Consider the following 54,298-nt stretch of genomic DNA (forward strand, 5'->3'; position numbering starts at 1 on the left):
CAACACCGTTCTTGAAACTGAACGCTGGCAGGACGCCACGCCGCCCGAGGCGTTGGCGCTGGTCTATAATGTGCTGGGGGCGGTGAGTTACTTCGCTATCTCCGAGCCTACCCTGTCGCGCATGTTCGGCCCGACGGAATACGAGGCCACCCGTCGTGCCTATCCCGACAAAGTCGCACTTTTGGCGGAGGGGTTCTTTGGCACGGCATAGGCGTCCGGCCTGATGTTAAGGATTGCTTCAAAAGATCATGTCACCTTGTCCGCACGGGTGGTTCGCAAGGCAGGACATGATGGACAAGACGCAAAGACAGGTGCTGGAGCAAAGCTATGTGCAGGTCTTCGCCCGCAAGGCAGAGCTGGCCACGCGGTTTTATGATCACCTGTTCGCGGCCGATCCGGGGCTGCGCGCCCTGTTCCCGAAAGACATGTTCATGCAGCGCGAAATGTTCGCGTCGATCCTGGTGCTGATCCTCAAACACGCCTCGCGCCCCGAGACATTTCATGATCTGGGCGGGCGTCTTGCGGCGCAACACGCCAAGACGGGGGTGACCTATACCCAATACGCGTTGGCGGTGGATGCCTTTGTCGCGGCGATGCGGGATGTTTTGGGGGCCGCACTGTTGCCCGAAGTGGAACAGGCCTGGCAGGCGGCCATGCAGGATCTGGTGTCCCACATGGCCCCCGACATGTCCGGCTGATCAGACGGACATGCAGATATATTTCATTTCGAGGTAATCCTCGATGCCGTGATGGCTGCCTTCGCGGCCGAGGCCCGATTGCTTGACGCCGCCGAACGGGGCGACCTCGGTCGAGATGATGCCGGTGTTCACTCCGACGATCCCGTATTCCAGTGCCTCGGCCACTTTGTAAACGCGGCTCAGGTCCTTGGCATAGAAATACGAGGCCAGACCAAAGATCGTGTCGTTGGCCATCGCGATCACTTCGTCCTCGTTCTCGAACTTGAACAGCGGGGCCAGCGGGCCAAAGGTTTCGTCCGTGGCAAAGGCCATGTCGGTCGTCGCACCGGTCACGATGGTCGGCTGAAAGAACGTCCCGCCAAGTTCGGATGGATTGCCGCCCAGAATGACCTCGGCCCCTTTGGCGGTGGCATCGGCGATGTGTTCCTGCACCTTCTCGACCGCTTCGCCGTTGATCAGCGGGCCAAAGATGGTGCCGTCCTCAAGGCCGTCACCGACCTTCATTTCGGCGACGCGCGCGCGCAGTTTTTCGGCAAAGGCATCATAAACACCCGCCTGCACGTAAATCCGGTTGGCACAGACACAGGTTTGCCCGTTGTTGCGGAATTTGCACAGGATTGCGCCTTCAACCGCCGCATCCAGATCGGCGTCGTCGAACACGATGAACGGCGCGTTGCCGCCCAGTTCCATCGAGCATTTCATCACGCTGTCCGCCGCCTGCCGCAGCAGGATACGCCCCACTTCGGTCGAGCCGGTAAAGGTCAGTTTGCGCACGGCATCGTTTTCGCAGAATTCCTTGCCGATCTCGCTGGCACGCGACGAGGGCACGACATTGAACACGCCAGCCGGAATGCCTGCGCGTTCGGCCAGAACGCCCAGCACGATTGCTGAAAGCGGCGTTTCCGCTGCCGGACGGGCCACAAAAGAGCAGCCTGCCGCCAGCGCCGGACCGGCCTTGCGGGTGATCATCGCGTTGGGAAAGTTCCAGGGGGTGATCGACGCGGCCACACCAATCGGCTGTTTGATCACGGTGATGCGTTTGTCGCGCTGGTGGCCGGGAATGGTTTCGCCATAGATGCGTTTGGCTTCTTCCCCGAAAAATTCGATGAAGGATGCGCCATAGGCGATTTCGCCCACCGCTTCGGCCAGCGGCTTGCCCATTTCGGCGGTCAGGATGGTGCCAAGATCCTGCTGGTTCTCCATCATCAGGTCGAACCATTTGCGCAGCACGGCGGCGCGTTCCTTGCCGGTCCACTTGGCCCAGTCTTTCTGTGCGGTATCGGCCTGCGCGATTGCGCCCGCAACCTGTGCGCGGCTGACATCGGCCACTTGGGCAATCACGTCGCCACGGGCGGGGTTGGTCACTTCAAAGGTGCCATTGTCCCCTTCAACCCAGGCTCCGCCGATATAGGCGCGGGTTTCCAGAAGGCTGGGATCCTTGAGCAGGGACTTCAGGTCGGTGGTGGTGTCGAGCATGGGTGTGTCTCCGGTTTTCGATGGCACAGGCAAGGTAATTGCGGCTAGGGTTCGAGTGCAACCTGTTCGCATAATTACTTAACAAGATAAGCAAATGAGTCAAGACAGCCTCGATGACGCCTACGCCAACGCTACATATATTCCGGGTGCCGCGGAATATCCCCCAAGATGGACCAAAGAAGCCCGGGCTTTTCGCGATAATCTTCGAGAAAATGACCAGATCATCGAAGATTTTCCCTATGGCGAGGGCGCGCGCGAAGTTTTCGACCTGATGATGCCGGAAACCCCGGCAATGGGTCTCGCTGTGTTTGTGCATGGCGGCTATTGGCTGCGCTTTGACAAATCCGTCTGGTCGCATCTCGCGGCGGGTCTGCTTGCGCGGGGCTGGGCCGTTGCCATGCCGTCCTATGACCTGTGTCCGTCGGTGCGGATCAGGGACATCACCCGTCAGATCACCCTTGCCGTGACCGAGGCCGCCGCCCATGTTGCGGGCCCCATCCTTTTGGCAGGGCATTCGGCGGGCGGACATCTGGTGGCGCGCATGGCCTGCGAAAACGTGCTGCCCACGAATATTGCCAACAGGCTCAAACACGTGATGCCGATTTCTCCGCTCAGCGACCTGCGCCCCCTGATGCAGACCGCGATGAATGATGACTTCAACATGGACGAGGCCGCGGCCATGGCCGAAAGCCCGATCTTCAAAAAGCCGCTCTCGGTGCCGGTCACAGTCTGGGTCGGAGAGGACGAACGCCCGGCTTTTCTGGATCAGGCCATGTGGCTGGCCGAAGCGTGGGAATGCGGACATGTCGTTGAGCAGGGCAAACACCATTTCGACGTGATCGACGGCCTGACAGACCCCGACAGCCTTTTGACCCAAATGTTGATTGGCGGAGACATCGCATGAGCTGGGATTACATCGTTGTTGGCGCAGGCAGCGCAGGCTGTGTTGTGGCAAGCCGGCTAAGCGCCGCCGGTTACAAGGTGCTGTTGCTCGAGGCGGGCGGCAGAGACAACTACCACTGGATTCACATCCCGATGGGGTATCTTTACTGCATCGGCAATCCGCGCACCGACTGGATGTATAAAACGGCACCCGATGCTGGGTTGAACGGCCGGTCCCTCCTCTATCCGCGCGGCAAGGTGCTGGGCGGGTGTTCATCAATCAACGGGATGCTGTACCTGCGCGGGCAGGCGGCAGATTATGACGGCTGGCGGCAGATGGGCAATCCGGGCTGGGGCTGGGACGATGTGCTGCCCCTGTTCAAGCGGGCCGAGGATTACATGGATGGCCCCTCTGAAATGCACGGCACCGGCGGCGAATGGCATGTCGACAACCAGCGCCTGCACTGGGATGTTCTGGACGATTGGATGGCCGCCGCCGAGGCCGCGGGGATCAGGCGGACCAATGATTTCAACACCGGTAACAACGAAGGTGTCGGCTATTTCAAGGTGAATCAGACCAAGGGCTGGCGGCTGAACACAGCCAAGGCGTTCCTGCGCCCCGTCAAGGATACGCGCCTGAAGGTCGAGGTCCATGCCCAGACCAACCGTCTCTTGATCGAAGAGGGGCGGGTTATCGGGGTTGAATACACCCAGAACGGCCAGGTAAAACAGGCCCGTGCGGGGGGCGAGGTGATCCTGTCCGCGGGGGCCGTGAATTCACCCAAGATCCTGCAGCTCTCAGGCATCGGGCCGGGCGCACTGTTGCAAAAATACGGGATCGACACGCTGCACGAGATGCCTGCGATTGGCGAGAACCTGCAAGACCATCTGCAACTGCGCTGCGCCTGGAAACTGGACGGGGCAAAGACGCTGAATACCATGGCAAATTCACTTTGGGGCAAGGCGAAGATCGGGCTGGAGTATCTGGCGAAACGGTCCGGGCCGATGTCGATGGCGCCTTCGCAACTCGGCGCCTTCACGAAATCGCGCGCCGATCTGGAAACGCCTGATCTGGAATATCACGTGCAGCCCCTGACGCTTGAGGCGTTTGGCCAGCCGCTGCACGATTTTCCCGCCATGACCGCCAGTGTCTGTAACCTGCGTCCGGAAAGCCGCGGGCATGTGCGCATCGCGTCGCCCGACCCGGAGGCCATGCCCGAGATCGCGCCGAATTACCTTTCCACCGAAGGGGATCGCGCGGTTGCCGTGGCGGCCATTCGTCAGGCACGCCACATCATGGGGCAGGCCCCGATGGCGAAATACAGTCCCGAGGAAATGAAACCGGGCCTCACGGCACAGGACGATGCCCAGTTGGTACAGGCGGCGGGCGATATCGGCACCACGATCTTTCACCCCGTCGGCACAGTGCGCATGGGCGCGGATGATGCCGCACCGCTTGATCCGCAATTGAGGATGCGTGGCCTCGGCGGCCTGCGCGTGGTCGATGCGTCGATCATGCCGACCATCACCAGCGGAAATACAAACTCGCCGACCATCATGATCGGCGAGAAAGCAAGTCAGATGATTTTGGAAGGGGCCTAGGCCTCTTCCCCCTCGGCGGGTTCCAGCTTGTCCTGCGTCGCGGTTTCAAAATCCTCGGCGCTGTGGCGGTTGCGCAGTTGTTTATCAAGGTCGCCCCAAGACCGGTTGACCATCACGCCGCGTTTCACTGCGGGGCGGTCGTTGATCTCTTTGGCCCAGCGTTGCACGTGCTCATAGCTTTCCACGTCAAGGAATTCGCCCGCTTCGTACAGACGACCCAGGGCCAAAGCACCGTACCACGACCAGATCGCGATATCGGCGATAGTATAGTCTTCGCCCGCGATATAACGCGTCTCGGCCAGTTGGCGGTTCAGCACGTCAAGCTGGCGCTTGGTTTCCATCGCAAAGCGGTTGATCGGGTATTCCCACTTTTCCGGCGCATAGGCATAGAAATGGCCAAAGCCGCCGCCCAGATAAGGGGCACTGCCCATCTGCCAGAAAAGCCAGCTGAGCATCTCGGGGCGTTTGGCCGGATCAGACGGCAGGAAAGCATCGAATTTCTCGGCAAGGTGCAACAGGATCGCGCCGGATTCGAACACGCGCACCGGCGTGTCTCCGCTGCGGTCCATCAACGCGGGAATTTTCGAGTTGGGGTTCACATCGACAAACCCCGACCCAAACTGGTCCCCGTCGCCGATATTGATCAGCCATGCATCATATTCCGCGCCCTTGTGACCTGCGGCCAGCAGTTCTTCCAGCATCACGGTCACCTTCACCCCGTTCGGGGTTGCCAGCGAATATAGCTGGTAAGGATGTTCTCCCACAGGCAGCTCTTTGTCATGGGTCGGCCCTGCAATAGGGCGGTTAATGCTGGCGAATTTTCCGCCGCTGCTTGCGTCCCATGTCCAGACTTTCGGGGGGGTATAGGTATCGGTCATTATGTATCGCGCCCTGTTTTTGTGGTTCCCGTCGAATGTAGGGGCTTTCTTGGGAATGTGGAGGGGCAACCCAGACCGCAAGTCCATATTCAGAGCGTTCGCCCCGCGATTTCTCAGGTTTTCAGAAAAAAAAGCAGGTTTCGGGCGGGATTCCCGAAACCTGTTCCAATCATGTGCAGTTTGGCGCGGGCGGTGTCAGGCCTCTTCCGGCGCAGGCACGGGGCGGGCCGCGCCCAATTCCTTGTCGAGCTCCAGAAGGAACCAGCGGTTGCCATCTGCCGCGCGGGCCTTGTCCAGAACGGTGGCAAAGACGTCTTCTTCTTCGATCTGTTCATCAAGGAACCAGTTCAGCATGTGCTGCGCGGAATAGTCGTCATGTTCTTTGGCCAGTGCGAACAGGGCATTGATCTGGGCGGACACGCCTTCCTCCATCGCAAGCGCTGTCGCGATGGTCTCTTCCGGCGATCCGTATTCCTCTTGTGGTTTGGCATTGCCTTCAAGCGTGACACGCCCGCCGCGTTTCACCATGAAATCATAGATGCGCATCGCGTGTTCGGTCTCTTCCAACGACTGGCTGCGGAACCACGCCGCAAATCCCGGCAGGTCAATCGAGTCGAAATAGGCCGCCATCGACAAATAGGTATAGGACGCCTGCAATTCGGCGTTGATCTGGGTGTTGAGGGCCTCGGCCACTTTGGCGTTCATCTTCATGTCTTGTCCTTTCTGGTCCCGCGCATGGTCTGATGGCGTCTGCGCCATCGGGGCGGGATCCCTTGTCACCAGATATAGGGTTTCAATAGCACCTTGGAAGGGGGTAAACGCATAAAAAACAATAGGTTAATGCAATTGATTTGCAGGTGCATTTGCAGGCGGCAGCCCGATCATCCGCGTCGCGTGCTGGTGGCCCCGCAGGGTCACGGTGCCAAGGTCGCGCGGGGTCAGACCGTCCGGGATCGGGGCTTCGGGGATCAGGTCGGCATCCATGATCGCGGCAAGCCCGTGTTCCTTGCACATGTCCTGTAACCGCTTGGCCACGTTGATCGTATCCCCGATATAGACCACCTGTCGTTTGCCCCAGCCACATTCACCCACTGCCACCTTGCCCCCTGCGATGCCCATCCGCAGGCTGGGGGCGATGCCGAAACTTTCAATATAATGCGCGCGACGCTGGTCGAGGCAGGTCAGGATCTCAGCCACACAGCGCAGCGCCCGCGCATTGCGGGCGGGTTTTTTCATGGGCCAGCTCATGATGATCTCATCGCCGACATAGTTGTGGATCTCGCCGCCATGGCGCTGGATCATCGGGTCGATATCCAAAAAGACCGAGGTGATCATCGACAGGGCGGCCTGATCGCCCAACCGGTCGGCCATCTCGGTCGATCCGGCCAGATCGGCCAGAACGAAAAGGCGTTTCTCCTGTACCGGCCGGGCATAGCGCCCGAGCAGGAAATTGCGCAGCGTCCGCGCCCCGATCAGGCGGCGGGTCTGGATGAAAAACTGGATCACAAAGGCAAAGAGCGCCGCGAAAAAGATATCGCGCCGCAGCCCGTTTTCCGCCCAGATCTCGAACTGGACCGGATCCCGGATCAGGATGATATGCGAGGCCGAAAGCGCAATCCTGAGAATGATAAAGGTGATGATCCCGCGCACGATCAGGCCGGGGCCAAAAGGCAGGCGCCGCAACAGCCGCCCGGCCACGCTGGCCGAGACCAGAGCTTCCAACGCGATTACGATCACGGCCACCAACGCGCCTCGTTCCGCCCCGCGCAACAGGGTGATGCCCGTGGTTTCGCGGCCGTACACCTCGTGCACGATATTCGTGTAGAACCCGCCCAGCACCCCGCCAAGAGCGATGATCAGAAACAGGGTGCCAAGGTTCTTGCGTAGCGTATACATTGATGTGTCAAAACCCGGGGCGCGGAAGAAGAATAATGAATGACACGTCTTACACCCGATTTTCCGTCGCGGGTAAACAGGGGCGTTTGCCTAGCAGGAGCACCTGCGGTCTTTGTCGCGCGGAGTCTCCGGACACAAAAATGACAAACCCCCGCGGCGGGGGCCACGGGGGTCATCAATTCATATGTGTCCAAAGCTGGAGGCGTGCTTAGAGCAAACCTTCGCGCTGGGCTTTCTTGCGTGCCAGTTTACGGGCACGGCGGATCGCTTCAGCTTTCTCGCGCGCTTTTTTCTCGGACGGCTTTTCGAAATGTTGCTTGAGCTTCATTTCACGGAAGACGCCTTCACGCTGCAGCTTTTTCTTCAGGGCACGAAGCGCCTGATCGACATTGTTGTCGCGAACACTAACCTGCATGTGGTATTCACCACCTTTCTAAGTTTTGAGTTGCAATGAAATTGCAGGAGGTGGCCCTATAGCAAAGCTGTTTTGCTTTGTCTAGTATGCGCACAAGAACAAGGAGAGCCGCCATGACGTCGACCGATCCCAAAGATGCCCTGCTGGATGCCGCTCTGATGCATGTGGTGTTCGACGGCTGGAGCGCCGAAACCTTTGATGCGGCCATCCGGGACAGCGGGGTCAATCCGGTCGTGGCAAAGGCCCTGTGCCCGCGCGGCGCGGTTGACCTTGCCGTGGCCTATCACAAGCGCGGCGATGCGCTGATGCTGGCGCGCTTCGAGGCCGAGGACCTGTCCGAGATGCGCTATAGCGAAAGGGTTGCCGCTCTGGTGCGGTTCCGCCTTGAAGCCGCCGATGACAAAGAGGCGGTGCGTCGGGGCACCACCCTGTTTGCCCTTCCGCAATATGCCGGCACGGGGGCTGAGCTGGTCTGGGGCACCTGTGATGCGATCTGGACGGCGCTGGGCGACACGTCGGACGATGTGAACTGGTACACCAAGCGCATGACCCTGTCGGCGGTGTATGGATCGACCGTTCTTTACTGGCTGGGCGATGAAAGCGAGGGGCACGAGGCGACCTGGGCCTTTCTGGATCGTCGTATCGACAATGTCATGAGCTTTGAAAAAACCAAGGCCCGGTTCCGCAACAGCCCCGTGGGCAAGATGATGGCGGGTCCGCTTGGGGTGTTGTCGCAGATCCGGCCGCCCCGGTCGCGCAACGATCTGCCGGGCCAATCGCGGGGCTAAGGGCCTCCCGCCCCTTTTGCGGCGCATCATAGATGCGTCCCAAAGCGTTGGGCGGGGCCGCGCTGTGCGCGGCGGGCGCGTCCATGGGGGACGTCTGTGCATCCCATCACCAAGGCTGTGGTTCTGATTGCCCCCCGCGACGGGGATGCTAGAACGGTTGCAAAGCTTGAGGAGACCTCCATGACCCAGACAATGCGCGCAATCGAAATCACCGAACACGGCGGACCGGAAGTCCTCAAACCCACCGAACGCCCGGTGCCCATGCCGGGTGCGGGCGAGGTGGTGATTCGCGTGGCATATGCCGGCGTGAACCGTCCTGATGCCTTGCAGCGCGCGGGCGCCTATGCTCCGCCCCCGAATGCCAGTGATCTGCCCGGGCTTGAGGCTTCGGGTACGATCGTTGCCGTGGGCGCGGGAGTCGGCGACTGGTCTGAAGGGGACGAGGTCTGTGCCCTGTTGCCGGGGGGTGGCTATGCCGAATATGCCCTGACCCCGGCGGCCCATTGTCTGCCTGTCCCGAAAGGCATGGGGCTGCGCGAGGCCGCCTGTCTGCCCGAGACCTTCTTTACGGTCTGGTCCAACGTGTTCCAGCGCGGTGGCCTGAAGGCGGGGGAACGGTTTCTCGTGCATGGTGGATCCAGCGGAATCGGCACCACGGCCATCCAGCTGGCAAATGTGCTTGGCGCGCGGGTGTTTGCGACAGCTGGGTCGGATGAAAAATGTGCCGCCTGTCTGGATCTTGGGGCTGAGCGGGCGATCAATTACCGTGACGAGGATTTCGTCGAGGTGCTGCGCGCCGAAGGGGGCGCGAACCTGATCCTCGACATGGTGGGCGGGCCTTACATCCCGCGCAACATCAAGGCGCTGGCGGATGACGGGCGGCTTGTCCAGATCGCCTTTTTGTCGGGGCCCAAGGTCGAGTTGAATTTTGCGCAGGTAATGACGCGCCGCCTGACCATCACCGGCAGCACCCTGCGCCCGCAGAGCGACCTTGCCAAGGCGCGGATCGCCGCCGACTTGCGCGAGAAGGTCTGGCCGCTGCTGGATGCGGGGCGGGTGGCGCCCGTGATGGACAGCGAGTTTGACCTGACCGATGCCGCCGCCGCCCATGCGCGGATGGAGAGCAGCGGCCATATCGGCAAGATCGTTCTGAAGGTTGCCTAGGGGCAGGGGCGCTGCCCCTCTTGGCCCCCTTGTGGGGGCCAATTCACCCCGAGGTATTTTCCCCAAGAAAAAGGGCGGGGGTGGCTCAGCGGCGTTGTTCGTGCTCGAAGCGCTGGCGGGCGACGGCCTCGTTCCGTTCGGCTTTCTTATGATCCGAGAGCGAGCCTTCAACATAGTTGAGGTGGTCAATGACCGCCTTCCTCGCGGCGTCGGGGTCACGGGCCTGAAGGGCGGTGTTGATCGCGCGGTGCTGCTCGAGAAGATCGCTGCGGGTGGTGCGCTGTTTGAACATGATGCCGCGGTTGTAGAACACGCCTTCGCGTAGCAACTGATACATGGATCGCATCATGTGCAGCATGATCACGTTATGGCTGGCCTCGATGATGGCGAGGTGGAAATCCGCGTCCAGCCGGGATTCATCCGCCGGGTTCCGCTTGGCATGGGCGGCTTCCATCTTGTCAAACACGGTCTGGATCACCTTGAGGTCGGTGTCCGAGGCAAACCGGGCGGCGCGTTCGGCGGCCAGCCCCTCCATGTCGCGGCGGAACGAGATATAGTCGAACACCGCCTCGTCATGTTCCGAGAAAAGTTTGATCAGACTTTCCGAGAACGCGCTGCCAAGCACATCGGCCACAAAGATGCCGGCGCCGGCCTTGGAGACCAGAAGACCGCGATCCTGCAGGTCGGCAATGGCCTCGCGCAGCGACGGGCGCGAGACGCCGAGCTTGTCCGACAGGTCCCGCTCTGACGGCAGGCGTTCGCCCGGGCGCAGAATGCCTCGCAGGATCAGGAGCTCGATCTGGCGGATGACCGAGGTAGAGAGTTTTTCGGTTTGGACTTTTTGAAAAGGCATTTTGGACCTGTGCGCGTGGTCAGGTGACTTGACCACATCCCGTAAAGGGGGGCAAGGCCCGCCGGCCTGTTCACGAAAATTGTTACAATTAGTCAGTATTGTTGACTTATATTGCGCAACGCCTAGGGTGGCCGGATCGAAAATGACTCGCTGGGGAAGATCATGAAGCTGGAACAGATGTTTGCCGGGCGCACAAAGCGGATGAAAGCGTCGGAGATCCGGGAATTGCTTAAGCTTTTGGATCAGCCGGGGATCATTTCCTTTGCCGGGGGGATTCCCGACCCGGCCCTGTTCCCGGCAGAGGCTTTTTCCAAGGCCCTGTCGGCCTGTATGACGGATCATGCGGCCTCGGCGCTGCAATATTCGGTTAGTGAAGGGTATCGTCCGTTGCGCGGCTGGCTGGTGGGCGAGATGGCCAAGATCGGTGTGCCTTGCGACGTGGACAATATTCTGATCACCAGTGGGTCGCAGCAGGCGCTGGATTACCTTGGCAGGCTGTTCCTGTCGCCGGGGGATACGGCGCTGGTGAACTGGCCGACTTATATGGGGGCGCTGGGGGCGTTCAACCCGTACGAGCCACGCTATGATCAGCTGAGCATCAACGGCAACCGCGCGCCCGAGGATTATGTACAGGCTGCGCAAGAGGCCACGGGCGGGCGGGTAAAATTTGCCTACCTGTCGTCTGATTTTTCGAACCCGACCGGCGAGACCGTGGATCTGCGGGGGCGGCAGAACCTTCTGGATCTGGCCGAGGCGGTGGATTGTGCGGTGATCGAGGATGCGGCCTATCAGGCGCTGCGCTATGACGGGTCCGACATTCCGCCCATCCTCGCGCTGGAAATCGCCCGCAAGGGGGATATCGAGGCGTGCCGAACGATCTATTGCGGCAGCTTTTCCAAGACCCTGTCGCCGGGGTTGCGCGTGGGCTGGATCGTGGCGGCCAAACCGGTGATTGCGCAGCTTGTGCTGATGAAGCAGGCCTCGGACCTGCATTCGCCAACCCTGAACCAGATGGCGATCAACCATGTCGCGCGCAGCTGTTTCGAGGACCATGTCGCCACAGTGCGCGGGGCCTATGGCGCGCGGCGTGATGCGATGCTGGCCGCGCTTGCAACCTATATGCCGCCGGGTGTGGATTGGACCCGCCCCGAGGGGGGCATGTTCGTGTGGCTGACTCTGCCGGTGGCTGTGGACGGGGCCGATTTGCTGGCCCAGGCGCTCGAGACGCAGAAGGTGGCTTTTGTGCCGGGGCATGCGTTTTTCGCGGACGGGTCGGGGCGCAACACGATCCGGCTGAGCTTCTCCTGCGCGGACGAGGCGACCATCGACGAAGGTGTGCGCCGGTTGGCGGCGGCACTGCGGGCGGCATTGGGCGCGTAAGCGGCACGGAAAAAGGGGCGCCCGGAAGCGCCCCTTTTCTTTGCGTGAGTGGTGTTTCGTTTATTCGGCGGGAACGGCGGTGCCTGCGGCCGGTTTGCCGAAATGCTGGCGGTTCAGGCGGATCACCAGAACGATCATGCTGATCTGGAACAGGATCGCGATCGTGCTCACGGCCCAATAGGCGACCGAGAACTTGTCGATCAGGCCCGCGCCAACCAGCCCCTTGTTGGTGAAGAAATGGGTCATCACCGCCAGTGCCACACCGGGGCAGACCAGCGCATAGGACCCGGGCGAGGTTTTCGTGCCGAACACGAAGTCAGTGAAATATCCCTGGCGACGCAGAACCAGAAGACCCAGCATCAGGAACACGATCTGTACCGACAGCATCCGGCCCAGCATCATCAGGTTGTCGGTCGCGTTGCCATGCGCCCCGAAGGTTTCATGCAGCCCATGTCCCTGACGCAGCAACATGATGCCAAGCACGGTCATGATCGGCACCACCACCAACAGGGTCGGGCCGGCCTCTTTCGCGGTGCCGTGGTGCAGCATCGAGTTGAACGCCGTGAAGATCGCCACCAGTGCATAGACAATCGCGGTGATGCCGACAAAGGTCGACAGGATCAGCGACAGGCCCGAGGTGACGGGGTTCAGGCTCATCGCGGCAGGGGCCGACAGTCCCACAGCCACCATCGACAGCGCAAAGGCGGGCAGCATCTGGGCAAAAGAGTTGTTCGCCGTCACATCAAAAATGCCGCCTTGGGTCAGGATACGCCCGAGGAAATCACTGATCATGCGGAAGGCCAGCCAGCCGATCAGGGCAAAGGCGACAAGGGCCATCGGGAACAGGTATTCGACAATGCTCCACAATCCGGGAACGAAGACCAGCCCGACGATGAACATTCCGTTCACCGTCATGGCCAGCGCCAGCGGCATCGCCAGCAGGGTCGATTCGGCGTTCGAATTGCGCAGCGCGGTGTAGGCGTCGGTCTGTTTGAAGGCTTTGTAGGCCCCAAGGTTCCAGAACAGGTATTTCAGGTTCAGGAAGGCCATGATGGCGATGCCGATCACGGCCACGATGATCGCTGCTTGCAGCGGCGTGCCGCCGGTGGCAAAGGCGGCCGAGATGTCCTCGAAGGTGGGTACGGGTTTTCCGGGATGGGGGACCCAGAACATCAGGTACATAAAAAACGTGACCGACAATCCTCCTGCGCCCAGCGAGGCGAGGAAATAGAGCGGCGAATAGGTGTCTGCGGGGCGTTTGGCGGACGCGGACATGGCGACTCTCCATAAAATTCAAAACTTGGAATATATAATACATTCTAAATTTGGAATACATATGCGACATTCGCGCACAGCGCCGGACGTTTGGAAACGATTTCTTAATCTTCTTGCGTCACTCAGGGGTTATGCGTGCGTTTTGGATCATCCCTCTGCTTTGTCTGGCCACCGGGCTTCTGGCCTGCAATGCGCCGGGGATGCATTTTCAAGGTGCGCCCGTGACGCGGGCACAGGTGTTGGGCACCTCTTTTGAAATGCGGCGGCAGGATGATCGGGTGCAGGTGATGCGGACCAATGCCGAATATGCCCCCCGTCTGAGCCAGCAATTGGGCAGACGGGCTGAAATCGCGGTGGAAACCACGTATCACTGCCCCGTGGACCGGATTCGCGGGGATGCGGCGTTGATGACGGCCACCCTGAAATGCGGTGCAGCGGATGATCTGGCGCGCATCGGAAACGGACCCTGACGGATGTCAGGGATTGCGCACAAAGGGCAAGGGCGCGCCGATTTTGATCTCGTCGGGGGACAGGACACAATCATAGGCCATCACCTGGACCCCTGCATCCGTGGCGGCATCAAAAGCTGCGGCATAGGCGGGGTCGATATCGTCGGCCAGGGTCACGCGCGTAGCGTCAGTGCGCTGCACGAGATAGAACATCACGGCGCGGTGCCCCTGTCGGACAACTTCGCGCAATTCACCCAGATGCTTGGCGCCGCGCTTGGTCACACTGTCGGGAAACTCTGCCAGACCGGGAACCCTTGAAAGGGTCACGCTTTTGACCTCGACATAAAGATCTGGCGCGTCGGCACCGCTCAGCAGGAAATCAATACGGCTGTTTTCGCCGTATTTCACCTCGGGGCGCACCATTGGATAGGCCGCCAGTTCCGGCAAGGCGCGGTTCAACAGTACCTGTTTCAGCGCACGGTTCGGCACCGAGGTGTCCACGCCCGTGAAGTGCCCGTTTTCGTGGTCCACAAGACGCCAACCGAATTTGAGTTTCTTCTTCGGATCATCATTGGGTTCCAGCCAGATCCGGCTGCCCGGTTCGGCCAGCCCCATCATGCTGCCGGGGTTGGCGCAATGGGCAGTCACCTCGCGCCCGTCGTCCAGCCGCACATCGGCCAGAAACCGTTTATAGCGGCGGATCAGCACGGCGGGAACAAGAGGGGTTTGAAAGCGCATGGGCACAGGCCTATACCTGCTCTTGTCGAGTGACAAGGAGAAGACGATGCCGAACCCCACCGCTGCGATGCTGGTCATTGGTGACGAGATTCTGTCGGGGCGTACGCGCGACTCGAACATGCATTTTCTGGCTGGCGAACTGACGAAACATGGCGTGGACCTGAAAGAGGCGCGTGTGGTCGCCGATAACAGTCCCGCCATCGTGGCCGCCTTGCAAGAGTTATCTGCTCGTTATGACCACCTGTTTACCAGCGGCGGCATCGGGCCGACCCATGACGACATCACCGCCGATTGCGTGGCCGAGGCCTTTGGCCAGTCCATTCACGTGCGCGACGATGCCTTTGCCCTGCTTGATGCCTATTACAAGGCCGAAGGGCGCGAGTTCAACGCCGCGCGCCAGCGCATGGCGCGAATCCCGGAAAAGGCGACCCTGATCGACAACCCTGTGTCGATCGCGCCCGGGTTTACCGTGGAAAACGTACATGTCATGGCCGGTGTGCCGTCGGTGTTTCAGGCGATGGTCGCCAGTGTCCTGCCGGGCATTACCGGGGGCGCGCCGTTGTTGTCGCAATCCCTGACCATCCAGCGTGGCGAAGGCGATCTGGCCGGGCCGCTGGGTGAATTGGCCGCAGAATTCAGTGACCTGTCGATCGGGTCTTACCCGTTCCAGAAAAACGGGGCTTTCGGCGCCAATATCGTGATCCGCGGCACCGATGGCGCGCGCATCGACGCGGCCATGACCAAACTGGCCGAGGTCTTCGCATGACCCTGCCCGACGCCCAAAAATTGTATGAGGTATGCGAGGCCACATGGCCCCCCGCCGTCGTGTCCGACTGTGGGCCTTTCCTGATCCGGGACGGGCAAGGGGGCGGCAAACGCGTCTCGGCGGCCACCGCAACCGGACCATTTACGCTGGACGACATCACCGCTGCCGAAACGGTCATGCGCGCCCTGAACCAGACGCCACTGTTCCAGATCCGCGAGGGTGACGACGCGCTGGATGCGGCGCTGGCGCAGCGCGGCTATGACATCATCGACCCCGTCACGATGTACGCCGCCAAGGCCGGGGATATCGCCACCGAACTGCCCCCGCGCACCGCCGCCATTGCCGCATGGGAGCCGCTGGCCATCATGCGCGAAATCTGGGCCGCGGGCGGCATCGGTCCCGAGCGGGTCGAGGTCATGATGCGGGTCAAGGGCCCCAAAACCGGCTTTGTCTCGCGCTGGCAGGACAAACCCGCCGGTAGCAGCTTCTGCGCCATGCACGACGGCATCAGCATGGTGCACGCAGTCGAGATCGTCCCGTTCCAGCGCCGCATGGGCGTGGGCCGCTGGCTGATGCGTCGCGCGGCGTATTGGACGCTCGACAATGGCGGGCACACGCTGTCAGTGATCTGCACCGATGCCAACGTCGCGGCAAACGGTTTATATGCTTCCCTCGGAATGCATGTTGTGGGACGGTATCATTACCGCATTCTGCAAGACGACTGAGAGGGAGACACATGAGCCAGTCCGATTTGCCCACCGCGTTGAACCTGCCGCCGGTGGACCCGTTGCCCGAGGCGACGCAAAAATATTTCGACATTTGTCAGGAAAAGCTGGGCATGGTGCCCAACGTGCTGCGCTCTTACGCCTTTGACATCGACAAGCTGAACGCCTTTACGGCGATGTATAACGACCTGATGCTGGCCGACAGCGGCCTGACCAAGCTTGAGCGCGAGATGATCGCCGTGGTCGTGTCGTCAATCAACAAGTGCTTTTATTGCCTGACTGCGCATGGCGCTGCGGTGCGCGAATTGTCGGGTGATCCCGAACTGGGCGAGTTGATGGTGATGAACTACAAGGCGGCCCGTCTGGATGTCCGCCAGCGCGCGATGCTGGATTTTGCCGAGAAGATTACCAAGGAAAGCAGCGCCACCAGCGAAGCCGACCGCCAGGCTCTGCGCGATGTCGGGTTCTCGGATCGCGATATCTTTGACATCGCCAGCGTGACCGGGTTCTTCAACATGACCAACCGCGTGGCCTCGGCCACCGACATGCGTCCGAACCCCGAGTATCACGCGCAGTTCCGGTGAAACGTCTTGCGGTCATAGCCGTTCTCCTGTGGCCGCATGTCGGGCTTGGCTTTTCGCCCGACCTGCCCGACGGGGCCGCCGCGCTCGCCGACAGGGTGGTGCCCGATCATGTCTATGATTTTCCGATCGGCGTCTGGGACAATGGCGCGTTACCTGTCGAGCGCCTGCAGGGAGACGCCGTTCAGCGCAGTTGGCGGCTGGATGCCGGTGTCATGTCGCCCGCCGTGTTGATGGAAAGTCTGCGCAAACAGGTGGCCGAAGATGGCTATGAGATCACCGTGGATTGCGCGGCCCAGCCCTGCGGCGGGTTCGATTTCCGTTATGCGATCGAGGTGATGACTCCGCCCGACATGTTTGTCGATCTGGCCGAGTATTACTTTCTCGGGGCAACGCGGGGTCAGGGCCCCTCGCGCGAGGCGCTGACCATCCTGACCAGCCGTTCGGCCCTGTCGAGCATGCTGCAGATCATCGAGATCCTGCCAGAGGGCCAAGCCGCCCCGCCCAAGGGTTCGCCCACGTCAGACCCGGTGCGCCCGATGGCCCGGCCTGATCCGGCGGAGGTGGTTGTAAAACCTCAGAACGACGCGCAGGGGCTGGTTCCGTCCTTGCTGGCCAACGGACATGCGGTTCTGCCTGATCTGGAATTTGCCACCGGGTCTGCGGAACTGGGTGCCGGAGAGTTTGCTGCGCTTATGGAACTCGCGGCGTGGCTGGGGGGCGATCCGGCCCGCCGTGTGGCGCTGGTGGGCCATACCGACAATGCAGGCAGCACCGAGACGAACCTATCCCTGTCCGAGGGCCGTGCCCGCGCGGTCATGCAACGTCTGATCACGCGTCACGAGGTCGGCGAGACCCAGCTTGAAGCGCACGGTGTCGGCTATTATGCGCCTGTTACCTCGAACGCCACGGCAGAGGGGCGGGACCAAAACCGCCGCGTCGAAGTTGTCATTCTGTCAGCCCCCTGATCCGCGATAATCCGGATCTGCAAAAGAAAAGGCCCGGGGCTGCGACCCGGGCCAGTCAGGCTTTTGGAAAAAGCCGGGGGAATAGGGAAGTTACCAGTCGGTCGGGCCCTTGTCGGCGAAGGCATGGACCAGGAAGTCGATGAAGGCGCGCACCTTCGGCTGGGTAAAGCGGCCGGGCGGATAGACGGCATAGATACCCTGCGTCTCGACCGGCAGATCGGGGATCACGTCCTCGACCAGACCTTGCGCCATGGCGTCGGCATACAGGAAAGACGGTAGGTAAGCGATCCCGAGACCCGCCACAGCGGCGTTCAGCAGGGATTGCCCGTCATTCACACTCAGCCAACCGGCGGTGCGGACCTGACGTTTCTCGCCCGAGGGCGCGGTCAGCTTCCAGACGGCGCCGTTGGACTGGTTCGAATAGTGCAGCAGCTTATGTTCGTTCAGGTCGTCGATCTTTTCGGGGCGGCCGTATTTCTCGAAATAGGCGGGGCTGGCGATCATGCGTTTGGTGGTTTCGGTCAGCTTGCGTGCCCGTAGCGTACTGTCTTCGAGTTCCCCAATACGGATCGCCATGTCAAAGCCTTCCGAGATCAGTTCGACATAGCGGTTGTTCAGCACCATGTTGACCGTGATTTCGGGGAATTCAGCCAGAAATTCGCCCAGTACCGGCGACAGGTGATTGACGCCAAAATCGGTGGCCACGCTGATCCGCAGCAGGCCGGACGGGGCCGACTGCATCGACGTTACCAGCGCATCCGCTTCGCCCGCGTCATTCAGCACACGGCGCGCGCGGTCGTAATAGGCAAGGCCGATTTCCGTGGGGCTGACACGGCGCGTGGTCCGGTTCAGCAGCCGCGCGCCAAGCCGTGCCTCAAGCGACGAGACATGTTTCGAAACCGCCGATTTCGAAATGCCCATCTTCTTGGCCGCATCAGTAAATCCACCCTGATCCACCACCGTGGCAAAGGCTTCCATTTCGGTCAGGCGATCCATGTTCTCATTACCTCACATCTCGTGTTCAAGGATGAGTTATCGGTGCCAAATTGGGCAGAAGCAGGGCGGTGCTCAGACAATATCAGGGTTTTGCAGCGGATCGTTTGCGTCGCGGAAACAGCGAAACAATCGGTTTCCCGTGGCTCAGAACACCAGCTCGATCAGCGTGATCCAGACCGGCAAAGTGACCGCCCCAAGCAATGTAGACTGGGCCACCAGCGTCGCCGACAGGGTCCGGTCGGCCCCGAATCCAGCGGCCAGAACATGCGAGGCCGACGCGGTTGGCATGCAGGCAAACAGGGTCAGTGTCGTGGCCAGCACCGGATCGGTGCCCAGCAGAACACAGCTGCCCATGGTCAGCGCGGGCAGAATCACCAGCTTGGTCGCACAAAGGATGCCGCTGAACCGGTCAAGTTTGGCCAGCGCGCCCCAGTTCATGGTCGCACCGACAGAAATCAGCGCCACGGGGATGGCCGCCTGCGCAATCATCTCCAGCGGCGCCAGCAGCGGTGCCGGAATGCTAATGCCGCTCAGCCCCACGATCACGCCAGAGACTGACGCGATCAGGAACGGGTTGGTGGCGACTTTTTTCAGGGTCTGGACAAGCGATCCGCTTCCCCGCGACAGGGCGCTGACCGCGAATACGTTGGCCACCGGGATAGCCATGCCCACTGCCACAGCCAGTTCCCCGATCGGGGGATTGGACAGGGTGGTGACCGCCACAAAGGCCAGCGCCGTGTTGAATCGCCAAGCGGTCTGCCACGCTCCGGCGAAATCCAGAAAACTGTCGGGCCCGAAGCGTCGCGCGAGATACCCGAAACACAAGCCCGCCGTCAGAATGGCCCAGACCGCCGGTCCGATACTGAAGATATCGCGCAGGGCGATGGGGCGCTGCGAGGCCGCGACAAAGATCAACGTGGGAAACAGAATCTCGAAGTTCAGCTTGTCCAGCCCTTGCCACGCATTCACCGAAAGGCGATTGCGCACCAGCCCCCCGAGTCCCACCATCAGGAAACTGGGTAGAAGACCAACAAGAATCGCGACAAAGACCATGCGCCCATCTAGGCAGATTGTTTCGAGGCGGCAATCTTGAAAGCGCACCAAGGCCGGCCCGTACGCGCCGAATTTGGTCGCTGCCTACGTGACGTGATATGACTGTGCATCTGCACAGAACGGGATACCCAGATGTCACTGCACCGCCAAACCCTCCCGCAAAAAGCGGACTTACCCTTTCTGGCCTATGTCGGGATGGAAACCGATCTGATCTTCAACCGTGGCATGGATTTGCCCGGATTTGCCTCTTACCCATTGCTGGAAACGAAGGAAGGCCGCGAAACACTCTGCGGCTATTTCCGGCAATTGATGCGCATTGCCCAGACTCATGGGCTGGGGGTGATCCTTGAAAGCCCCACTTGGGTGGCGAACGCAGATCGTGCAAGGCCGCTTGGGTATACACCAGCGCAATTGGCCGATTTCAACAAGGCGGCAATCGCGCTGATGGTCGACATGCGTAACGAGATCGGGGATCTGCCAACGGTGATCAGCGCCAATATCGGCCCGCGCGATGATGCCTATGCGCCGGGCACGCAGATGACGGCCAAGGACGCCGAAGCATATCATAGGCAACAGATCACCACGCTATCCGACACCAAGGTCGATATCGTCAGTGCTTACACGCTGGCCTACCCTGCAGAGGCGATCGGCATCGTCAACGCCGCGCGAAGCTGTGACTTGCCTGTCATCGTGGCGTTCACGGTCGAAACCGATAGCTGCCTGCCCACGGGGATGTCACTGGGGGATGCGATTTGCGCCGTGGATGACGCGACCGACGGCTATGCTCGCTATTTCATGATTAATTGTGCGCATCCGGATCACTTTACCCCTAGCCTTGACGACGCCCCGTGGATGCGTCGCCTGCAAGGGGTGGTGGCAAATGCTTCGCGTTGCAGTCACGCAGAACTGGACGAGGCGACCGAGCTTGATGACGGCAATCCTGCCGAACTAGCAGATCAACTGGCCGCCCTGCGCCAGCAAAACCCCAGCTTGAATGTGCTTGGGGGGTGTTGCGGCACAGATATGCGGCACATGGAGCAGCTTGCGCAGCGACTGGCGCGCAGTTCCTAAAGTGCGGCGGCCAGCCTTGTGCCCTGGTCAATCGCGCGTTTGGCGTCAAGTTCAGCGGCCACGTCGGCCCCGCCGATGACATGTGGCGTGATCCCCCTGGCTTCGAGCGCGTCGGCCAGTGATCGGTCGGGAAGTTGCCCGGCGCAGATCACGATATTGTCCACTTCGAGAACCTGTGGGTTCTCGCGCGTCTCTCCGAACGAGATATGCAGCCCGGCGTCGTCGATCTTTTCATAGTTCACGCCGCCCATCATTTGCACGTTCTTCATCTTGAGCGCGGCGCGGTGGATCCAGCCGGTGGTCTTGCCCAGCCCCTTCCCCAGCGCCTTGGCCTTGCGCTGCATCAGCGTGACCTCGCGCGCGGGCGCATGGGGTTGCGGGCCTTCAGGGGCCAAGCCACCTGGGGTGGTTTCGGGGTCGCCGACGCCCCATTCCTTCATCCATTCCGGCAGGTTTTCGGTCAGGCTTTCGCCTTCGTGCACGAGAAACTCGGTCACGTCAAAGCCGATGCCGCCCGCGCCGATCACGGCGACACGTCTGCCCACCGGTTTCTTTTCGCGCAGCACGTCAAGATAAGACAGGACTTCGGGGCGGTCGCTGCCGGGGATGCCCGGATCGCGCGGCACGATGCCGGTCGAGATCACCACCTCGTCAAACCCGGCCAGATCATCGGCCGAAACCTCGGTTTTCAGGCGCAGGTCGATGCCTTCGGCGGCGACCATGGTTTCATACCAGTCGACCAGCCCCCAGAATTCTTCCTTGCCCGGAATCTGCTTGGCCACGTTCAACTGCCCGCCCAACTTGTCGGCGCGATCAAACAGCGTGACCTTGTGCCCGCGTTGTGCAGCCGTGATCGCGGTAGACAGGCCCGCAGGGCCAGCGCCCACAACGGCGACGGTTTTGGGCGCAGCGGCGGGGGTGATCTGCAATTCGGTCTCGTGACAGGCACGCGGGTTCACGAGGCAAGAGGTCAGCTTGCCCGAGAAGGTGTGATCCAGACAGGCCTGGTTACATCCGATGCAGGGCGCAATCTGGTCGGCGCGGCCCTTGGCGGCCTTGTTGACGAAATCCGCATCCGCAAGGAAGGGGCGCGCCATCGACACCATATCGGCGCAGCCTTCGGCCAGAACCTCTTCGGCCACGTCGGGCATGTTGATCCGGTTCGAGGTGATGACGGGAATGCCCACCTTGCCCATCAGTTTTTTCGTGACCCACGCAAAGGCGCGGCGCGGTACGCTGGTGGCGATGGTCGGGATACGCGCTTCGTGCCAGCCGATGCCGGTGTTGATGATGGTGGCACCGGCCGCCTCGACAGCCCGGGCCAGTTGCACCACTTCTTCATGGGTCGATCCGTTGGGGATCAGGTCGATCATCGACAGGCGGTAGATGATGATGAAATCCTCGCCCACGGCCTCGCGGCAGCGGCGCACCACCTCGACCGGCAGGCGCATGCGGTTTTCGTAAGACCCGCCCCAGCGGTCTGTGCGCTTGTTGGTGTGGGTAACAAGGAACTGGTTGAGGAAATAGCCCTCGGATCCCATGATCTCGACCCCGTCATAGCCTGCTTCGCGGGCGCGCACGGTGGCGGTCACGAAATCCTGGATCTGTTTCTCGATCCCCTCTTCGTCCAGCTCTTTCGGCGGGAAGGGCGAGATCGGCGACTTGATGGCAGAGGCCGAGACACATTCCGGACCATAGGCATAACGGCCCGCATGCAGGATCTGCATGGCGATCTTGCCGCCGCCTTCATGCACGCGGTCGGTCACGATCTTGTGGTTTGCGATGTCCTGATCGTTGAACAGGCCCGCCGCGCCGGGAAAGACGCCGCCCTCTTTCGACGGGGCCATGCCGCCGGTCACGATGAGCGCCGCGCCGCCGCGCGCGCGTTCACCATAGAACTCGGCCACGCGGTTCCAGTCCTTGGTTTCTTCCAGTCCGGTATGCATCGAGCCCATCAACACGCGGTTTTTCAGCGTGGTGAAGCCCAGATCAAGCGGTGCCAACAGATGGGGATAGTCTGTCATGGGTGCCTCCTCAAATTTGCTTTACCAAAACGTAAGGGCAGGGGTTTGTCATGTGGAACGCCGCGTAAATCCGCGCGATCAGACGTCGCGTAAAACGGTGCCGGCGGCATTGTCGATGACCAGTGGCGTTTCAAAATAGACGAAGGTCGGGCGACTGCCATAGAGGCTCTCGGCCAGGTCGCACCATGCGTCGTCATGCGCGGCCTTTGCGGCCTCGAGTGTCTCCCATAGATAAATGCCACCACCGGTCCGGGCGGCCGGATCGTAAAGATACTGTTTGCGGATCAGGGCGGGGCGATCTTGCCAGCGCGGGATCGTGGCCTCGAACAATTCGAGCACACGGGCGCGGGGCATGTCCTCGGGCAATGTGAAACGGACGATTTCGGTGATCATATGGTGTCCTCCCGACCCCAGAAAACAGAGCCGGATGGGATCTGTCACGTCAAAACGGCTGGAACGTCCGACAGAGCATGGGCAATATGGCGCCAAATCAATCAGGAGACGGGCATGGCCGACTACGGTGTTTTTTCTCTTACGGGGCAGACGGCGCTTGTCACCGGATCGAACAGCGGGCTTGGGTTTGCGGCGGCGCGGCTTTTGGCCGAGGCGGGGGCGATGGTCTGGGTCAATGGCCGGGACCGGGACGCAACCGCGGCTGCCGCAGAGGCGATCCGTTCAGACGGGGGGCAGGCGCGGGCCCTGGCCTTTGATGTGGCCGATGCCGATGCCGTGGACGCGGCCATTTCCGAGATTGCCGAGGACGGGCTTTCGATCCTCGTAAACAATGTTGGGATGCGCGACAGGCGCACCTTGCCCGAGTTCAGCCGCGCCGATGTGATGCGCCTGCTTGAGGTCGATCTGGTTGCGCCGTTCATGCTCTGCCAGAAGGCGGCGGGTTTGATGGGGGCTGGCGGGCGGATCGTGAATATCTCGTCCATCGCGGGGATCATCGCGCAGTCGGGCGATGCGGCCTATACCACCGCCAAGGCGGGGATCAATGGCATGACCCGCGCGCTGGCGGCCGAATTGGGGCCGCAGGGGATCACCGTCAACGCCATCGCGCCGGGGTTCTTCAAGACAGAACCCAACCGTGCCGCCGCCGCCGATCCCGCCATTCAGGCGCGACTCGAGGCTGCCACGTCGCTCGGCCGTTGGGGGGAACCGGCGGAGTTGGCCCCTGCGATCCTGTTTCTGGCCTCGCCTGCGGCGAGCTATGTCACGGGGCAGGTTCTGGCGGTGGATGGCGGCTATACCGCACATTATTAGGTTAACGGCAGGGGTGCAGTCACGCCAAACGCGCCACCCGGGGCCATGCCCGGGCAGCGGTCTTGCTGTATTCTGATCGGTGTTTCGGAATGCCCGATGATGACAGGCGGCGCCGCCAAAATAAGGTGGAAAATCCGACAGGGCACATAGCCCCGGCCGTTCCGGTCAGGCCCCCCGCGTCACCGGGGGCCGCGTTTCCAAGTCATCTGCGACAAGGGGTTGCCATGCCCCTTGAAGGTTCGAACGGGCACAGGTTTATCGCACCCGGTGTTAAGGCGGGCTTGCGCCACCGTGCGGTTGCCGCGCGGCGTTACATGGTTTCAAGGCAATGGCGCCGGAAGGCCCGCTTCAGCATATCAAGTTCCGCGCGCAAAAGATCCAGTTCGGCCCGGATATCATCGGCCAGAACCTCGCCCGAAATCATGGTGATCTTGTCCAGCAGATCACCCGTGTTTGTGTCGGTAATCAGAAAGGTCTGCACGCCGTCCGCAATCGCATCGGTCGGGATCGGCACCCGCAGCACCCAGCGGTTATGGGCGACGTCCTCTTTCACCTGCACGCCGTGGACCGGCTGATCCAGATAGGTGACCGTGATCGCGGGTTCGGGCAGCGATCCGTCCTCGCGGGTCAGTGCCCCTTCCCAGACCCCTTCGAAAAGCCGTGTTTTGGTCAGCGTCCATGCGCTCATGTCTGTGCTCTCCTCTTTGGGGTTAGAATTCGGCGCGCGGGCGGCGGCTTAGGGTGACGTCGCGCAGGATGACCTGGTTCAGTTCCGGGCCTTCGAAAATCAGGTCGACCCACATCTTTTCCACCCGCTTTTCGTTCAGCTTGGAATAGGCGAGGTCGAATTCCACCATGATCTCTTCCGCGTTCAGCGGCAGTTCACGTACGATCTGTTCGGTGTTGGGGCCGTGTTTGATGTTCAGACGCGCAAAGATTTCGAGCGGCTTTTCCAGCTCGACAATCGTGGTCAGGCGGATCAGGTGGTTACGCTTGAGCCCGTCCACGGCCTCGAACGGGAAGTCGATCACCAGCGACAGGTAAGACCCGTCAAACCGGAACACGTCCATGCGCAGACCGAACGGGGCAAGGTCGGCCTCGCGCGTGTTGCGTATCTGGCGCAGGGTCAGTTCGGATACGTGACAGTCGTGAAACAGGGTGACTTCGGGGCCGAGCTTCTGTTTGTTCTGGGCCGAGGCGATGCCGATTTTCGCAAGCGGCATCCGCCACAGGTCAGGCCGCCATGACCAGTCGGTTCCGTGGGGTTTGGGAAAGGTGCTTGATCCGATGAGGGGCAGGGCCAGCCGGTTTTCCGCCACGGACAGCACCGTATCCAGATGCTGCCGCAACTTGCTGGCCTGCGTCCGCTGCCGCCGCAGCGTGGACAGGTTGGTCTTGCTGGCAGAGCGGGCCGCGCGCGCCCAGTAGCGGCCGACGGCTTTCTGATAGAGGCGCTGTAGCATCCCGCTGTTGTTCTGCCCCATGTACCCGATACTCCGAACCCTGAAATTTGTTTCCATTGTGGAAACAGTGCGCTTTTGCTTTTTTCATTATCTACCGGATTGGTTTCGGCATCTCAAACCTGCAATGTGATTTTTTTGAATATTTCGAGATATTTCCAGTGATGATGCCACATCATCGAAGGGAGGGTGTGCACAGGCGGCGATTGCAAAGCCCCGGCAAATTTGGCACCCATGCAGTCTGACAGGGCATCAAGGCAGGCATTTGCGACATGGCGGGATATCGACTTCATGAAGTGCTGCTTGCCCCGGCGCGGCCCACCGCGCAGCCCGCGCGCCTTGTCGGCGGGGTAATCCTGACGGTGGCGGGGTTCATGGCGATGAACGTAATGTTCTACCAGATCCTGCAGCAGACCCCCCTGTGGGATGAACTGCGCCCCGCCTTTTCCGACGGCACCGATTATCGCGCGATCTGGATCATGCTGGGCAACTTCGCGCTGTTGCTGTCGGCGCTCGGAATTGCGATGCAGATGGTGCACAACCGCCCATTGCTGGCTCTTTTGGGCCCGCGCAAACTGTTCCTGTTTGATGCGCGGCGGGTGCTGCGGCGGGTCATGCCCCTGTTTTTGCTGGTATTCCTGATTCCGTCTCCGGCCGGTCTTGCGCCGGACTGGAACATGGCGTTGGCGCAGTGGCTGATCCTCGTGCCCTTCACGCTGCCGCTGATCCTGTTGCAGGTGGGGACCGAGGAACTCTTGTTCCGGGGCTATCTGCAAACCCATCTTGCGGCGCGCTTTCGCTCGCCCCTTGTGTGGATGGTGCTGCCCTCGGGGCTGTTCGCCTATCTTCACTATGATCCCGAGACTTTTGGCCCGAACGCGGTGGCGATGGCCGGGCTGACCGGGCTGTTTGCGCTGGCGGCGGCGGATCTGACGGCGCGGGCGGGCAATCTCGGGCCGGCGGTGGCGCTGCATTTCGTCAACAACGTCTTTGCCATCCTGATCACGGGGATGGACGGCTATTGGGACGGCCTGGCGCTGTTCACGCTGCCCTTTGACCCTTCTGACGTCGAGACCGTGCGCCAGGGGCTGATGCTCGAGGCGCTGGTGATCCTGTGCGGCTGGCTGGCGGCGCGGATTGCGATACGGCGCTGATTGCATTTCCTGACGTAGCGTCTTATCTGACAGGGACTGCGAAAAAACCGCCTCGTCTCGTCGCGCAAAAAGGAAGGCACGCATGAACTGGATCACCAACTATGTCCGTCCCCGGATCAACTCGATCTTTTCCCGTCGCGAGACGCCGGACAATCTCTGGACCAAGTGTGATGACTGCGGCACCATGCTGTTCCACCGCGAACTGAAGGCCAATCTCAATGTCTGCACCCAGTGTGGGCACCATATGGCCATCACCCCGCGCGAACGGTTCGATGCCCTGTTTGACGGCGGTATTTTTACCGAGGTCGACGTGCCCGCGCCGATCGCCGATCCGCTGCACTTCAAGGATCAGAAAAAATATCCTGATCGTATGAAGGCGGCGCAGAAATCGACCGGCGAGAAAGAGGCGATGCTGGTCGCCGAGGGCGAGATCGGGCGCACGCCGATTGTGGCGGCCTGTCAGGACTTCAGCTTCATGGGCGGGTCGATGGGCATGTATGTCGGCAACGCGATCATCGCTGCCGCTGAGCGTGCGGTTGAAATGAAGCGCCCGTTGATACTGTTTTCCGCAGCGGGCGGTGCGCGGATGCAGGAAGGCATCCTGTCGCTGATGCAGATGCCGCGCACGACCGTGGCGGTGCAGATGCTGAAAGAGGCCGGGCTGCCCTATATTGTCGTGCTGACCCACCCCACCACCGGCGGGGTCACGGCGTCTTATGCGATGCTGGGTGACGTGCATATCTCGGAACCCAACGCGTTGATCTGTTTTGCCGGGCCGCGCGTGATCGAACAGACGATCCGTGAAAAGCTGCCCGACGGGTTCCAGCGGGCGGAATACCTGCTGGATCACGGGATGCTGGACCGCGTGACCAAACGCACCGAGATGCGGGACGAGTTGATCACCATCACCCGCATGTTGCTGGGCCTGCCCCCGGCGGTGGCTGGCGATTTGCCCGCACCTGCGCCGGAAACGGTCGCGCCGCCGGCCGACGATGCCGCGCCCGAAGCCCAAGAGGCCACGGCCGAGGCCGAAAAATAACCGTCTGTCGGTTTTGACCTTTCAAACGGGGCTTGCGGACCAAGACCGTGGCCCCGTTCGTGTATCACGACGCGCGACCCAGTTTCAGAGGCGGACATGACCCAGACTTCGGATGCCATCCTTGCGCGCATGATGGCGCTGCACCCCAAGATCATCGACCTGACCCTTGACCGCGTTTGGCGCCTGCTGGATGCGCTGGACAACCCGCAAAACGACCTGCCGCCGGTGATCCATATCGCGGGCACCAATGGCAAGGGATCGACCCAGGCCATGATCCGCGCCGGTCTGGAAGGGGCGGGCAAATCCGTACATGCCTATACCTCGCCGCATCTGGCGCGGTTCCATGAACGCATCCGCCTTGCCGGAGAGCTGATTTCGGAATCTTACCTGACCGAGGTGCTGGACGAATGCTATGATCGCAACGGCGGCATCGACATCACCTATTTCGAGATCACCACCTGCGCGGCCCTGCTGGCCTTTGCACGCACCACGGCGGATTACACGCTGCTTGAGGTGGGGCTTGGCGGGCGTCTGGATGCCACCAACGTGATCGACCGCCCCGAGCTCACGATCATCACGCCGGTGTCGATCGACCATGAACAGTTCCTTGGCAACACGATTGCCAAGATCGCCGCCGAGAAAGCCGGGATCATCAAGCGCGGGGTGCCCTGCGTGGTGGGGCCGCAGCAGGACGACGCCATGGATGTGATCGAGGCCACCGCTGCACGGCTGGGCGCGCCGCTGATCGCCTACGGCCAGCACTGGCACGTCTATGAGGAACGCGGGCGTCTGGTGTTTCAGGACGAGACCGGGTTGCTGGACCTGCCGATGCCAGCCCTTCTGGGCGAGCATCAGGTGATGAATGCGGGCGCTGCGCTGGCCGCGCTGCGTCATCTGGGGTTTGACGAGGCCGCCTGCGAGGCGGCGATGCGCAATGCCGAATGGCCCGCGCGGATGCAACGCCTGAAAACCGGCCCCCTGTGCGAAACAGCCCCCGAGGCCGAACTCTGGCTTGACGGCGGGCACAACGCCGCGGCGGGGGTGGCCTTGGCGAAACTGCTGGCCGGGTTACCGAAGCGGCCCACGCACATGATCTGCGGGATGCTGAACACCAAGGACGTCACAGGATATCTGCGCCCGCTTGCCGCCGAGGCCCAGAGCCTTGTTGCCGTGTCCATTCCGGGCGAGGCCAACACCCTGCCTGCAGAAGACACCGCGGCCGCGGCCTCATCCGTGGGCCTGCCCGCGTCGGTGGCCGCGTCGGTCGAAGATGCTCTGGCCGCGATCCTGTCGGACGATGCCCGCGCGCGCGTTTTGATCTGCGGATCGCTTTACCTGGCGGGTCATATTTTGCGCGAAAACGGATGAGTGATTCGCGATTTGCGAATCACCCCATTGACTGATTCGAATCACCCTGCCTATAGTAATTCAGGTTTCCTGCATCCCCGCGGACGAGAAGCAACAAACGGGATGCACACGGATTTCAGGGACAGGCAGGCAGAAAAATGGGGGGTGCGGGGGCGCCCCCCTTATAATTTTGCACCCAGAGCCTTGGGAATTTCAGCGTTTTCAGAGCCTTAAACGGGTGTCAGGCGTCTTCACGCCCCCAGCTTTCATCCTGCATTTCGCGCAGGCGGCTGGCGGTGCGTTCGAACTCGAACGTGCCTTCGCCTTCCAAATACAGCATTTCGGGTTCTGCGGCGGCGGAACAGATCAGGCGCACCTTGGCCTCGTACAAGGCGTCAATCAGAGTCACGAACCGCTTGGCCTCGTTGAAATTCGACCGTGACAGGGCCGGAATGTCCTCAAGGATCAGAACCTTCACCGCGTCGGCAATGGCAAGGTAATCGCCGGGGCCAAGCATCGCGCCGCACAGGTCAAAGAACCGCGCCCGCCCAATCCCGTTGCGATAGGCGGGGATGGTGACCTGACGCCCCTTCACGGTCAGCACCAAAGGTTCGGCTTTGCCGCCGGTCAGGTCTTCCCAGATCGACTGGATACTTGCGCGGGCCTCTGTGCCGGCCTGCACGAAATAGACCTGATTGCCCTGCAGCCGGTTCTGACGATAGTCACGCGGACTGACCATTTCCCAGACATGCAGCTTTTCCTTGATCAGGTCGATAAACGGCAGGAACAGCTGGCGGTTCAGGCCGTCCTTGTAAAGGTCGTCTGGCACGCGGTTCGACGTGGTGACCACGACCACCCCGGCCTCGAACAGTTTCTCGAAAAGGCGCCCGACGATCATCGCGTCGGTGATGTCGCTGATCTGCATCTCGTCAAAGGCGAGAACCCGCACGCTCTCGGCGACGGCGCTGGCCACGGGTTCGATCGCGTCCTCGACCCCCTGCTGGCGGGCGTCGTGCATCCCGGCGTGGATTTCCTGCATGAAGGCGTGGAAATGCACGCGGCGCACCGGCACCTCGAGCGCGTCAACAAACAGGTCCATGATCATCGACTTGCCGCGTCCGACCCCGCCCCAGAGGTAAAGGCCGGGCACGTGTTCGGGTTGCGCGGACTTGCGGAACCACCCTTTCTTGGGCAGCGGTTGCAGCACCGCCTGCCGGATACGTTCGAACTCGGGCAGGACAGCCTGTTGGGCGTCGTCGGCGTGCAATTCGCCAGAGGCCACCTTGGCAGCATAGATATCGGGCAGAGACTGGGTCATGCTCTTCCCTTACCGAATGCGGGGCCGTGTGAAAAGACGTGGCGGCACATAAGAAAAACTGATGTGACCACCCATGATTCCTGATTTGACCGGAAAATGTGTTCGGGTCATTTTGTACCGGCGAAACAGGAGATCCCCATGGAAACGCGCGCGCCCCTTTTTACCCCCGTGCTGCTGGTTGGTTGCGCGATCATCCTTGTGTCCTTTGCCATCCGCGCAAGTTTCGGGGTGTTCCAGATTCCCATCGCGGATGAATTCGGTTGGGCGCGGGCCGAGTTTTCGCTGGCGATTGCGATCCAGAACCTGGCCTGGGGCATCGGCCAGCCGATCTTCGGGGCGATTGCCGAAAAGATCGGGGACCGCAAAGCGATCATCATGGGGGCGCTGATCTATGCCGCGGGGCTGGTCCTGTCGTCTTTTGCCGTGACCCCGGGCGCGCATCAGTTTTACGAGATATTCGTGGGCTTCGGCATCGCCGGAACGGGGTTTGGCGTGATCCTTGCCGTGGTCGGCCGCGCGAGTTCTGACGAAAACCGGTCAATGTCTCTGGCGATTGCCACGGCGGCAGGGTCGGCGGGGCAGGTCTTCGGCGCGCCTCTGGCCGAATGGATGCTGGGCTTCATGTCATGGCAGACGACCTTCCTTGTCTTTGCTGCCGCGATCCTTGGCACGCTGCTGTTGTTGCCGATGATGCGCGCGCCCGCCGTCAGCAAGGCCACGCTCGAGGAAAACATGGGGCAGATCCTGGTTAAGGCGTTCAAGGACCCGTCCTATACGCTGATCTTCCTCGGCTTCTTTTCCTGTGGCTATCAACTGGCCTTTGTAACGGCGCATTTCCCCGCCATGATTACCGAGATGTGTGGCGCGATTGATCCTTCGGGAACATTGGCGGCCATCGGTGTCTCGACCACCTCTGCCCTCGGGGCAGTGGCGATTTCGCTGATCGGGCTGGCCAATATCGCGGGCACGCTTCTGGCGGGCTGGGCCGGTAAACGCTATTCCAAGAAATACCTGCTGGCTGCGATCTATACCGGCCGTACCATCGCGGCGGCGGCTTTCATCATCTTTCCGATCACCCCGACCAGCGTTATCATCTTCTCGATCGTGATGGGGTCTCTGTGGCTGGCCACTGTCCCCCTGACCAGCGGTCTGGTCGCGCATCTTTACGGGTTGCGCAATATGGGCACGCTTTATGGCATCGTGTTCTTCAGCCACCAATTGGGCAGCTTCCTGGGTGTCTGGCTGGGCGGGCGCATGTACGACATGTATGGCGATTATACGATGGTGTGGTGGATCGGCGTGGGTGTTGGCGCCTTCAGCGCAATCGTGCACCTGCCGATCCGGGAAAACCGCACACCGCCTGCCGGGGCGCTTGCGGCCTAACGCTTCAACGCCGGCCCGAGCCTTTGCCAGAGCGCGTCGGTATGGGTGTAGACCAGACCATGCCCGCACCCGTCCATGACAATCTGGGTTGCCTCGGGGTTCCACATGGCCAGCCTGTCCTTGCAGGACAGCGGGATGATGTCGTCTTCGGCGCCCCAGACCGCGACCACCGGAATTTCCGCGTCGTGCAGCTTGCGATGCGCCTCTTCCAGCGCGGTGCCCAGGATGCCGCTCAGGCTGTTCTGGACCGAGCGCAGAAAGCCGCGGTAGCGCAACTCTTCCAACTGCCTGTCATATATCCCAGTGACCGAGCTGGACAGGGCGCGTTCCGCAGCAACGCCCTTGCGCAGGGTGCCGGGATAAAAGGCGTGAATCATCCACTGACCCAGAACAGGGAACCGCCGCGCCAGATCTGCGGCGCGCCCCAGATCATGCCCAAGACCCGCAGGCACCAGCAGCACCACCTGCCGCACGCGATCGGGGCGGGCGGCGGCAAAATTGGCCGAGATGGCACTGCCCATCGAGTTCCCGATCAGCGTGACAGGCGCAGTCAGGTGAAGGTGATCGAACAGTTCGGACAGCATCGCATTGAAGAACGCGGCATCCTGTTTGCCCCTCGGACGGTCAGAGTTTCCGCGCCCGTAAAGATCAAGCGTCAGCACTCGGAACCCCGCACCCACCAGATGCGGTGCCAGCCCTTCCCAGACAAGGCCCGGTGTGGTCAACCCGTGCACGCAGACCACCACGGGGTCTGCCTCATCCCCCTGCCAGCGATAGGCGATGCGTCCTTTCGGAAGATCCGCGAACTGAATGTCTTCGGGCACGGGGCGGCCGGTGACCGGTTCGCGAAACAGCTCAGGCAGAAAGGGGGCCGCGGTGAGCGCTGCAAGGGGAAGCGCGGCCCAGATCATTGCGCCTGCTCGGGTGTCAGCAGCCCTTCGGCGACTAGGCGCGCGGCCCAGCCCTCGGGGCCGGTAAAATGATGCGTCTGCCATCCGCGCGCGTCAGCGGCGGCGATGTTGTCGGCGCGGTCATCGGTGAACAGCAGGGTTTCGGGCGCCAACCCGCAATCCTGTTCGACATGGGCATAGATCGCCGGATCGGGTTTGATCAGCTGCAAGCGCCCCGACACGTATTCGCGGTCAAACCCTTTCAAAAACGGAAACGCCTCTTGCGAGATCGGGAAATTGTCCCACCCGAAATTCGTGAGCGTGAACACGGTCACACCATTGTCGCGCAGCGCGCCAAGCAGGCGCACGGAATGTGGGATCGCAGGCGCGGCAAGGTCGTTCCAGTTGTCGTGCCACATGCGGATTTCTTCCCCCCAATGGGGGAACCGGTCTGCCAGAGGATAGACCACGTCGCGCAGGGCCACGCCTTCGTCGACCCTCTGGTGTTCTTCGTGCAGCGGCACTTCGGCAAAAAAGGCCTCGCGCCGCTCGGGACCGATCACGCGGTCATAGAAGTTTTCTGGCTGCCATTCGATCAGCACGTTCCCGATGTCGAAAATCACGGCGTTGATGGGCATCCTGTCTCTTGTCCTTGGCCGGGTTCTGGTCGGGGCGACCCTAGCGGCGGGTGCGCGGCCGTGCCAGCCTTTTGCGCGGACTTTGAAGGCTTTCGCGCCAGACGGTGAACAAACCCGCCCCAATGATCAGCGTCATGCCAATCCAGGCGGCCATATCGGGCCATTCGTCAAAGAACAGCGCGCCGAACAGGATGGCCATGGGCATCGCGGCGTATTCCAGCGGCGCGATGACGCTGGCCTCGGTCAGGCGATAGGCTTGCGAGATGAAGAACCCGCCAAATGCGCTGGCCACGCCGATCAGGATCAGGAAAGGCCAGTCCGTCGTGGCCGGAAAGCTCCACGCCCGAAGAAGAAACGCCCCCATGCCGTCGCCATCCCCGGCATAGGCCCCATGCCCAAGGGCCAACCCGATGGCACCGCTGACCAGAACAAAGGTCAGCTGGATATAGATCGCCATGGTCGTCGCGCTTTCGGTCCCGCCGATCTTGCGCGTCAGAATGTGCAGCGCGGCATAGGCCACTGCCGACAACAGCGGCAGAAGCATGGCCCATTGGAAATCGGCATTGCCGGGCCGGATCATGATCAGAACCCCGATCATCCCGACACAGACCGCACCCCACCGGCGCGGCCCCGCCTTTTCCCCCAGAAACAGTACCGAAAAGGCGGTGATCAGCAGGGGGCTGACAAAAAACACTGCCACCGTGTTCGCCAGCGGCAGCACCGACAGGGCAAGGAAAAACGTCATGTTGGCAAAGACTACGCAAAACCCGCGCAGCATGTGCATGCCCAGTCGCTGGGTCTTGAGCGCGGACAGCCCGCCGGTGAACGGCAACAGGACCAGCAATAACAGCAACAGAGCGATGCCCGATCGGATCAGCACGATCTGGTGCAGCGCATAGCCCCCGGACAGAAACTTGATCGCGGCGTCATTCAGCGAAAAGCAGAATGTCGCAATCAGGGCCGAGGACGCGCCAAGGGCGGTTCGGTTATGGGGCTCCGGTGTCGACATGGGGGCAGAACATCAGGCGCGGTGTGCGGTGTCTTGGCCGGAAACGACCGGATGGTCTGAAAACGGCATCGCTCAGGCCCGCGCGGCGGCGCGCAAGGCGCGTTCCAGCGCATCCAGAAACCGTGACCGGTCGGCCTTGGTAAATCCCTTGCCGCCACCCTGACGAAACGGATCGGCGGCGCGCAGGTCGGCCATGAGATCACGGGTCGCCAGAACATTACCGATATTGGCCGCGGTCAGCGCCTCGCCATTATGTTTGAGCACCTGCGCCCCCGCCTCGACGCATTTGGCAGCCAGCGGGATGTCTCCGGTCACCACCACGTCGCCCGGACCTGCGCGATCCGCGATCCACATATCGGCCACGTCCGGACCTTCGGGGACGATCACGGTTTCGACAAGCGGGTTCTGCGACGGGCGCAACCCGCCGTTCGACACCACGAACATGCGCACACCGTGACGGGTGGCTACGCGTTCGGCCTCGGATTTCACGGGGCAGGCATCGGCATCTATGTAGAGACTGGTCATGGGCAGGGGTTTACCGGGCTTTGTCGTGATCGGGAAGGGCCGCACCGGTCAGTCATCGCGTCCGGGGTCGTTGGGGTTAGACGAGAACAGGGCGATCTTGTTGCCGTGGGGGTCCCGCAGATACCCGACATAGAAACGTGGTCCATAGGAGTCGCGAAACCCGGGCGCTCCGTCGTCCTGCCCGCCAGCGCCCACAGCGGCAGCATGCAGGGTGCGCACCTGTTTCTGGCTTTGCACCTGAAAGGCGACCATCGTGCCATTCCCCGCCGAGGCCGGCGCACCGTTGAACGGGGCTTTCACGTAGAAATCCGGTTGTGCCACGGGGGTATCGTGGTGTTCGGGCGGGAGATAGCTCAGATCCCCGTGGTATCTTTCCAGCCGGTAACCAAGCGCGGGCAGGAACGCTGAATAAAACCGTTCCGCCCGCGCGATATCATCCGCCCCAACCGTGACATAGGCAATCATGCGGCTTGCTTACCCCTTCTTCTTGGAGGCCTTCTTCACCTTGTATTCCTCGGGGATCGGCATCCGGTTGAAAGCGTCCAGCCCGGCGATGCGATAAGCCTCGGCCAGGGTCGGATAGTTGAAGGTGTTTTCGACGAAGTAATCCACCGTGCCCTTGAGGTTCAGCACGGCCTGCGCAATGTGGATCAGCTCGGTCGCACCCTCGCCGACGATCTGCACGCCCAGAAGGCGGCGGGTCTTGAGGCTGACCAGCATTTTCAGCATCCCCGCATGTAGCCCCATGATATGTCCGCGACTGGTTTCGCGGAACCGCGCAATGCCGACCTCGTAAGGAATGCCACGTTCCTTTATCTCTTCCTCGGACATGCCGCAGGTGGAAATTTCGGGGACCGAATAGATGCCATAGGGGAACCACGGGCTTTCGGGCAGGGTCGGCGTTTCCAGTGCGTGACAGGCCGCGACACGCCCCTGTTGCAGCGAGGTCGAGGCCAGCGAGGGATGGCCGATCACGTCACCGGCGGCATAGATATGCGGCACGTTGGTCTGATAGGTCTTGCGGTCCACCTCGATCCGGCCGCGATGGTCGGTCTCAAGGCCCACCTTGTCCAGTCCCAGCCCGGCGGTCGCGCCCATACGCCCTGCTGCGAACAACAGCATTTCGGCCCGCACATGGCGGCCATTCTCAAGGCTGACCTCGACATGGTCGCCCGCGTCCTCGACCTTTTCGATGGCCGACCCAAGACGCAGGCTCATGCCGTTGTCACGCACCTGGTGGGTGAATTCGGCCACGGTGTAGCTGTCGATGAAATCAAGGAAGGTCTCGCGCGGCTCTATCAGGGTCACGGTCACGTCCAGCGCGTTGAACATAGAGGCATATTCAACCCCGATCACACCGGCCCCGACCACGATCAGGCTGCGCGGGATGCGGGCGAGCTCCAGAAACTCGTCACTGTCGACGATGGTGCTGCCGTTGAAGGGGATGGTGTCGGGCCGGTAGGTAACGGTGCCGGTCGAAATCAGGAACTTGTCGGCGGTCAGGCTTACCACCTTGCCCGCATCGCTGGTCACGCGCACGGCATTGGGGCCGGTGAAGACCGCGCGCCCCATCAATGTGTCGACATGGTTGCGGTTGAACTGGTGTTCCAGCGCGTCGACCTCGTGATCCAGCGTCATGTGCAGGCGGGCCTTGAGGTCCTCGGCGCTGATTTCCTCTTTTGCGCGATAGCCCCGCCCATAGAATGACCGCTCGCGCCAGCCGGACAGGTTCAGCACGGTTTCGCGCAGGGTTTTTGACGGAATGGTGCCGGTATGCACCGACACGCCGCCAAGGCGTTCGTTGGCATCAATCACCAGAACCCTGCGTTTGAGTTTGCCGGCCTGAATGGCAGCGGCACGCCCGGCAGGGCCCGAGCCGATGATGATAAGGTCGTAGTGGGTCATGTCGGGTCAGTCTGCGTAAAGGGCGTCTGCGTGAAAGGCGACGTGCTCTTCCATGAAAGAGGACACGAAGAAATAGCTGTGATCATAGCCTTTCTGCATCCGCAGGGTGATTTCCTGGCGGCGTTCGGCCGCGGCGGCGGCGAGCGTTTCGGGGCGCAACAGGTTGATGAACTGGTCGTCCGCGCCCTGGTCGATCAGAACCGGCCCGTCAAAACCCTTTTCGCGCATCAGGACCGAACTGTCATGGTTGGCCCAGGCGGCCTTATCGTCGCCAAGATAGGCCGAAAGCTGTTTCTGGCCCCAGTCCGCGCCGGTCGGATTGCAGATCGGCGCAAAGGCTGAGACTGAGCGGAACCGCCCGGGCAGCGACATGGCCAGCGTCAGCGCGCCATGCCCGCCCATTGAATGCCCTGTGATCGCCTGCCGTGTCATGTCCAGCGGGAAATCCTCTTGTAGCATCGAGGGCAGGTCTTCGGAAACATAGGTCCACATGTTGTAGTTGGGCGCCCATGGCGTTTCGGTTGCATCGACATAGAACCCCGCGCCCTTGCCAAGGTCATAGGCCGCATCATCGGCCACCGCGTCACCGCGCGGGCTGGTGTCCGGAAACACCAGCGCGATGCCGTGCTCTGCCGCCCAGCCTTGGGCGCCTGCCTTGACCATGGCGTTCTCGTGCGTGCAGGTCAGGCCGGACAGGTACCACAACACGGGTACGCGACCATACTTGGCCTCTTCCGGCAGAAATAGGCCAAAGGTCATTTCGCAGCCGCAGCTGTGGGAATTGTGGCTATAGACCCCCTGAGTGCCCCCGAAGGCCTTGTTCTCTGAAACGATTTCCATCACGCACTCCTGTTTTTGCCTGCCTCATTGGCTAGCGCAGACAGGCAGGGGGCAGCAAGGGAAACCACATGGCTTCGGACGAAAAACTCGGACGGGGCGAGGGCATGCAGCTTGGACACGCGGCTTGCTAAATGCCGGTGGGATGCTACCCTCATCAAATATTGCAAAAAGGTTTATGATGGCGCGTATTGTTGGCACCCCTCGAAACGATGACGGTATTTCCAACCCTGCGGTGATTGGTACCGAAGACGCAGACACGATCTTTGACCTTGACGGCGATGATCTTGTTCAGGGGCTTGGCGGGGCGGATATTCTGTACCTCGGTCGCGGAAATGACACGGTCGAAGGCGGCGACGGAGACGACATTTTCCGCATCGGCTATGGTATCGATCCTGCCGGGATCCTCGACGGGGGCGCGGGGGCAGACACCATCGCGTTGTCTGACGGATCTGTCGCGCGCTTCGGGCAAGTATCGGTGAACGGGGTGGAGCATGTCGACCTCAACGGGGGACAGCTGAACCTGACCGCAGACCAGTTGAACGATTTGGAGCGAGTGTCGGATTTTGGGCTTCGCGGCCAACTTTATGTGACGGCGGGCACGCAGATTGATTTGTCGGGATTGCTGAGTGGCGATGGCATCGACGGTCAGGGCAGGATTGTGATTGGCGCGTACTCGGATGACGTAACCGTGGACGCCAGCGGGACCGGGGTGGCTTGGGGCATTTCCATGCACGGGTCTGCGACGTTCAACAGGCAGGAACAACTGCTTGGCGGGGCTGGCAACGATACCCTGTTTTCCGGTGGGGCTGGAGACACAATTCTTGGGGGAAGCGGCGATGATGTCATCGAGTATCACCCGCACCGTTCGGGACAAAGGCCTGATCCAAACGCCCCCTGGACAGTGATCAATGGGGGCGAGGGGCATGATACGTTCCGTGGCCTTGGGCTGCAGGACTACTCTCGGACAAGCTTTCAGAACATTGAAATTCTTGAGGGTGGCGGGCAGTTTCGCCGCGCGACCCTTCTAGAATTCGAAGAAATGCACGAGATACTCTCGTTGCAAATATCTACCCCGGGCGCGATCGACCTGTCCGGGCTGGTCGTATCGGCTGCAGGAGAGCGATTCAACGGCCCCGATTTTTTCCGGTTTTTCGGATCATCACAGGCTGACGAGATCACCTGGACCGACACCCATCTGGCGATCGAGATTGATGCGGGTTCGGGGGCGGATCTTGTCACGACAGGCGGCTCGGATGACCGTATCACGGCAAACCGCGGCAATGACACGATCTTTAGCGGTGATGGCAGTGACGTGGTTTACGGCACTTCGGGTCAAAACCGGATCCTCACGTTCGAGACCGAGGCCGATACAGGCGATACGGTCATAGGCGGGACGGAAAGTGACTTTATTTCCACTGGTGCAGGCAATGACAGTGTCCATGCCGGTGGCGGGGAAGATACCCTTGTCGGAGGGCTGGGGGCGGATACGCTGATCGGGCAGGCAGGCGCGGATCACCTGTCGGGTGGCGGACTGTCCGATCTCATGTTTGGGGGGGACGGGGATGATTTCCTGAATGGCGGCTTCGGGTTTGACCGGTTGAATGGTGGCGCTGGTGAGGACCGGTTCTTCCATCTTGGTGTAGCCGGCCATGCGAGCGACTGGGTTCAAGATTTCTCGGATGCAGATATTCTGATGACCACCGGTGGGTTCGCCGCCCGAGATTTCCAGATCAATTACGCAAACACGCCTGCTGCGGGTGCCGCAGATGTAGACGAAGCGTTTGTGATCTATCGCCCCACGGGCCAGATTTTCTGGGCGCTGGTGGATGGCGGGGATCTAACCTCTCTCACGTTGCAGACCGGCATGACACAGCACGATCTTCTGGCTTAAGGGCCGCCAAGATGATGGCCTAGCTGACGGAGCTGTCGTCCTTGAGGCGGAACAGGCTTGCTGCCCATTTTGCCGAGATGCCGTGCAGGAAAGCCGAGATCGGCACTGCCAGCAGGGCCACCACCAGAATTTCCTGCGCAAGGTCGAGGCTCTCGAAATCCATCACCACGAAGATCGCGAACAGCGCCGTGGCCAGACCGCGCGGTCCGAACCAGCCAAAGAACAGCCGCACATGGCCGGGCAGGTCTGTGCCGAGAAATGAGAGCCAGATCGCCAGCGGACGGATCACGAACAGTGACAGCGCGATGACCGCGACATAGGTCCAGCGGAGGTGGTCAAAGGCAAAAGACGCACACAGGCCGCCAATGAAGAAAAAGCTCAGCATGGCAAGGAATTGCCCGTCGCTTTCCACGAAGGCACGCACGTGCGACACGTTTCCGGCGCTAGCTTTGGCATAGGCGATGCCACACAGGAACACGGCCACAAACGCGTTCCCCATCAGCATCTCGGCCAGAAAGAAGGTGAGCGACACAAGGGCCAGCGTCGCAACCTGAATGAGCCCGCGCTCCATATACCTGTGCGCCACGGCAAGGTTGCGCAGTTTGCCCGCAGCAACCCCGACCCCGACCCCAACCAGCGCGCCGATGCCGATCTGTGACGCCAGCAGCGGCACCAACGCCACCTTTTCCCCGCTGTCCCCTGACGCCGACGCCGCGAGCGAGGCGAAGAAGATGACAAAGGGCAGGGTCAGCCCGTCATTCAGTCCGCTCTCCGCGTTCATAGCATCGCGCAGAACCTCGGGGATGTCCTCGTTCGACTGGATCGATTCCCCGAGCGCGGCATCAGTCGGGGCCATCAGTGCCGACAGCAGACAGATTTGCCAGAATGGCCAGTCCAGCAGCAACCAGTTTCCCAAAATACCCAGCAGGATCGCCAGAGGCAGGCCAATGCCCAGCATCCGCGCCGACAGGATGCCTGACCCCTCAAAGGTTTCCCGGCGAAGATGCGTTGCGTCGGCAAACAGCAACAGCGCCAGCGTGATCTCGGCGAGGTTGTGGAAGATCGTGGCGATATCATGGGTCAGTTCCGGGCCGCGCGCCCCGACAATGATCCCAGCGGTCAGAAACACCATCGGCATCGTGATCGCGAATTGCGCAAGGCGGGCGGAAAACAGGCTGTAGGCGATAATCAAAACCGCGAGAAAAAGAAACAGAAGCTCCATTTGTGCGATGCCTCCTTGCGACGCGGCTGCGATCTTCGGTCCCTGACAAGGGGCAGCTTAGAACGCCGCGCCGTGCCGGGTCCAGACGGGATGCGCCGGGGCGGGTTGGGAAGTGACCACTGGTCACGCGGGTGGCGGTGGTTGCGGTTTTGCGCGGCGATGGCCACATTCTTGGGCAGATACAGACTGACGAGGCGTCGATGAAACAGTTTTCCCTTCTGGACCTTTGCCCGATCCCCGAGGGCCACACCCCGGCGCAGGCGATCGCGAACACGGTGGCGCTGGCCCAACTGGCCGAGGCGACGGGCTATCACCGGTTCTGGATGGCCGAACATCATAACATGCCTGGCGTGGCCAGTTCCGCGACCGCCGTGCTGATCGGGCATGTGGCGGGGGCGACCTCAACCCTGCGGGTTGGGGCCGGAGGGATCATGTTGCCCAATCATGCGCCCTTGGTGGTGGCCGAACAGTTCGGTACGCTTGCGACGCTGTATCCCGACCGGATCGACCTTGGCCTCGGGCGGGCGCCGGGCACCGATATGGCCACGGCGCGGGCGCTGCGGCGTCACATGGCGCCCGAGGACGGGTTCCCGCAGGATGTGCAAGAGCTCATGGGCTATCTCGCGCTGCCCTCGGGCGAAGCGCGTGTGCGCGCGGTGCCGGGGGAAGGCACCACGGTGCCGGTCTGGATCCTCGGGTCCAGCCTCTATGGCGCGCAATTGGCGGCGCAGCTTGGGTTGCCCTATGCCTTTGCTTCGCATTTCGCGCCGGCCATGCTGGATCAGGCGCTCGAGGTGTACCGCCGCAGTTTCCGGCCCTCGTCGATGTTGTCCGAGCCTTACGCGATGGTGGCGGCAGGGATCTGTATCGCCGACACCGATGAAGAGGCCGCCTATCTGCGCACGTCGCAACAGATGGGGTTTGCGCGCCTGCGCACGGGGCGTCCGGGTAAATTGCCCGAACCGGTGGCCGATATTTCCGAGGTGATCCCCGCGCCGGTGCTGGCGCAGGTGAACGCGGCGCTGTCCTGTTCGGCGGTGGGCGGCCCCGACACTGCCCGCGCACAGTTGGCGCAGATCATCGCGCGGACGCAACCGGACGAGATCATGATCACGGGCATGATCCATGATCCCGCGGCCCGGTTGCGGTCGTTTGAAATGGCTGCGGAAATCCTGCGGGATCTGAAACAGAGTTAAAGCGTGCCGACCCAGGCGATTACCGCCGAAACGGTGGCTATGCTGATCACGGTGGAAAACAGGATCGCCGCCGAGGCGCGGTGCGGGGCCACACCGTAATGCTGCGCCAGAATGTATACGTTACCAGCCACCGGCAGGGCCGCCGCCGAGATGATGACCCCCGCCGAATACGTGTCGATGGGAAACAGCCACAGCGCGCCGATGGCGACAAAGGCTGGATGCAGCACCAGCTTGCAAAAGCTGAGCCACAGGGCCACTTGTGCGCGTTCGGCCGATTTTGACGCCAGAGAGGCCCCGATGGCAAACAGCGCGCCCGGTGTGGCTGCGCCTCCGAGGATGGCAAGGAATTCGTTCATCGGGTCGGGAATGGGCAGTTCCAGCGCCGACCAGATCAATCCGGCGCTGATGGCCATGATCATCGGGTTGCGCACCAGCCCCATGCCCACGGTACGCAGAATTCCAAGCGACATGCGCCCGTCACGGGCCCCGGTGATCAGGATCACGATCAGCGAAGAAAACACGATCAGGTCGACCGCCAGCACCAGCATGACCGGCCCGATCGCCTGTTCCCCCAGCAGCAGCACCAGCATGGGCACGCCCAGAAAACCGACATTGCCGATCACTGCGCATTGCGCCTCGATCGCGGCGGTTGGCACGTCAAGCCTGCGAAGGAAGGCCACGCCCGTGGCAAGACCATAGACCACCGCAGTGCCCCAGAGGTAAGCCGACACCAGCGTCCAGTCGAGCACCTCGGCCAGCGACAGGTTGGCGGCAAAGCGGAACAGCATCGCCGACAGCGCGAAATAAAAGACGAACTTGGTCAGGTATGCCGTCGCCTCTTCGGTGAAGAAGCGCGTGCGTCCTGCCCAATAGCCCAGCCCGATCAGGGCAAAGAATGGCAGCGTCTTGAGGAATATCGCGAACATTCGGGTTTGGTAGCACTCAGGCGCCGCAGGTCAATGGGGAATAGTCGCTGCCCTAGTCGAGCCGGCGCACCTCGAGTTGGTTTCCGGTGCGGCGGGTTTCGAACCTTTTCAAAGTCTTGATCAGGTCCGACAGCTTTTTCTGACCATAGGACCGCGTGTCGAAATCCGAATGTTCGGCTTGGATATGCTGACCGATCTGGCCCAAGGAATACCACTCGTCATCCTGCGCGATCTTTTCCATCGCACTCAGGATCAGGGGCACCGCGTCCTTGGCCGATTTCTTGCCTCCGGTCTTGGCTGGGGTCGGTTCATCGACGATGTTTTCGATCAGGATGAACCGGTTGCAGACATTGCGCAGGGATTCCGGCGTTTTGCTTTCGCCGATGCCGATCACGTCAAGGCCCTGTTCGCGGATGCGGTTGGCAAGCGCGGTAAAGTCGCTGTCAGACGAGACCAGCACAAACCCGTCGAACCGGCCCGTGTGCAGGATGTCCATCGCATCGATCACAAGGCCGATGTCGCTCGCGTTTTTGCCCTTGGTGTTGGCTGTCTCCTGATGCGCGACCAGCCCCTGTTCGCGCACAGTGCCCGTCCATCCCCGCAATTGGTCCGAGGACCAGTCGCCATAAACGCGGCGCAAGGCGGGTTCCCCGAAAGAGGTGATCTCTTTCAGGATTGGTCCGGCATGCTTGGCGGGGATGTTGTCGGCGTCGATCAGGACGGCGTAAAGGGGGCGGTCGCGGTTGGGCATTGGAAAACCTTCAATGAAAAAGGGCGCGCCGGGTTCGGCGCACCCCCGTGTCTCAGACCTAGGTGCTTTGGCCTCAGAACTCAACCACAGCGCGGATCGACTTGCCCTCGTGCATCAAATCAAAGCCTTCGTTGATCTGTTCGAGGGTCAGCTTGTGCGTGATCATTGGATCGATCTCGATCTTGCCGTCCATGTACCAGTCGACGAATTTCGGCACGTCGGTGCGGCCCTTGGCGCCACCGAATGCGGTGCCTTTCCAGACACGGCCCGTCACCAGCTGGAAGGGGCGGGTGCTGATCTCGGCGCCGGCCGGTGCTACGCCGATGATGACCGACACACCCCAGCCGCGGTGCGAACATTCCAGCGCGTCCCGCATCACCTGCACGTTGCCAGTCGCGTCAAAGGAATAGTCGACGCCGCCGAACTGGTCCTTTTCGGTCTTTGTGATTTCGATGATCGCCTCAGTCACCGACTGGCCTTCGGGCAGGTCGGACGGGTTCACGAAATGGGTCATGCCGAATTTCTTCGCCATCTCGGCCTTGTCGCTGTTCAGGTCAACGCCGATGATCGTGTCGGCCCCGGCCATGCGCAGGCCCTGGATCACGTTCAGGCCGATGCCGCCCAGACCAAACACCGCCGCCGACGATCCGATCTCGACCCCGGCGGTATTGATGACTGCGCCGATGCCCGTGGTGACGCCGCACCCGATATAGCAGATCTTGTCGAAGGGGGCGTCGTCGCGCACCTTGGCCAGTGCGATCTCGGGCAGAACAGTGTGGTTGGCGAAGGTCGAACAGCCCATGTAGTGATAGATCGGCGTGCCATCGAGCATCGAAAAACGGGTGGTGCCGTCGGGCATGAGGCCTTGGCCTTGGGTGCCACGGATCGCGGTGCAGAGATTGGTCTTGCCCGACAGGCAGGCATGACATTCGCGGCATTCCGGCGTGTAAAGCGGGATCACGTGATCGCCGGGCTTCAGCGTGGTGACACCTTCGCCCACCTCCAGAACGACGCCCGCGCCCTCGTGCCCGAGAATCGATGGGAACAGCCCCTCGGGGTCGGCGCCCGAGCGGGTGAATTCATCAGTGTGGCACAGGCCCGTCGCCTTGATTTCCACCAGAACCTCGCCCTTTTTCGGGCCTTCAAGGTTCACTTCCATAATTTCGAGGGGTTTGCCGGCCTCAAGGGCGACGGCGGCTTTTGTCCGCATCATTGTGATCTCTCCCGCTGTTGGTTGGAACAAGCGTCGGCGATTTATCGTGTTTTTTCAATAGAGCTTGCGACGGGCTCTTGTGCCAATGCGACAAGCATGAACAAACTGACCGCAAACAGGAGGCTTTGGCATGAAACAGTTTTTTCTGATCGTTCCCCTAGTGGCCCTTGCGGCCTGCGAGGACACAACCCAAACCGATGTGGTGACACAAGGCAGCGAAACCTGCGATCCGGCGGCGTTCGAATTCCTGATCGGGCAACCGAAAGAGGCGCTCCCGGGCGTCGTGGTGCCCAAGGATATCCGGATCCTGCCGGAGGACTCGGTCATGACCATGGATCACAACCCGGAACGGCTGAACATCTTTCTTGATTACAACATGAACATTAGCAAGGTCACATGTGGCTGATCTGTCTGGGAAATAAGGCCCCCCGGCGACGCAGACTGGGTGGGGGCAAGAACGCCGCGCCGCCGGAGGTAGCGTTTGTTTCGCTATGATCTGAATATGCAGGTCGGGTTGGGCGACAAGAGGGAGCGTGCAAGGCGATTTGCAGAATAATATGGGGCGAAAAGGGGGCAGGGTTGATTTCTGTTAAGAACGGCGCAAGTCTGCATTCATGAACGCACAGCCCCCCACGCCCCTGCATCGCGGACCGCAATTCCCAACACAGGTTGCGTTTCACCGGACCGAGCTTTCGCTGATCCTGTCGCTGTATGGTCGGATGGTCGCTGCCGGAGAATGGCGCGATTATGGCATTTCCAACCTGAAAGAGGTCTCGGTATTCTCGGTGTTTCGCCGGTCTGCCGAGAATCCGCTTTATAAAATCGAAAAACGCCCCAAGCTGCGGAATCGCCAAGGCATGTATGCGGTGATCGGGATGGACGGTCAGGTTCTCAAGCGCGGGCATGACCTGAAAACCGTGCTGCGTGTGTTGGAACGCAAGCTGATCCGCGCGGTCGACTAGATCGGTTCCTAACTTTCCATTGGTTGCGAGGGGCGTCGCCTTGCCGTGACGGGACCATCACCTTGTGCCCCGATCCTGTCGATGGCCGCGGTGATGGGTTCATAGACCACCGACATATGATGCGCATTGGCGTGAATGAGGGTCGTGTCATCGACCACCATGGCCACATGCCCTTTCCAGAACAGCAGGTCGCCACGACGATGGGCGGCGTCTTCGGGCAGCGGGGTTCCGACCTCTGACGCCTGCAAGTCCGAGTCGCCGGGGCATTCCAGGCCACAGGCCAGAAAGGCCGCCTGCACCAGCCCCGAACAGTCGATCCCGACCGAGGAATTCCCGCCCCAGAGATAAAACGCCCCGAGATAGCGCGCGGCAACAGCGGCGGGGTCGGTTTCGGGGTGGTCTACGGGGCGCAGGTGAGTGTGCGGCACGTAGATCGACGCTCCGTCCGGCCCGGTGCAGCGGGCCCATTTGCCCTCGATCTTCTGTACCGTCAGGCGCGCGGCGTGGAACAGGGGCAGTATCTCGTCGCGCTGTTTGAAGTCCGGCCCCGCTTTGCCAAAGCTTTGCCGCACCTGAACCGTGTGAGTGGTGGCACCGTCCCAAGGGCGCAGGTCGGCATGAGGGACATATCCGACATAGCCATCCTTGGTGCTGTAGCCAAAGCTGTGCCCGTCGCGTGTTTCGAGCACGACAAACCCCTGTCCGAACAAAAGCTCGCGGTCGCGGGTCGGGGCGTCGGGCGCTGCCAAAAGCGGGGTACGCGGCGTGCGGACGCGGTGGCGCACGCCTTCGACAAAGTGGTCGACCGTGACCGAGCCTTGCAGCGATGTGCAAGCCACCCGCCCGTTCGAGCGCAGGAACCGCCGGTCCGTCATGGCAGGTCCAGAATGTCCGGCAGCGCGGCGAACAGGGCGCGCGCGCCCATGCCGACGCCCCCTTTGCTGCGGGCGGGGGCCGCAGTCGGGTTCCAGCCGTAGATGTCGAAATGGGTATAGCTTGGGTTATCCACGAAACGCCGCAGGAACAGGGCCGCCGTGATCGACCCGGCAAATCCCCCCGCCGGAGCGTTGTCGAGATCGGCAATCCCCGGTTCGATCTTGCTCTCATAAGGGGTCCAGAACGGCATCCGCCAGACCGGATCGGCCTGCTCCGACGCCGCCGTTTCCAGTGCGGTCACGATTCTGACGTCGTCAGTGTAATAGGGGGCAAGGTCTGCCCCCACGGCCACGCGGGCTGCGCCGGTCAGCGTCGCCATCGAGACAATCAGATCGGGGGTTTCCTCGTCCGCCAGAGCCAGAGCATCGGCCAGAACCAACCGGCCCTCGGCGTCGGTGTTGTTGATTTCGACGGTCAGCCCCTTGCGCGAGGTCAGGATGTCTCCGGGGCGAAAGGCATTGCCGCTGACGCTGTTCTCTACGGCGGGGATCAGCACGCGCAACCGCACCGGTAGGGTCAGCGCCATAATCATCCGGGCCAGACCCAGAACCGTGGCCGCGCCGCCCATGTCCTTTTTCATTAGTCCCATCGACGCGCCGGGTTTGAGGTTCAGCCCGCCCGTGTCGAAACACACGCCCTTACCAACCAGCGTCACCTGCGGGCCTGCGTCGCCCCAGCGCATGTCGATCAGGCGCGGGGCCTGTTCTGCTGCGCGCCCGACGGCGTGGATCATCGGGAAGTTCTGCGTCAGAAGGTCCGCGCCGGTGGTCACCTTGATGCTGGCCCCGCACTCGATGGCGAGATCCCGCGCTGCCGCCTCGAGCGCCTCTGGCCCCATGTCGGCGGCAGGCGTGTTGATCAGGTCGCGGGTCAGCGCCTCGGCCCGCGCGATGGCCTCGATCCGCGTGGCATCAACTCCATCCGGACAGACCAGCCGCGCCTTGGATGCGCCCTGGCTGCGATAGCGGTCAAAACTGTATCCCGTCAGCAGCCAGCCCAACGTTTCGGTTTCAAGGTCACCGGCGGGCAAATCACTGACCAGACGGAATGTGCCCTCGGGCAGTTTCGCCGCCGCAGCCGCCAGAGGAAAACGCCCCCGTGCACGCGCCGCCGCATCGCCGAAACCGGCCACGGCCAGCTTGGGTTTGCCCTCGGCATCCGGCACAACTGCCGCCGTGCCCAACGCCCCCTTGAAACCCAGCGTATCCAGCCAGCGGCGCACCGGCTCGGGCTGCTCGGCGCGCCAGCTATCGAACGTTGCGGTCTCGACGAGGTGCAGGGGTACGGCATCCTGTGTGCCGGGTGCGAATGTCAGGGACATGACAGAAACCTTGTTTATGCGTTGGTCTGCCAGACTATGTGCAGAATTCCGGCGGATGCAATCGCCGCCCGCATCCCCGACAGTCATTAGCCGGAAATATCCTGCAAAGCCCAGATTTCCTCGAGCGAGGACTGACCGCTGCGCAGCAGGCGCGATTGTGTTGCCGAAAGCGCAACCGGATCGCCACTGTCGATGCAGGTCACGACGTCCTCGGCCACCAGGCTGAGCGTATCCATGCCGATCTGGTCGGCGATGGCGATCAGCGAGCGGGTGCATTTGCGCATTTCCTGCAAATGCCCCTTGTCATAAAGCGCATGGCCAAGCTCTAGCCGGGTCGCAATTTCCTCGACCGCGCGGCACAGAACATCCTGCGCCCCCGATTCTCCTAGTTGCCGCACCAGCCCGTGCAGGCGCGCGCGGTTTACGCATACGGCTTCCCGTACGTCCATCGTCAGATATTGACCCACCTTTTCACCCCTTGGTCGATTTGCCCCCACAGCTGGCGCCAGTTTGAAATCCAGAAGTTCCCAAAAGGTTTCGCCTGTGACGTAATATCTCTCGAAATTTCCGTGATTTGTGGATATTGCCTGAAACAGACTAAATAACAGGAGTCACGATGGAACACGCCAAGCCACTGCCGACCTATCTGGTGCAGCGTTACCAGGGGTGGAAGGCAACCTCTTATGCGTCGAACGAGGCGTGGTACCGTCACCTCGGGAACGAAGGCCAGCACCCGCGTGCGATGATTATCTCCTGTTGTGACAGCCGCGTGCACGTGACCGCGATTTTCGGGGCCGATCAGGGCGAGTTCTTCATTCACCGCAACATTGCCAATCTCGTGCCCCCGTATCAGCCGGACGGACATCAACACGGCACCTCGGCAGCCATTGAATATGCCGTGACCGCGCTCAAGGTGGCGCATGTCGTGGTGATGGGGCACTCCAAATGTGGTGGTGTGCAGGGCTGTATCGACATGTGCGAAGGCAACGCGCCGGGGCTGGAAAGCAAACAAAGCTTTGTCGGGCGCTGGATGGATGTGCTACGCCCCGCCTATGGCGACGTCGCCGACATCGAAGACCCGGCGGAAAAGGCGCGCAGCTTTGAAAAGCGGGCGGTTCTGGTGTCGCTGAGCAACCTTATGACCTTCCCCTTCGTGCGTGAACGCGTCGAGTCGGGCGATCTGAGCCTGCACGGCCTCTGGCATAACATCGCCGAGGGCGGGGTCGAGGTCTATGATCGGGACTCGGACAGTTTCAAACAGGTCTGATCCTGCGGGCCGGCCTTTGCTGTCGGCCAATCCTGTCCCCAAATGCAAAGAAAGCGGCCCCGTCGGACCGCCTTCTTTTAGCGAAACAAACCCCTACCCGTGGTTCAGAGGAACAGGTTGTCCTGTTGGTTTTCGCAGGCCAGCAAGGCGCGCAACCGGCGCTGGCGTGCTTTCTCGAGAAGGGTGACACCAGCCTGGCCAGCGTTCTCGATGCGGGGGGTGTAGAATTCTTTGCGCATTGTTCAGTCTCCTAAGCGTTTTGCCCTTGCTTGATGAAACCAATATGCGCGCCAACTGTGGCCGAAATTTAGCGAAATGGGGCGAAGACAAGGCAAAACGACCCGAAAACGGAAACAGTCCGTTCGGATTTTTGCAACAAATTCATAAGGTTACCTTCTGGTAAACCTTGGGCCCTGTTCTGGCAAGGAAATCGGGCAAATATATCTTCAATTTGCGGAAACACTGTGTTTGTCGTGGCGAAAATGGGGCGCAACACGTCGAAAACATGGCGATTTTCGCGGTCTGCACGAAAAAGGGCGCCGCTCGGGCGCCCTTTCAAAACCTCTCAGGAAAAGGATCTCAGCCCTTTTTCAGAACCTCACGGCCCAGGGTCTCGGCGATCTGCACGGCGTTTAGGGCCGCGCCTTTGCGCAGGTTGTCTGACACGCACCACAGGTTGATGCCGTTCTCGACCGTCGAATCCTGACGGATACGCGAGATGAAGGTGGCGAAATCGCCGACGCATTCCTTCGGCGTGACGTAACCGCCGTCTTCGCGCTTGTCGATCACCATGATACCCGGCGCCTCGCGCAGTATGTCGCGGGCTTCGTCCTCGTCCAGAAACTCTTCAAACTCGATGTTGATCGATTCCGAGTGGCCCACGAAGACCGGCACGCGCACACAGGTTGCAGTGACCTTGATCGACGGATCGACGATCTTCTTGGTCTCGGCGACCATCTTCCATTCTTCCTTGGTCGATCCGTCTTCCATGAAGACGTCGATATGGGGAATGACGTTGAACGCGATGTCCTTGGTATAGACCTTGCGTTCATAATCGTCGGTGGGGTTGTAGGCGGCCTTGGTCTGGTCCCACAGTTCGTCAATGGCATCTTTGCCCGAGCCAGACACCGACTGGTAGGTCGACACGACAACGCGCTTGATCTTGGCGCGGTCATGCAGCGGCTTCAGCGCGACAACCATCTGCGCGGTCGAGCAGTTGGGGTTGGCGATGATGTTTTTCTTGGCATAGCCGTGGATCGCATCCGCGTTGCATTCCGGCACGATCAGCGGAATGTCGGGGTCGTAGCGATAGAGCGACGAGTTGTCGATCACGATACAATTGGCCGCCGCTGCGATCGGGGCGTATTTCTTGGTCGCATCCGAGCCGATGGCAAAGAGGGCAAAATCCCATCCCGCGAAATCGAATTGCTCGATATCCTGGGTCTTGATGGTCTTGTCCCCAAAGCTGACCTCTGTGCCCAGCGAACGACGGCTGGCAAGAGCGGCGATTTCATCGACCGGGAACTGGCGCTCGGCCAGAATGTTCAGCATTTCGCGGCCCACGTTACCGGTGGCGCCTGCGACAACGACGCGATAGCCCATTGTGTTTCTCCAAAGTTTCGGACGAGCCCTATTACCGTCGATTCCCTTTGGAAAAAAGGGGGGCGCGTGTGAATCTTGTGATGTGGGACATTTCGCAGCGCGATTAGTCGTCCAGAAGCCGCCGATAAAGCGCGACAAGGGCGTCTGCCTCGCGGTCGAGACCGAACTGGTCCCTGACGCGGGCGCGACCGGCCACACCCATGGCGGGCAGGTCCCGCGCCAGCATCTTGCCCACCGCCGCCGTCAGGGCTGGGGCATCGTCCTTGGGGACGATCTCGCCACAGTCCTGAGAGACAAAGTCGCGAAAGGCGCCCACATCAGTGGCCACCACCGGCACCTCGCAGGACAGCGCCTCGAGCGGGGTCAGGCCAAACCCTTCCAGCAGGGAAGGCGCTACGTAGAGAGACAGCGCATTGTAAGCCTTGGGCATGTCGGGCAGAGGCAGTTCGTCCTTGAACAGGATGCGGTCCTGCAATCCGGCCTCGGCAATGCGGGCCTTCAATTGGTTGCCATAGGCCTCGTTGTCGGGTGTGACCCGCCCCATGATGATGGCCGTGTAATCGGGGTGACTTGGCAGCAGGTCACACATCGCTTCGACAAAGTGGTGTGTCCCTTTCATAGGCCGCACCCGCCCGAAACAGCCGATCAGCTTTTGATCGCCTGTTCCGTATATGTCGGACGGGGCCGGGGAGAAGATATCGGTGTTCACCCCGTGCGGAATAATCTCGGGTGTACCCGGCATCACCTCGGCATTCACGGGCGTCGTGGCGACGATGGCGTCCATTTTGGACACCATCCAGTTGGTCAGCCCGCCGCGTTTGCGTGGCGACGACGAGGTGAAGACCAGTTTCAGCTTCATGCGCAACACGGCGCGCAGCAGAATGCCCAGCAACATCTCGTTATTGCGCCGCGCGTGCCAGACCCTTGGCCGGCGTTTCAGGAACGGAAGTTTCCACAGCGGCACGAAGGGCAGACCGTCGGGCAGGGCGACACCTGTTGCCACAATGCCGATCTTGTGGGCTTGCAGTGGCACCAGCGCGATCACCGTTGCCGTAACGCCGGACAGGCGCCGGTTCAGGTTCGGTGCAATCACCTCGATGTCGTCAGGGTTGGCCATGCATGCCTCAGTCGGTCCGGTCAGTGCTGAACAGATAGACCAGAAGCCCCGTCAGCAAAAGCCCGCCAAACAGCACGAACAGCACCTGATAGGCCCCGATGGGCGATGTGACGGCCACGTCGGTGTGCAGACGGCCGGTCACGAACTGCATCACCCCGACACCGCCGATGCCGAACAGGTTCATCAGCGTGACGCCGCGCCCGATCAGGTGCGGCGGGAAAAAGCTGCGGCTGTGGGCAATGATGACCGGAAAGCTGGCCCCGAAAAAGCCGACAATCGCCATCAAGGTGACCGACAGCCAGACATTCAGGTCGATCCACAGGGCCAGCCCGAAACAGGCCAGCGCCACGATCAGGTTGCCAATCAGCACCACCCATTTTCGGGTGCCCAGAATGCGGTCCATCGGCCCATAGGCCAGCGTCCCGAGGATCATGGCGACCCCCATGACAAGGGCTGCGGTTCCGATGGCCCCGGTCGACAAGTCGAACACGTCAGACAGGTAAGGGCCCATCCAGACCCCGCGAATGCCCGCTGCAGGCATGTAGTTGACAAACATCATCGGGAACAAGAGCCACAGTGCCGGCATCTTCAGCAGATCCAGAACCGACCCCTTTTCCTCATGCGCCTCTTGTGGCGGGTCGATCACCTTGACGTACAAACCAACTGCGGTGGCCGCGCTGAACAGGGCCAAAACCACCAACGCGGCGCGCCAGCCGATCGTGCCGGCGGCCCATGCCATCGGGTAGGACGCCACAAGGTTGCCCACGGACCCGACCCCCAGCATCAGCGCCGCAAGGGTCGCAAAACGGGCGGGCGGATAGCTTTTGGCGAAGATGTAATAGCTGGCCATCAAAACCGGTGAGCAGCCAACCCCGATCAGCCCCATGGCGATCACCATGTGCAGCGGCGTTGCGGCAAAGGCGAACATCAGCGCGCCGCCACCCCCGCCGATCAACAGCAACACCGACGACGTCCGACGCGGACCGATCTTGTCAAGCGCAGCCCCGACCGGGATTTGCATGGCGGCAAAGACAAGGAACCACATGCCCGACGCAAAGGACAGGTCCGCCGCCGTGGCACCGATATCGGCGGCCAGAGGTTGTGACAGAACGGCCAGAAAGGCGCGGAAGAACTGGCTCAGGACATAAGCAAAGCACAGAAGGATCAGGTCGGCGCGCATCGTGTCATCTTTCTTTCCGTTGGTGGCAGGACTTGATCCCAAGGTCACAGGAAAGGCAAGGGGGCGGCTCACACCCTCGTGCATTGAAGTGATCCAATTCGTGTTTAGCTCCGTAGTACATTGAAAGAACCGCGAGGGGTCGTGGAGATGTATTTGGTGCAATCAACGCAAGACTATTACGAGAATTTGCCGCGTGTCGCCGATTTCGACAGGCTTGCAGACCCTGCCGGTTACATGCCGCTTCCGGATGACTGGGTGGTGGGTGTGGCCGATATCGTCGGCTCGACCCAAGAGATCGCGCGTGGCCGGTACAAGACGGTCAACGTGGTCGGCGCGGCTGTCATCTCGGCACAGTTGAACGCAGCCGAGGGCAAACGCCTGCCATACGTGTTCGGGGGCGACGGGGCCGGCTTTGCCGTCTGGCCCGAGCAACGCGCCGCCGCCGAAGCGGCGTTGCGGGAAGTGCGCGCGTGGGCACAGCTTGAATTCGGCATCTCCCTGCGCGTGGCGATGGTGACTGTGGCAGAAATCCGCGAAGCAGGGCATGATCTGCGCGTGGCCCGCTATGCTCCGTCCGAGGGCGTGGACTATGCGATGTTTTCAGGGGGCGGCATTGCCTGGGCCGAACGCCGGATGAAAGCCGGGTATATCACCCTGCCCAAAGAGTTGGGCACCAAGGCGCCGGATCTGGAAGGGTTGTCCTGCCGCTGGTCCAACATCGCGTCCGAGAACGGGGTGATCCTGTCGCTGGTGATCGAACCCGCAGAGGGCGTGTCAGATGACGCTTTTGCCAAGGTATCGCGCAAGATCGTCAGGATTGCCGCCGCGGCCAACCGAGCGGGTCATCCAATTCCGAAAAACGGGCCGGGGTTTCAATTTCCACCCGAGGGCCTTTCGCTTGAAGCACAGGTCACCCACAAGGGGCGTCCGTTGTGGCTTGAAAAAGCACGTTTGCTGGCGATGAACCTGATGATCTGGGCGCTGTTCCGGACGAATATGCGGCTGGGCAAGTTCCGCCCTGATGTCTATCGGCAAGAAGTCGGTCAGAATGCCGATTTCCGCAAGTTCGATGACGGTCTGAAAATGACGCTGGATTGTGATCCTGCCACGCAGGCCCGGATCGAAAAGGAACTGGCCCGCGCCGCAGCCAAGGGGCTAATCCGCTATGGTCTGCATGCGCAGGACGAAGCGATGATGACTTGTCTTGTGCCGTCTGCATCAGAGAACACGCACATGCATTTCGTGGATGGCGCGGCGGGGGG

The 54,298-nt window shown here is 61.4% G+C and carries 57 protein-coding genes (1 of these 57 running past the window's edge); 24 read left to right on the top strand and 33 right to left on the bottom strand.

Annotation, left to right across the window (positions count from 1 at the left end):
• Positions 1-211, top strand: the final stretch of a protein-coding gene (locus WNE31_RS02895; RefSeq protein WP_349978153.1) for a TetR/AcrR family transcriptional regulator. 398 nt of this gene lie to the left of the window's left edge; only the last 211 of its 609 coding nucleotides appear in the window; its start codon lies off the left edge, out of view; the stop codon is at positions 209-211.
• Between the two features lie 76 nt (positions 212-287).
• Positions 288-698 carry a globin domain-containing protein gene (locus WNE31_RS02900; protein WP_349978155.1) on the top strand — a complete coding sequence of 137 codons (411 nt, stop codon included), beginning with the start codon at positions 288-290 and terminating at the stop codon, positions 696-698.
• Here the strand turns inward: WNE31_RS02900 and WNE31_RS02905 are convergent, their stop codons facing one another.
• The gene (locus WNE31_RS02905) at positions 699-2,174 is read right to left on the bottom strand and encodes an NAD-dependent succinate-semialdehyde dehydrogenase (RefSeq protein WP_349978157.1); all 1,476 of its coding nucleotides are present in this window, start codon (positions 2,172-2,174) and stop codon (positions 699-701) included.
• A 94-nt stretch (positions 2,175-2,268) separates the two neighbouring features.
• Here WNE31_RS02905 and WNE31_RS02910 point away from each other — a divergent pair, with 94 nt between their 5' ends.
• Both WNE31_RS02910 and WNE31_RS02915 read left to right on the top strand, forming a co-directional pair.
• Complete coding sequence (locus WNE31_RS02910; protein WP_349978159.1) at positions 2,269-3,078, top strand: alpha/beta hydrolase; 810 nt, start codon at positions 2,269-2,271, stop codon at positions 3,076-3,078.
• The gene (locus tag WNE31_RS02915; RefSeq protein WP_349978161.1) at positions 3,075-4,658 is read left to right on the top strand and encodes a GMC family oxidoreductase; all 1,584 of its coding nucleotides are present in this window, start codon (positions 3,075-3,077) and stop codon (positions 4,656-4,658) included. Before WNE31_RS02910 ends, WNE31_RS02915 begins: the two co-directional genes overlap by 4 nt.
• Here the strand turns inward: WNE31_RS02915 and yghU are convergent.
• From yghU to rpsU, 4 genes are all read right to left on the bottom strand, one after another.
• Entirely contained in the window at positions 4,655-5,536 is an 882-nt protein-coding gene (gene yghU, locus WNE31_RS02920; protein ID WP_349978163.1) for a glutathione-dependent disulfide-bond oxidoreductase, read from the bottom strand. The two genes, WNE31_RS02915 and yghU, sit on opposite strands and share 4 nt — an antisense overlap.
• A 195-nt stretch (positions 5,537-5,731) precedes the next feature.
• Positions 5,732-6,247, bottom strand: coding sequence for a ferritin (locus WNE31_RS02925; RefSeq protein WP_349978164.1), 516 nt, complete (start codon positions 6,245-6,247; stop codon positions 5,732-5,734).
• A gap of 126 nt (positions 6,248-6,373) precedes the next feature.
• Positions 6,374-7,432, bottom strand: a complete 1,059-nt coding sequence (locus tag WNE31_RS02930; RefSeq protein ID WP_349978165.1) for an adenylate/guanylate cyclase domain-containing protein — start codon at positions 7,430-7,432, stop codon at positions 6,374-6,376.
• 208 nt (positions 7,433-7,640) lie between these two features.
• On the bottom strand, positions 7,641-7,847 hold the full coding sequence (gene rpsU / locus WNE31_RS02935) for a 30S ribosomal protein S21 (protein WP_005614280.1): 207 nt from the start codon (positions 7,845-7,847) through the stop codon (positions 7,641-7,643).
• Between the two features lie 113 nt (positions 7,848-7,960).
• On the opposite strand from rpsU, the gene WNE31_RS02940 reads away from it, so the two are divergent.
• The gene (locus WNE31_RS02940; RefSeq protein ID WP_349978167.1) at positions 7,961-8,635 is read left to right on the top strand and encodes a COQ9 family protein; all 675 of its coding nucleotides are present in this window, start codon (positions 7,961-7,963) and stop codon (positions 8,633-8,635) included.
• A gap of 180 nt (positions 8,636-8,815) precedes the next feature.
• On the top strand, positions 8,816-9,799 hold the full coding sequence (locus WNE31_RS02945) for an NAD(P)H-quinone oxidoreductase (protein ID WP_349978168.1): 984 nt from the start codon (positions 8,816-8,818) through the stop codon (positions 9,797-9,799).
• Between the two features lie 85 nt (positions 9,800-9,884).
• Here WNE31_RS02945 and WNE31_RS02950 read toward each other — a convergent pair whose 3' ends face one another.
• The gene (locus WNE31_RS02950; RefSeq protein WP_349978170.1) at positions 9,885-10,652 is read right to left on the bottom strand and encodes a FadR/GntR family transcriptional regulator; all 768 of its coding nucleotides are present in this window, start codon (positions 10,650-10,652) and stop codon (positions 9,885-9,887) included.
• Between the two features lie 162 nt (positions 10,653-10,814).
• Between WNE31_RS02950 and WNE31_RS02955 the strand changes: the two genes are divergently transcribed.
• Positions 10,815-12,032, top strand: coding sequence for an aminotransferase-like domain-containing protein (locus WNE31_RS02955; RefSeq protein WP_349978172.1), 1,218 nt, complete (start codon positions 10,815-10,817; stop codon positions 12,030-12,032).
• Positions 12,033-12,092: 60 nt separating this feature from the next.
• Here WNE31_RS02955 and WNE31_RS02960 read toward each other — a convergent pair whose 3' ends face one another.
• Positions 12,093-13,307 (bottom strand): TsoY family (seleno)protein, encoded by a 1,215-nt coding sequence (locus tag WNE31_RS02960; protein WP_349978174.1) that lies wholly within the window; start codon positions 13,305-13,307, stop codon positions 12,093-12,095.
• Between the two features lie 131 nt (positions 13,308-13,438).
• Here WNE31_RS02960 and WNE31_RS02965 point away from each other — a divergent pair, with 131 nt between their 5' ends.
• Positions 13,439-13,777: a hypothetical protein gene (locus tag WNE31_RS02965; RefSeq protein WP_349978175.1), complete on the top strand. Its 339-nt coding sequence runs from the start codon at positions 13,439-13,441 to the stop codon at positions 13,775-13,777.
• A 6-nt stretch (positions 13,778-13,783) separates the two neighbouring features.
• On the opposite strand, the gene sfsA is transcribed toward WNE31_RS02965, so the two are convergent.
• Complete coding sequence (gene sfsA, locus WNE31_RS02970; RefSeq protein ID WP_349978177.1) at positions 13,784-14,494, bottom strand: DNA/RNA nuclease SfsA; 711 nt, start codon at positions 14,492-14,494, stop codon at positions 13,784-13,786.
• 46 nt (positions 14,495-14,540) lie between these two features.
• On the opposite strand from sfsA, the gene WNE31_RS02975 reads away from it, so the two are divergent.
• From WNE31_RS02975 to WNE31_RS02990, 4 genes are read left to right on the top strand one after another with little or no spacing between them, the layout of a single operon-like run.
• On the top strand, positions 14,541-15,260 hold the full coding sequence (locus tag WNE31_RS02975; protein WP_349978179.1) for a competence/damage-inducible protein A: 720 nt from the start codon (positions 14,541-14,543) through the stop codon (positions 15,258-15,260).
• Positions 15,257-15,985 (top strand): GNAT family N-acetyltransferase, encoded by a 729-nt coding sequence (locus tag WNE31_RS02980; RefSeq protein ID WP_349978181.1) that lies wholly within the window; start codon positions 15,257-15,259, stop codon positions 15,983-15,985. Before WNE31_RS02975 ends, WNE31_RS02980 begins: the two co-directional genes overlap by 4 nt.
• A gap of 11 nt (positions 15,986-15,996) precedes the next feature.
• Positions 15,997-16,569, top strand: coding sequence for a peroxidase-related enzyme (locus WNE31_RS02985; protein WP_349978183.1), 573 nt, complete (start codon positions 15,997-15,999; stop codon positions 16,567-16,569).
• Positions 16,566-17,534: an OmpA family protein gene (locus WNE31_RS02990; RefSeq protein WP_349978184.1), complete on the top strand. Its 969-nt coding sequence runs from the start codon at positions 16,566-16,568 to the stop codon at positions 17,532-17,534. Before WNE31_RS02985 ends, WNE31_RS02990 begins: the two co-directional genes overlap by 4 nt.
• Before the next feature lie 90 nt (positions 17,535-17,624).
• On the opposite strand, the gene WNE31_RS02995 is transcribed toward WNE31_RS02990, so the two are convergent.
• On the bottom strand, positions 17,625-18,530 hold the full coding sequence (locus WNE31_RS02995; RefSeq protein ID WP_349978186.1) for a LysR family transcriptional regulator: 906 nt from the start codon (positions 18,528-18,530) through the stop codon (positions 17,625-17,627).
• A gap of 144 nt (positions 18,531-18,674) precedes the next feature.
• Entirely contained in the window at positions 18,675-19,583 is a 909-nt protein-coding gene (locus tag WNE31_RS03000) for an AEC family transporter (protein WP_349978187.1), read from the bottom strand.
• 132 nt (positions 19,584-19,715) lie between these two features.
• Between WNE31_RS03000 and WNE31_RS03005 the strand changes: the two genes are divergently transcribed.
• Positions 19,716-20,654, top strand: a complete 939-nt coding sequence (locus WNE31_RS03005) for a homocysteine S-methyltransferase family protein (protein WP_349978189.1) — start codon at positions 19,716-19,718, stop codon at positions 20,652-20,654.
• Here WNE31_RS03005 and WNE31_RS03010 read toward each other — a convergent pair.
• On the bottom strand, positions 20,651-22,678 hold the full coding sequence (locus tag WNE31_RS03010) for an NADPH-dependent 2,4-dienoyl-CoA reductase (protein WP_349978191.1): 2,028 nt from the start codon (positions 22,676-22,678) through the stop codon (positions 20,651-20,653). The two genes, WNE31_RS03005 and WNE31_RS03010, sit on opposite strands and share 4 nt — an antisense overlap.
• A gap of 78 nt (positions 22,679-22,756) precedes the next feature.
• Entirely contained in the window at positions 22,757-23,071 is a 315-nt protein-coding gene (locus WNE31_RS03015; RefSeq protein ID WP_349978193.1) for a hypothetical protein, read from the bottom strand.
• A 114-nt stretch (positions 23,072-23,185) separates the two neighbouring features.
• Here WNE31_RS03015 and WNE31_RS03020 point away from each other — a divergent pair, with 114 nt between their 5' ends.
• Positions 23,186-23,944: an SDR family oxidoreductase gene (locus WNE31_RS03020; RefSeq protein WP_349978195.1), complete on the top strand. Its 759-nt coding sequence runs from the start codon at positions 23,186-23,188 to the stop codon at positions 23,942-23,944.
• A 310-nt stretch (positions 23,945-24,254) separates the two neighbouring features.
• On the opposite strand, the gene WNE31_RS03025 is transcribed toward WNE31_RS03020, so the two are convergent.
• Positions 24,255-24,632 carry a hypothetical protein gene (locus WNE31_RS03025; RefSeq protein ID WP_349978196.1) on the bottom strand — a complete coding sequence of 126 codons (378 nt, stop codon included), beginning with the start codon at positions 24,630-24,632 and terminating at the stop codon, positions 24,255-24,257.
• A 22-nt stretch (positions 24,633-24,654) separates the two neighbouring features.
• Positions 24,655-25,428, bottom strand: a complete 774-nt coding sequence (locus WNE31_RS03030; RefSeq protein ID WP_349978198.1) for a DUF6478 family protein — start codon at positions 25,426-25,428, stop codon at positions 24,655-24,657.
• 248 nt (positions 25,429-25,676) lie between these two features.
• On the opposite strand from WNE31_RS03030, the gene WNE31_RS03035 reads away from it, so the two are divergent.
• From WNE31_RS03035 to WNE31_RS03045, 3 genes are all read left to right on the top strand, one after another.
• Positions 25,677-26,558 carry a CPBP family intramembrane glutamic endopeptidase gene (locus WNE31_RS03035; protein WP_349978199.1) on the top strand — a complete coding sequence of 294 codons (882 nt, stop codon included), beginning with the start codon at positions 25,677-25,679 and terminating at the stop codon, positions 26,556-26,558.
• An 82-nt stretch (positions 26,559-26,640) separates the two neighbouring features.
• Positions 26,641-27,597 carry an acetyl-CoA carboxylase, carboxyltransferase subunit beta gene (gene accD / locus WNE31_RS03040; protein WP_349978201.1) on the top strand — a complete coding sequence of 319 codons (957 nt, stop codon included), beginning with the start codon at positions 26,641-26,643 and terminating at the stop codon, positions 27,595-27,597.
• Positions 27,598-27,693: 96 nt separating this feature from the next.
• A complete protein-coding gene (locus WNE31_RS03045) occupies positions 27,694-28,965 on the top strand; it encodes a bifunctional folylpolyglutamate synthase/dihydrofolate synthase (protein WP_349978203.1) in 1,272 nt (423 codons plus the stop codon).
• A 220-nt stretch (positions 28,966-29,185) separates the two neighbouring features.
• Here WNE31_RS03045 and zapE read toward each other — a convergent pair whose 3' ends face one another.
• Positions 29,186-30,262: a cell division protein ZapE gene (gene zapE / locus WNE31_RS03050; RefSeq protein WP_349978205.1), complete on the bottom strand. Its 1,077-nt coding sequence runs from the start codon at positions 30,260-30,262 to the stop codon at positions 29,186-29,188.
• A 138-nt stretch (positions 30,263-30,400) separates the two neighbouring features.
• Here zapE and WNE31_RS03055 point away from each other — a divergent pair, with 138 nt between their 5' ends.
• Complete coding sequence (locus WNE31_RS03055) at positions 30,401-31,645, top strand: MFS transporter (RefSeq protein WP_349978207.1); 1,245 nt, start codon at positions 30,401-30,403, stop codon at positions 31,643-31,645.
• Here WNE31_RS03055 and WNE31_RS03060 read toward each other — a convergent pair.
• The 7 genes from WNE31_RS03060 to fghA form a co-directional block, all read right to left on the bottom strand.
• The gene (locus WNE31_RS03060) at positions 31,642-32,556 is read right to left on the bottom strand and encodes an alpha/beta fold hydrolase (protein ID WP_349978208.1); all 915 of its coding nucleotides are present in this window, start codon (positions 32,554-32,556) and stop codon (positions 31,642-31,644) included. The two genes, WNE31_RS03055 and WNE31_RS03060, sit on opposite strands and share 4 nt — an antisense overlap.
• On the bottom strand, positions 32,553-33,173 hold the full coding sequence (locus WNE31_RS03065) for an HAD family hydrolase (RefSeq protein ID WP_349978210.1): 621 nt from the start codon (positions 33,171-33,173) through the stop codon (positions 32,553-32,555). Before WNE31_RS03065 ends, WNE31_RS03060 begins: the two co-directional genes overlap by 4 nt.
• A 40-nt stretch (positions 33,174-33,213) precedes the next feature.
• Positions 33,214-34,182: a DMT family transporter gene (locus tag WNE31_RS03070; RefSeq protein WP_349978212.1), complete on the bottom strand. Its 969-nt coding sequence runs from the start codon at positions 34,180-34,182 to the stop codon at positions 33,214-33,216.
• Positions 34,183-34,254: 72 nt separating this feature from the next.
• Positions 34,255-34,707 (bottom strand): YaiI/YqxD family protein, encoded by a 453-nt coding sequence (locus WNE31_RS03075; protein WP_349978214.1) that lies wholly within the window; start codon positions 34,705-34,707, stop codon positions 34,255-34,257.
• 48 nt (positions 34,708-34,755) lie between these two features.
• A complete protein-coding gene (locus WNE31_RS03080; RefSeq protein ID WP_349978216.1) occupies positions 34,756-35,172 on the bottom strand; it encodes a VOC family protein in 417 nt (138 codons plus the stop codon).
• Positions 35,173-35,181: 9 nt separating this feature from the next.
• A complete protein-coding gene (gene sthA, locus WNE31_RS03085) occupies positions 35,182-36,612 on the bottom strand; it encodes a Si-specific NAD(P)(+) transhydrogenase (RefSeq protein WP_349978218.1) in 1,431 nt (476 codons plus the stop codon).
• Between the two features lie 6 nt (positions 36,613-36,618).
• On the bottom strand, positions 36,619-37,452 hold the full coding sequence (gene fghA / locus WNE31_RS03090) for an S-formylglutathione hydrolase (RefSeq protein ID WP_349978219.1): 834 nt from the start codon (positions 37,450-37,452) through the stop codon (positions 36,619-36,621).
• Between the two features lie 178 nt (positions 37,453-37,630).
• On the opposite strand from fghA, the gene WNE31_RS03095 reads away from it, so the two are divergent.
• A complete protein-coding gene (locus tag WNE31_RS03095; RefSeq protein WP_349978220.1) occupies positions 37,631-39,343 on the top strand; it encodes a calcium-binding protein in 1,713 nt (570 codons plus the stop codon).
• A 19-nt stretch (positions 39,344-39,362) separates the two neighbouring features.
• Here WNE31_RS03095 and WNE31_RS03100 read toward each other — a convergent pair whose 3' ends face one another.
• Complete coding sequence (locus tag WNE31_RS03100) at positions 39,363-40,565, bottom strand: cation:proton antiporter (protein WP_349978221.1); 1,203 nt, start codon at positions 40,563-40,565, stop codon at positions 39,363-39,365.
• A 200-nt stretch (positions 40,566-40,765) separates the two neighbouring features.
• On the opposite strand from WNE31_RS03100, the gene WNE31_RS03105 reads away from it, so the two are divergent.
• The gene (locus WNE31_RS03105) at positions 40,766-41,761 is read left to right on the top strand and encodes an LLM class flavin-dependent oxidoreductase (RefSeq protein WP_349978222.1); all 996 of its coding nucleotides are present in this window, start codon (positions 40,766-40,768) and stop codon (positions 41,759-41,761) included.
• Here WNE31_RS03105 and WNE31_RS03110 read toward each other — a convergent pair.
• The 3 genes from WNE31_RS03110 to WNE31_RS03120 all read right to left on the bottom strand — a co-directional run bounded on the left by WNE31_RS03110 (position 41,758) and on the right by WNE31_RS03120 (position 44,648).
• Positions 41,758-42,687 carry an AEC family transporter gene (locus WNE31_RS03110; RefSeq protein ID WP_349978223.1) on the bottom strand — a complete coding sequence of 310 codons (930 nt, stop codon included), beginning with the start codon at positions 42,685-42,687 and terminating at the stop codon, positions 41,758-41,760. The genes WNE31_RS03105 and WNE31_RS03110 overlap by 4 nt on opposite strands.
• Before the next feature lie 52 nt (positions 42,688-42,739).
• On the bottom strand, positions 42,740-43,438 hold the full coding sequence (locus WNE31_RS03115) for an NYN domain-containing protein (RefSeq protein WP_349978224.1): 699 nt from the start codon (positions 43,436-43,438) through the stop codon (positions 42,740-42,742).
• A 73-nt stretch (positions 43,439-43,511) separates the two neighbouring features.
• Positions 43,512-44,648 (bottom strand): S-(hydroxymethyl)glutathione dehydrogenase/class III alcohol dehydrogenase, encoded by a 1,137-nt coding sequence (locus WNE31_RS03120; protein ID WP_349978252.1) that lies wholly within the window; start codon positions 44,646-44,648, stop codon positions 43,512-43,514.
• Between the two features lie 133 nt (positions 44,649-44,781).
• Between WNE31_RS03120 and WNE31_RS03125 the strand changes: the two genes are divergently transcribed.
• Both WNE31_RS03125 and WNE31_RS03130 read left to right on the top strand, forming a co-directional pair.
• Positions 44,782-45,057 (top strand): I78 family peptidase inhibitor, encoded by a 276-nt coding sequence (locus WNE31_RS03125; protein ID WP_349978225.1) that lies wholly within the window; start codon positions 44,782-44,784, stop codon positions 45,055-45,057.
• Positions 45,058-45,265: 208 nt separating this feature from the next.
• Positions 45,266-45,613: a DUF2794 domain-containing protein gene (locus WNE31_RS03130; protein ID WP_349978226.1), complete on the top strand. Its 348-nt coding sequence runs from the start codon at positions 45,266-45,268 to the stop codon at positions 45,611-45,613.
• Between the two features lie 8 nt (positions 45,614-45,621).
• On the opposite strand, the gene WNE31_RS03135 is transcribed toward WNE31_RS03130, so the two are convergent.
• The 3 genes from WNE31_RS03135 to WNE31_RS03145 all read right to left on the bottom strand — a co-directional run bounded on the left by WNE31_RS03135 (position 45,622) and on the right by WNE31_RS03145 (position 48,337).
• Positions 45,622-46,488, bottom strand: a complete 867-nt coding sequence (locus tag WNE31_RS03135; RefSeq protein ID WP_349978227.1) for a C40 family peptidase — start codon at positions 46,486-46,488, stop codon at positions 45,622-45,624.
• Positions 46,485-47,870, bottom strand: coding sequence for a leucyl aminopeptidase family protein (locus WNE31_RS03140; protein ID WP_349978228.1), 1,386 nt, complete (start codon positions 47,868-47,870; stop codon positions 46,485-46,487). The genes WNE31_RS03135 and WNE31_RS03140 overlap by 4 nt, the downstream gene beginning before the upstream one ends.
• 86 nt (positions 47,871-47,956) lie before the next feature.
• A complete protein-coding gene (locus WNE31_RS03145) occupies positions 47,957-48,337 on the bottom strand; it encodes a hypothetical protein (protein ID WP_349978229.1) in 381 nt (126 codons plus the stop codon).
• A 149-nt stretch (positions 48,338-48,486) separates the two neighbouring features.
• On the opposite strand from WNE31_RS03145, the gene WNE31_RS03150 reads away from it, so the two are divergent.
• A complete protein-coding gene (locus tag WNE31_RS03150; protein ID WP_349978230.1) occupies positions 48,487-49,137 on the top strand; it encodes a carbonic anhydrase in 651 nt (216 codons plus the stop codon).
• A 104-nt stretch (positions 49,138-49,241) separates the two neighbouring features.
• Here the strand turns inward: WNE31_RS03150 and WNE31_RS03155 are convergent, their stop codons facing one another.
• The 4 genes from WNE31_RS03155 to WNE31_RS03170 form a co-directional block, all read right to left on the bottom strand.
• Positions 49,242-49,376, bottom strand: a complete 135-nt coding sequence (locus tag WNE31_RS03155; protein ID WP_349978231.1) for a hypothetical protein — start codon at positions 49,374-49,376, stop codon at positions 49,242-49,244.
• 340 nt (positions 49,377-49,716) lie between these two features.
• Positions 49,717-50,739: an aspartate-semialdehyde dehydrogenase gene (locus WNE31_RS03160; RefSeq protein WP_349978232.1), complete on the bottom strand. Its 1,023-nt coding sequence runs from the start codon at positions 50,737-50,739 to the stop codon at positions 49,717-49,719.
• 103 nt (positions 50,740-50,842) lie between these two features.
• Complete coding sequence (locus WNE31_RS03165) at positions 50,843-51,856, bottom strand: glycosyltransferase family 4 protein (protein ID WP_349978233.1); 1,014 nt, start codon at positions 51,854-51,856, stop codon at positions 50,843-50,845.
• A 7-nt stretch (positions 51,857-51,863) separates the two neighbouring features.
• Positions 51,864-53,036 (bottom strand): MFS transporter, encoded by a 1,173-nt coding sequence (locus WNE31_RS03170; protein WP_349978253.1) that lies wholly within the window; start codon positions 53,034-53,036, stop codon positions 51,864-51,866.
• A 147-nt stretch (positions 53,037-53,183) separates the two neighbouring features.
• On the opposite strand from WNE31_RS03170, the gene WNE31_RS03175 reads away from it, so the two are divergent.
• Positions 53,184-54,298: DUF3095 domain-containing protein (locus WNE31_RS03175; protein WP_463407410.1), on the top strand; the 1,115-nt coding region annotated here is incomplete at its 3' end.

The sequence above is a fragment of the Shimia fortis genome, from assembly GCF_040225985.1.
Lineage (GTDB): Bacteria > Pseudomonadota > Alphaproteobacteria > Rhodobacterales > Rhodobacteraceae > Shimia.

Bases quoted from the DNA above. Each gene is read 5' to 3' on its own strand.
- WNE31_RS02900 (WP_349978155.1), top strand. From the start codon at position 288: ATGATGGACAAGACGCAAAGACAGGTGCTGGAGCAAAGCTATGTGCAG.
- WNE31_RS02905 (WP_349978157.1), bottom strand. From the start codon at position 2,174: ATGCTCGACACCACCACCGACCTGAAGTCCCTGCTCAAGGATCCCAGC.
- WNE31_RS02910 (WP_349978159.1), top strand. From the start codon at position 2,269: ATGAGTCAAGACAGCCTCGATGACGCCTACGCCAACGCTACATATATT.
- WNE31_RS02915 (WP_349978161.1), top strand. From the start codon at position 3,075: ATGAGCTGGGATTACATCGTTGTTGGCGCAGGCAGCGCAGGCTGTGTT.
- yghU (WP_349978163.1), bottom strand. From the start codon at position 5,536: ATGACCGATACCTATACCCCCCCGAAAGTCTGGACATGGGACGCAAGC.
- WNE31_RS02925 (WP_349978164.1), bottom strand. From the start codon at position 6,247: ATGAAGATGAACGCCAAAGTGGCCGAGGCCCTCAACACCCAGATCAAC.
- WNE31_RS02930 (WP_349978165.1), bottom strand. From the start codon at position 7,432: ATGTATACGCTACGCAAGAACCTTGGCACCCTGTTTCTGATCATCGCT.
- rpsU (WP_005614280.1), bottom strand. From the start codon at position 7,847: ATGCAGGTTAGTGTTCGCGACAACAATGTCGATCAGGCGCTTCGTGCC.
- WNE31_RS02940 (WP_349978167.1), top strand. From the start codon at position 7,961: ATGACGTCGACCGATCCCAAAGATGCCCTGCTGGATGCCGCTCTGATG.
- WNE31_RS02945 (WP_349978168.1), top strand. From the start codon at position 8,816: ATGACCCAGACAATGCGCGCAATCGAAATCACCGAACACGGCGGACCG.
- WNE31_RS02950 (WP_349978170.1), bottom strand. From the start codon at position 10,652: ATGCCTTTTCAAAAAGTCCAAACCGAAAAACTCTCTACCTCGGTCATC.
- WNE31_RS02955 (WP_349978172.1), top strand. From the start codon at position 10,815: ATGAAGCTGGAACAGATGTTTGCCGGGCGCACAAAGCGGATGAAAGCG.
- WNE31_RS02960 (WP_349978174.1), bottom strand. From the start codon at position 13,307: ATGTCCGCGTCCGCCAAACGCCCCGCAGACACCTATTCGCCGCTCTAT.
- WNE31_RS02965 (WP_349978175.1), top strand. From the start codon at position 13,439: ATGCGTGCGTTTTGGATCATCCCTCTGCTTTGTCTGGCCACCGGGCTT.
- sfsA (WP_349978177.1), bottom strand. From the start codon at position 14,494: ATGCGCTTTCAAACCCCTCTTGTTCCCGCCGTGCTGATCCGCCGCTAT.
- WNE31_RS02975 (WP_349978179.1), top strand. From the start codon at position 14,541: ATGCCGAACCCCACCGCTGCGATGCTGGTCATTGGTGACGAGATTCTG.
- WNE31_RS02980 (WP_349978181.1), top strand. From the start codon at position 15,257: ATGACCCTGCCCGACGCCCAAAAATTGTATGAGGTATGCGAGGCCACA.
- WNE31_RS02985 (WP_349978183.1), top strand. From the start codon at position 15,997: ATGAGCCAGTCCGATTTGCCCACCGCGTTGAACCTGCCGCCGGTGGAC.
- WNE31_RS02995 (WP_349978186.1), bottom strand. From the start codon at position 18,530: ATGGATCGCCTGACCGAAATGGAAGCCTTTGCCACGGTGGTGGATCAG.
- WNE31_RS03000 (WP_349978187.1), bottom strand. From the start codon at position 19,583: ATGGTCTTTGTCGCGATTCTTGTTGGTCTTCTACCCAGTTTCCTGATG.
- WNE31_RS03005 (WP_349978189.1), top strand. From the start codon at position 19,716: ATGTCACTGCACCGCCAAACCCTCCCGCAAAAAGCGGACTTACCCTTT.
- WNE31_RS03010 (WP_349978191.1), bottom strand. From the start codon at position 22,678: ATGACAGACTATCCCCATCTGTTGGCACCGCTTGATCTGGGCTTCACC.
- WNE31_RS03015 (WP_349978193.1), bottom strand. From the start codon at position 23,071: ATGATCACCGAAATCGTCCGTTTCACATTGCCCGAGGACATGCCCCGC.
- WNE31_RS03020 (WP_349978195.1), top strand. From the start codon at position 23,186: ATGGCCGACTACGGTGTTTTTTCTCTTACGGGGCAGACGGCGCTTGTC.
- WNE31_RS03025 (WP_349978196.1), bottom strand. From the start codon at position 24,632: ATGAGCGCATGGACGCTGACCAAAACACGGCTTTTCGAAGGGGTCTGG.
- WNE31_RS03030 (WP_349978198.1), bottom strand. From the start codon at position 25,428: ATGGGGCAGAACAACAGCGGGATGCTACAGCGCCTCTATCAGAAAGCC.
- WNE31_RS03035 (WP_349978199.1), top strand. From the start codon at position 25,677: ATGGCGGGATATCGACTTCATGAAGTGCTGCTTGCCCCGGCGCGGCCC.
- accD (WP_349978201.1), top strand. From the start codon at position 26,641: ATGAACTGGATCACCAACTATGTCCGTCCCCGGATCAACTCGATCTTT.
- WNE31_RS03045 (WP_349978203.1), top strand. From the start codon at position 27,694: ATGACCCAGACTTCGGATGCCATCCTTGCGCGCATGATGGCGCTGCAC.
- zapE (WP_349978205.1), bottom strand. From the start codon at position 30,262: ATGACCCAGTCTCTGCCCGATATCTATGCTGCCAAGGTGGCCTCTGGC.
- WNE31_RS03055 (WP_349978207.1), top strand. From the start codon at position 30,401: ATGGAAACGCGCGCGCCCCTTTTTACCCCCGTGCTGCTGGTTGGTTGC.
- WNE31_RS03060 (WP_349978208.1), bottom strand. From the start codon at position 32,556: ATGATCTGGGCCGCGCTTCCCCTTGCAGCGCTCACCGCGGCCCCCTTT.
- WNE31_RS03065 (WP_349978210.1), bottom strand. From the start codon at position 33,173: ATGCCCATCAACGCCGTGATTTTCGACATCGGGAACGTGCTGATCGAA.
- WNE31_RS03070 (WP_349978212.1), bottom strand. From the start codon at position 34,182: ATGTCGACACCGGAGCCCCATAACCGAACCGCCCTTGGCGCGTCCTCG.
- WNE31_RS03075 (WP_349978214.1), bottom strand. From the start codon at position 34,707: ATGACCAGTCTCTACATAGATGCCGATGCCTGCCCCGTGAAATCCGAG.
- WNE31_RS03080 (WP_349978216.1), bottom strand. From the start codon at position 35,172: ATGATTGCCTATGTCACGGTTGGGGCGGATGATATCGCGCGGGCGGAA.
- sthA (WP_349978218.1), bottom strand. From the start codon at position 36,612: ATGACCCACTACGACCTTATCATCATCGGCTCGGGCCCTGCCGGGCGT.
- fghA (WP_349978219.1), bottom strand. From the start codon at position 37,452: ATGGAAATCGTTTCAGAGAACAAGGCCTTCGGGGGCACTCAGGGGGTC.
- WNE31_RS03095 (WP_349978220.1), top strand. From the start codon at position 37,631: ATGGCGCGTATTGTTGGCACCCCTCGAAACGATGACGGTATTTCCAAC.
- WNE31_RS03100 (WP_349978221.1), bottom strand. From the start codon at position 40,565: ATGGAGCTTCTGTTTCTTTTTCTCGCGGTTTTGATTATCGCCTACAGC.
- WNE31_RS03105 (WP_349978222.1), top strand. From the start codon at position 40,766: ATGAAACAGTTTTCCCTTCTGGACCTTTGCCCGATCCCCGAGGGCCAC.
- WNE31_RS03110 (WP_349978223.1), bottom strand. From the start codon at position 42,687: ATGTTCGCGATATTCCTCAAGACGCTGCCATTCTTTGCCCTGATCGGG.
- WNE31_RS03115 (WP_349978224.1), bottom strand. From the start codon at position 43,438: ATGCCCAACCGCGACCGCCCCCTTTACGCCGTCCTGATCGACGCCGAC.
- WNE31_RS03120 (WP_349978252.1), bottom strand. From the start codon at position 44,648: ATGCGGACAAAAGCCGCCGTCGCCCTTGAGGCCGGCAAACCCCTCGAA.
- WNE31_RS03125 (WP_349978225.1), top strand. From the start codon at position 44,782: ATGAAACAGTTTTTTCTGATCGTTCCCCTAGTGGCCCTTGCGGCCTGC.
- WNE31_RS03130 (WP_349978226.1), top strand. From the start codon at position 45,266: ATGAACGCACAGCCCCCCACGCCCCTGCATCGCGGACCGCAATTCCCA.
- WNE31_RS03135 (WP_349978227.1), bottom strand. From the start codon at position 46,488: ATGACGGACCGGCGGTTCCTGCGCTCGAACGGGCGGGTGGCTTGCACA.
- WNE31_RS03140 (WP_349978228.1), bottom strand. From the start codon at position 47,870: ATGTCCCTGACATTCGCACCCGGCACACAGGATGCCGTACCCCTGCAC.
- WNE31_RS03150 (WP_349978230.1), top strand. From the start codon at position 48,487: ATGGAACACGCCAAGCCACTGCCGACCTATCTGGTGCAGCGTTACCAG.
- WNE31_RS03155 (WP_349978231.1), bottom strand. From the start codon at position 49,376: ATGCGCAAAGAATTCTACACCCCCCGCATCGAGAACGCTGGCCAGGCT.
- WNE31_RS03160 (WP_349978232.1), bottom strand. From the start codon at position 50,739: ATGGGCTATCGCGTCGTTGTCGCAGGCGCCACCGGTAACGTGGGCCGC.
- WNE31_RS03165 (WP_349978233.1), bottom strand. From the start codon at position 51,856: ATGGCCAACCCTGACGACATCGAGGTGATTGCACCGAACCTGAACCGG.
- WNE31_RS03170 (WP_349978253.1), bottom strand. From the start codon at position 53,036: ATGCGCGCCGACCTGATCCTTCTGTGCTTTGCTTATGTCCTGAGCCAG.